Annotated in this window: 49 protein-coding genes, 4 pseudogenes and 1 riboswitch (1 of these 54 cut by a window edge); of the genes and pseudogenes, 19 read left to right on the top strand and 34 right to left on the bottom strand. The window is 71.9% G+C overall.

Annotated features, from left to right (window positions below):
* Both AB0927_RS06480 and AB0927_RS06475 read right to left on the bottom strand, forming a co-directional pair.
* Positions 1-272, bottom strand: partial view of an SDR family oxidoreductase gene (locus AB0927_RS06480; RefSeq protein ID WP_366666412.1) — the 5' portion only. It extends 418 nt beyond the left edge of the window; 272 of the gene's 690 nt are visible here — the first part of the coding sequence; it begins with the start codon at positions 270-272; its stop codon lies off the left edge, out of view.
* A 16-nt stretch (positions 273-288) separates the two neighbouring features.
* Complete coding sequence (locus AB0927_RS06475; protein ID WP_366666411.1) at positions 289-828, bottom strand: TIGR00730 family Rossman fold protein; 540 nt, start codon at positions 826-828, stop codon at positions 289-291.
* Positions 829-879: 51 nt separating this feature from the next.
* Here AB0927_RS06475 and AB0927_RS06470 point away from each other — a divergent pair, with 51 nt between their 5' ends.
* Together AB0927_RS06470 and AB0927_RS06465 are read left to right on the top strand one after the other, a co-directional pair.
* A complete protein-coding gene (locus tag AB0927_RS06470; RefSeq protein WP_366666410.1) occupies positions 880-1,203 on the top strand; it encodes a DUF427 domain-containing protein in 324 nt (107 codons plus the stop codon).
* 37 nt (positions 1,204-1,240) lie between these two features.
* The gene (locus AB0927_RS06465) at positions 1,241-2,023 is read left to right on the top strand and encodes an alpha/beta hydrolase (protein ID WP_366666409.1); all 783 of its coding nucleotides are present in this window, start codon (positions 1,241-1,243) and stop codon (positions 2,021-2,023) included.
* A 13-nt stretch (positions 2,024-2,036) separates the two neighbouring features.
* Here the strand turns inward: AB0927_RS06465 and mnmA are convergent, their stop codons facing one another.
* From mnmA to AB0927_RS06445, 4 genes are all read right to left on the bottom strand, one after another.
* Positions 2,037-3,158, bottom strand: coding sequence for a tRNA 2-thiouridine(34) synthase MnmA (gene mnmA, locus AB0927_RS06460; RefSeq protein ID WP_366666408.1), 1,122 nt, complete (start codon positions 3,156-3,158; stop codon positions 2,037-2,039).
* Positions 3,159-3,486: 328 nt separating this feature from the next.
* On the bottom strand, positions 3,487-4,656 hold the full coding sequence (locus tag AB0927_RS06455) for a cysteine desulfurase family protein (protein WP_366666407.1): 1,170 nt from the start codon (positions 4,654-4,656) through the stop codon (positions 3,487-3,489).
* Positions 4,657-4,718: 62 nt separating this feature from the next.
* Entirely contained in the window at positions 4,719-4,997 is a 279-nt protein-coding gene (locus AB0927_RS06450) for a DUF4190 domain-containing protein (protein WP_366666406.1), read from the bottom strand.
* Between the two features lie 29 nt (positions 4,998-5,026).
* Positions 5,027-5,194: a hypothetical protein gene (locus AB0927_RS06445; RefSeq protein WP_366666405.1), complete on the bottom strand. Its 168-nt coding sequence runs from the start codon at positions 5,192-5,194 to the stop codon at positions 5,027-5,029.
* Positions 5,195-5,339: 145 nt separating this feature from the next.
* On the opposite strand from AB0927_RS06445, the gene AB0927_RS06440 reads away from it, so the two are divergent.
* Positions 5,340-5,966, top strand: a complete 627-nt coding sequence (locus AB0927_RS06440) for a TetR family transcriptional regulator (RefSeq protein WP_366666404.1) — start codon at positions 5,340-5,342, stop codon at positions 5,964-5,966.
* A 12-nt stretch (positions 5,967-5,978) separates the two neighbouring features.
* On the opposite strand, the gene AB0927_RS06435 is transcribed toward AB0927_RS06440, so the two are convergent.
* The 3 genes from AB0927_RS06435 to AB0927_RS06425 form a co-directional block, all read right to left on the bottom strand.
* Entirely contained in the window at positions 5,979-6,821 is an 843-nt protein-coding gene (locus tag AB0927_RS06435; protein ID WP_366666403.1) for a DUF4097 family beta strand repeat-containing protein, read from the bottom strand.
* A gap of 117 nt (positions 6,822-6,938) precedes the next feature.
* A complete protein-coding gene (locus tag AB0927_RS06430; protein ID WP_366666402.1) occupies positions 6,939-7,448 on the bottom strand; it encodes a toxin-antitoxin system HicB family antitoxin in 510 nt (169 codons plus the stop codon).
* Positions 7,449-7,666: 218 nt separating this feature from the next.
* Positions 7,667-8,530, bottom strand: coding sequence for a thioesterase family protein (locus AB0927_RS06425; protein ID WP_366666401.1), 864 nt, complete (start codon positions 8,528-8,530; stop codon positions 7,667-7,669).
* 164 nt (positions 8,531-8,694) lie between these two features.
* Here AB0927_RS06425 and AB0927_RS06420 point away from each other — a divergent pair, with 164 nt between their 5' ends.
* A complete protein-coding gene (locus AB0927_RS06420) occupies positions 8,695-9,993 on the top strand; it encodes an alpha/beta hydrolase-fold protein (RefSeq protein ID WP_366666400.1) in 1,299 nt (432 codons plus the stop codon).
* Here AB0927_RS06420 and AB0927_RS06415 read toward each other — a convergent pair.
* The 10 genes from AB0927_RS06415 to AB0927_RS06370 all read right to left on the bottom strand — a co-directional run bounded on the left by AB0927_RS06415 (position 9,902) and on the right by AB0927_RS06370 (position 21,345).
* Positions 9,902-10,561 (bottom strand): trimeric intracellular cation channel family protein, encoded by a 660-nt coding sequence (locus AB0927_RS06415; RefSeq protein ID WP_366666399.1) that lies wholly within the window; start codon positions 10,559-10,561, stop codon positions 9,902-9,904. The genes AB0927_RS06420 and AB0927_RS06415 overlap by 92 nt on opposite strands.
* Before the next feature lie 47 nt (positions 10,562-10,608).
* Positions 10,609-12,000, bottom strand: a complete 1,392-nt coding sequence (locus tag AB0927_RS06410) for a M1 family metallopeptidase (RefSeq protein ID WP_366666398.1) — start codon at positions 11,998-12,000, stop codon at positions 10,609-10,611.
* A 99-nt stretch (positions 12,001-12,099) separates the two neighbouring features.
* Positions 12,100-13,635 (bottom strand): dipeptide ABC transporter ATP-binding protein, encoded by a 1,536-nt coding sequence (locus AB0927_RS06405; protein WP_366666397.1) that lies wholly within the window; start codon positions 13,633-13,635, stop codon positions 12,100-12,102.
* Positions 13,632-14,717: an ABC transporter ATP-binding protein gene (locus AB0927_RS06400; protein ID WP_366666396.1), complete on the bottom strand. Its 1,086-nt coding sequence runs from the start codon at positions 14,715-14,717 to the stop codon at positions 13,632-13,634. Before AB0927_RS06400 ends, AB0927_RS06405 begins: the two co-directional genes overlap by 4 nt.
* Positions 14,714-15,721: an ABC transporter permease gene (locus AB0927_RS06395; RefSeq protein WP_366666395.1), complete on the bottom strand. Its 1,008-nt coding sequence runs from the start codon at positions 15,719-15,721 to the stop codon at positions 14,714-14,716. The genes AB0927_RS06400 and AB0927_RS06395 overlap by 4 nt, the downstream gene beginning before the upstream one ends.
* A 72-nt stretch (positions 15,722-15,793) precedes the next feature.
* The gene (locus AB0927_RS06390) at positions 15,794-17,563 is read right to left on the bottom strand and encodes an ABC transporter substrate-binding protein (protein ID WP_366666394.1); all 1,770 of its coding nucleotides are present in this window, start codon (positions 17,561-17,563) and stop codon (positions 15,794-15,796) included.
* A 30-nt stretch (positions 17,564-17,593) separates the two neighbouring features.
* Entirely contained in the window at positions 17,594-18,592 is a 999-nt protein-coding gene (locus AB0927_RS06385) for an ABC transporter permease (protein WP_366666393.1), read from the bottom strand.
* 295 nt (positions 18,593-18,887) lie between these two features.
* Entirely contained in the window at positions 18,888-19,700 is an 813-nt protein-coding gene (locus tag AB0927_RS06380; protein ID WP_366666392.1) for an enhanced serine sensitivity protein SseB C-terminal domain-containing protein, read from the bottom strand.
* A 96-nt stretch (positions 19,701-19,796) separates the two neighbouring features.
* Positions 19,797-20,582, bottom strand: coding sequence for an enhanced serine sensitivity protein SseB (locus AB0927_RS06375; protein WP_366666391.1), 786 nt, complete (start codon positions 20,580-20,582; stop codon positions 19,797-19,799).
* A 43-nt stretch (positions 20,583-20,625) separates the two neighbouring features.
* Positions 20,626-21,345, bottom strand: a complete 720-nt coding sequence (locus AB0927_RS06370; protein WP_366666390.1) for an AAA family ATPase — start codon at positions 21,343-21,345, stop codon at positions 20,626-20,628.
* A 142-nt stretch (positions 21,346-21,487) separates the two neighbouring features.
* Positions 21,488-21,584, top strand: a riboswitch (glycine riboswitch).
* 157 nt (positions 21,585-21,741) lie between these two features.
* On the opposite strand from AB0927_RS06370, the gene gcvT reads away from it, so the two are divergent.
* From gcvT to AB0927_RS06350, 4 genes are all read left to right on the top strand, one after another.
* Positions 21,742-22,860: a glycine cleavage system aminomethyltransferase GcvT gene (gcvT, locus tag AB0927_RS06365; RefSeq protein ID WP_366666389.1), complete on the top strand. Its 1,119-nt coding sequence runs from the start codon at positions 21,742-21,744 to the stop codon at positions 22,858-22,860.
* Between the two features lie 129 nt (positions 22,861-22,989).
* Positions 22,990-23,367 (top strand): glycine cleavage system protein GcvH, encoded by a 378-nt coding sequence (gene gcvH, locus AB0927_RS06360; RefSeq protein ID WP_366666388.1) that lies wholly within the window; start codon positions 22,990-22,992, stop codon positions 23,365-23,367.
* 14 nt (positions 23,368-23,381) lie between these two features.
* Positions 23,382-24,647, top strand: a complete 1,266-nt coding sequence (glyA, locus tag AB0927_RS06355; RefSeq protein WP_366666387.1) for a serine hydroxymethyltransferase — start codon at positions 23,382-23,384, stop codon at positions 24,645-24,647.
* 56 nt (positions 24,648-24,703) lie between these two features.
* Positions 24,704-26,071: an L-serine ammonia-lyase gene (locus tag AB0927_RS06350; protein WP_366666386.1), complete on the top strand. Its 1,368-nt coding sequence runs from the start codon at positions 24,704-24,706 to the stop codon at positions 26,069-26,071.
* Positions 26,072-26,196: 125 nt separating this feature from the next.
* Here AB0927_RS06350 and AB0927_RS06345 read toward each other — a convergent pair.
* Positions 26,197-26,902: pseudogene (locus AB0927_RS06345) on the bottom strand (alpha/beta fold hydrolase).
* A gap of 27 nt (positions 26,903-26,929) precedes the next feature.
* Between AB0927_RS06345 and AB0927_RS06340 the strand changes: the two are divergent.
* Positions 26,930-27,247 (top strand): annotated as a pseudogene (locus tag AB0927_RS06340) (helix-turn-helix domain-containing protein); the annotation flags it as partial.
* 95 nt (positions 27,248-27,342) lie between these two features.
* Here AB0927_RS06340 and AB0927_RS06335 read toward each other — a convergent pair.
* Positions 27,343-29,619 (bottom strand): Ig-like domain repeat protein, encoded by a 2,277-nt coding sequence (locus AB0927_RS06335; RefSeq protein WP_366666385.1) that lies wholly within the window; start codon positions 29,617-29,619, stop codon positions 27,343-27,345.
* A 250-nt stretch (positions 29,620-29,869) separates the two neighbouring features.
* Between AB0927_RS06335 and AB0927_RS06330 the strand changes: the two genes are divergently transcribed.
* On the top strand, positions 29,870-30,424 hold the full coding sequence (locus AB0927_RS06330) for a glycoside hydrolase family 25 protein (RefSeq protein ID WP_366666384.1): 555 nt from the start codon (positions 29,870-29,872) through the stop codon (positions 30,422-30,424).
* A gap of 52 nt (positions 30,425-30,476) precedes the next feature.
* On the opposite strand, the gene AB0927_RS06325 is transcribed toward AB0927_RS06330, so the two are convergent.
* Both AB0927_RS06325 and AB0927_RS06320 read right to left on the bottom strand, forming a co-directional pair.
* Positions 30,477-30,689, bottom strand: a complete 213-nt coding sequence (locus AB0927_RS06325; RefSeq protein ID WP_366666383.1) for an EF-hand domain-containing protein — start codon at positions 30,687-30,689, stop codon at positions 30,477-30,479.
* A gap of 59 nt (positions 30,690-30,748) precedes the next feature.
* Positions 30,749-31,660, bottom strand: a complete 912-nt coding sequence (locus tag AB0927_RS06320) for a MerR family transcriptional regulator (RefSeq protein ID WP_366666382.1) — start codon at positions 31,658-31,660, stop codon at positions 30,749-30,751.
* A 51-nt stretch (positions 31,661-31,711) separates the two neighbouring features.
* Here AB0927_RS06320 and AB0927_RS06315 point away from each other — a divergent pair, with 51 nt between their 5' ends.
* Positions 31,712-32,341 carry a GNAT family N-acetyltransferase gene (locus tag AB0927_RS06315; protein ID WP_366666381.1) on the top strand — a complete coding sequence of 210 codons (630 nt, stop codon included), beginning with the start codon at positions 31,712-31,714 and terminating at the stop codon, positions 32,339-32,341.
* A gap of 469 nt (positions 32,342-32,810) precedes the next feature.
* Here AB0927_RS06315 and AB0927_RS06310 read toward each other — a convergent pair whose 3' ends face one another.
* The 6 genes from AB0927_RS06310 to AB0927_RS06285 form a co-directional block, all read right to left on the bottom strand.
* Positions 32,811-33,998, bottom strand: a complete 1,188-nt coding sequence (locus tag AB0927_RS06310) for a beta-propeller fold lactonase family protein (protein WP_366666380.1) — start codon at positions 33,996-33,998, stop codon at positions 32,811-32,813.
* Positions 33,998-34,798, bottom strand: coding sequence for a polysaccharide deacetylase family protein (locus tag AB0927_RS06305; protein ID WP_366666379.1), 801 nt, complete (start codon positions 34,796-34,798; stop codon positions 33,998-34,000). Before AB0927_RS06305 ends, AB0927_RS06310 begins: the two co-directional genes overlap by 1 nt.
* A gap of 65 nt (positions 34,799-34,863) precedes the next feature.
* Entirely contained in the window at positions 34,864-35,367 is a 504-nt protein-coding gene (locus tag AB0927_RS06300) for an ATP-binding protein (RefSeq protein WP_366666378.1), read from the bottom strand.
* A gap of 325 nt (positions 35,368-35,692) precedes the next feature.
* Positions 35,693-36,460 (bottom strand): enoyl-CoA hydratase-related protein, encoded by a 768-nt coding sequence (locus AB0927_RS06295; RefSeq protein ID WP_366666377.1) that lies wholly within the window; start codon positions 36,458-36,460, stop codon positions 35,693-35,695.
* An 80-nt stretch (positions 36,461-36,540) separates the two neighbouring features.
* Complete coding sequence (locus AB0927_RS06290) at positions 36,541-37,770, bottom strand: Ig-like domain-containing protein (RefSeq protein WP_366666376.1); 1,230 nt, start codon at positions 37,768-37,770, stop codon at positions 36,541-36,543.
* A gap of 170 nt (positions 37,771-37,940) precedes the next feature.
* Entirely contained in the window at positions 37,941-39,164 is a 1,224-nt protein-coding gene (locus AB0927_RS06285; protein WP_366666375.1) for an Ig-like domain-containing protein, read from the bottom strand.
* A 267-nt stretch (positions 39,165-39,431) separates the two neighbouring features.
* On the opposite strand from AB0927_RS06285, the gene glgX reads away from it, so the two are divergent.
* The 3 genes and pseudogenes from glgX to AB0927_RS06270 all read left to right on the top strand — a co-directional run.
* Positions 39,432-41,687 (top strand): glycogen debranching protein GlgX, encoded by a 2,256-nt coding sequence (glgX, locus tag AB0927_RS06280; protein WP_366666374.1) that lies wholly within the window; start codon positions 39,432-39,434, stop codon positions 41,685-41,687.
* A gap of 42 nt (positions 41,688-41,729) precedes the next feature.
* Positions 41,730-41,810: pseudogene (locus AB0927_RS06275) on the top strand (SigE family RNA polymerase sigma factor); the annotation flags it as partial.
* A pseudogene (locus AB0927_RS06270) lies at positions 41,805-42,016 on the top strand (hypothetical protein); the annotation flags it as partial. The pseudogenes AB0927_RS06275 and AB0927_RS06270, both read left to right, overlap by 6 nt.
* Here the strand turns inward: AB0927_RS06270 and AB0927_RS06265 are convergent.
* From AB0927_RS06265 to AB0927_RS06255, 3 genes are read right to left on the bottom strand one after another with little or no spacing between them, the layout of a single operon-like run.
* Positions 41,949-42,560, bottom strand: a complete 612-nt coding sequence (locus tag AB0927_RS06265) for a GNAT family N-acetyltransferase (protein ID WP_366666373.1) — start codon at positions 42,558-42,560, stop codon at positions 41,949-41,951. The pseudogene AB0927_RS06270 and the gene AB0927_RS06265 sit on opposite strands and share 68 nt — an antisense overlap.
* A gap of 11 nt (positions 42,561-42,571) precedes the next feature.
* A complete protein-coding gene (locus AB0927_RS06260) occupies positions 42,572-44,380 on the bottom strand; it encodes an ABC transporter ATP-binding protein (protein ID WP_366666372.1) in 1,809 nt (602 codons plus the stop codon).
* Positions 44,377-46,170, bottom strand: coding sequence for an ABC transporter ATP-binding protein (locus AB0927_RS06255; RefSeq protein WP_366666371.1), 1,794 nt, complete (start codon positions 46,168-46,170; stop codon positions 44,377-44,379). The genes AB0927_RS06260 and AB0927_RS06255 overlap by 4 nt, the downstream gene beginning before the upstream one ends.
* A 160-nt stretch (positions 46,171-46,330) precedes the next feature.
* Between AB0927_RS06255 and AB0927_RS06250 the strand changes: the two genes are divergently transcribed.
* The 4 genes from AB0927_RS06250 to AB0927_RS06235 all read left to right on the top strand — a co-directional run bounded on the left by AB0927_RS06250 (position 46,331) and on the right by AB0927_RS06235 (position 52,412).
* The gene (locus AB0927_RS06250; protein ID WP_366666370.1) at positions 46,331-48,052 is read left to right on the top strand and encodes an ABC transporter ATP-binding protein; all 1,722 of its coding nucleotides are present in this window, start codon (positions 46,331-46,333) and stop codon (positions 48,050-48,052) included.
* Complete coding sequence (locus tag AB0927_RS06245; RefSeq protein WP_366666369.1) at positions 48,049-49,812, top strand: ABC transporter ATP-binding protein; 1,764 nt, start codon at positions 48,049-48,051, stop codon at positions 49,810-49,812. The genes AB0927_RS06250 and AB0927_RS06245 overlap by 4 nt, the downstream gene beginning before the upstream one ends.
* Positions 49,813-50,162: 350 nt before the next feature.
* Positions 50,163-51,818 carry a M4 family metallopeptidase gene (locus AB0927_RS06240; RefSeq protein WP_366666368.1) on the top strand — a complete coding sequence of 552 codons (1,656 nt, stop codon included), beginning with the start codon at positions 50,163-50,165 and terminating at the stop codon, positions 51,816-51,818.
* A 72-nt stretch (positions 51,819-51,890) separates the two neighbouring features.
* Complete coding sequence (locus AB0927_RS06235) at positions 51,891-52,412, top strand: DUF1990 domain-containing protein (protein ID WP_366666367.1); 522 nt, start codon at positions 51,891-51,893, stop codon at positions 52,410-52,412.
* A 33-nt stretch (positions 52,413-52,445) separates the two neighbouring features.
* Here the strand turns inward: AB0927_RS06235 and AB0927_RS06230 are convergent, their stop codons facing one another.
* Together AB0927_RS06230 and glgP are read right to left on the bottom strand one after the other, a co-directional pair.
* Complete coding sequence (locus AB0927_RS06230) at positions 52,446-53,438, bottom strand: GNAT family N-acetyltransferase (protein WP_366666366.1); 993 nt, start codon at positions 53,436-53,438, stop codon at positions 52,446-52,448.
* Between the two features lie 141 nt (positions 53,439-53,579).
* The gene (gene glgP / locus AB0927_RS06225; protein WP_366666364.1) at positions 53,580-56,198 is read right to left on the bottom strand and encodes an alpha-glucan family phosphorylase; all 2,619 of its coding nucleotides are present in this window, start codon (positions 56,196-56,198) and stop codon (positions 53,580-53,582) included.
* A 321-nt stretch (positions 56,199-56,519) separates the two neighbouring features.
* Between glgP and AB0927_RS06220 the strand changes: the two genes are divergently transcribed.
* Positions 56,520-57,265 (top strand): maltotransferase domain-containing protein (locus AB0927_RS06220; protein ID WP_366666363.1); only part of this gene is annotated, 746 nt, incomplete at its 3' end.

The raw sequence follows: 57,265 nt of genomic DNA, 5'->3' as shown, positions 1-57,265 counted from the left end.
TCGCCGATCTCGCCGAGGTCGACCACGCCCGCGATGTGCAGCAGGGAGTCCACCCGGTCCGGCAGCGTCTGGTGGGAGAACGCCCAGGAGAGCCGGTCCGGTTCCGCGAGGTCGCCCACCAGGGTGCGCGCGCCGGGGAACTCGGCGGCCAGTTCCTTCGCGCGCCCGGCGTCCCTGGCGTGCAGGACGAGTTCGTCGCCGCGCGCGTGCAGGCGGCGGGCGACGGCCGCGCCGATGCCGGAACCGGCCCCGGTGATCACATGTGTAGCCATACCCGCCATGTTCGCATCAGCGGATGCCCATCTGTTCCTCCAGGTAGGCCATCGCCCCGACCGGCTCCTCGGCGAAGAACACCAGCTCGGCCAGGGGGCGCGGCAGGAAGCCCTCCTCCTCCATGCGGCGGAACTGCTCGCGCAGGCCGTCGTAGAACCCGGCCGTGTTCAGCAGCACCACCGGCTTGTGGGTGCGGCCGTGCTTCTTCAGCTCCAGGATCTCGGTGGCCTCGTCCAGCGTGCCGGTGCCGCCCACCATGACCACCACGGCGTCGGCCTTCTCCAGGAGCAGCTTCTTGCGTTCGGCGAGGTCGGCGGCGATCACCATCTCGTCGGCGGCGGGCCGCGTCCGGTTGGCCAGGAACTCCACGGACACGCCGACCAGCCGGCCGCCCGCCTCCTCCACCCCGTCGGCGACGACCTTCATCAGACCGACGTTGGAACCGCCCCAGACCAGGGTGTGGCCACCCTTGCCGATCAGTTTCGCGAACTCGTGGGCGGGGCGGGTGTACCGCTCGTCGAGGTCGGCGGCGGAGAGGAAGACGCAGATGTTCATGGCCTCTACCGTACGCGGGAAGAACCCGGCGCCCGTCGGCGCTGTCCTGGTATGGCCGAAGGACACACCATCACGATCGAAGCCGGCGAGCGGCACGTGCGCGTGGTGCACGGCGACCAGGTGCTCGCGGAGACCGACCGCCCCCTCGTGCTGCGCGAGACGGGCTGCCCGGTGCGGTACTACATCCCGGCCGAGGACGTGCGCCTCGACCTGCTGACCCCCTCGGAGACCCACACGGTCTGCCCGTTCAAGGGCACGGCGTCCTACTGGTCGCTGCCGGACGCGCCCGATCTGGTCTGGGCGTACCCGGAGCCGAAGCCGGACGTCGCGGCGATCGAGGGCCACCTCTGCTTCTACGACGTCGACGTGTCGTGAGGGACGAGTCCGCCGTCGTGCGGCAGTCTGCACGGACATGGACAAGAAGACGACTTCCCGCGACGGCACCCCCCTCGCCTACTCGGTGACCGGCCGGGGGCCCGTGGTGATCCTGGTGAGCGGCGCGATGTCCACCGGCGGCACCCTGGCCCCGCTGGCCGAGCGGCTCGCGGACGACGTGACGGCCGTCGTCTACGACCGCCGGGGCCGCGACAGGAGCGGTGACACGGCGCCGTACGCGGTGGACCGCGAGGTCGAGGACCTGGCCGCGCTGCTCGACGCGGTGGGCGGCGACGCCGCGCTGTTCGGTGTCTCCTCGGGCGGCGCGCTGGTGCTGGAGGCGGCGGCGAGCGGGCTGCCGGTCGCCCGTGCGGCGGTGTACGAGGTGCCGTACGCGGACCGTCTGGCCGGCGGCGCCGAGCGGGAGGCCGCGTACAAGGAGCGGCTCGGCAGGGCGCTCGCGGAGGACCGGCGCGGGGACGCGGTCGAGCTGTTCCTGCGGCTCACCGGGCTCGGCGAGGAGATGATCCGGCGCGCCCGGCAGTCGCCCATGTGGCCCGGCCTGGAGGCGGTCGCGCCGAGTCTCGCGTACGACGACGCCGTCATGGGCGACGGGCTGCTCCCCCGCGACCGGCTGGCCGCCGTGTCCGTGCCGCTGCTGGCGATCGCGGGCGGCGCGAGCCCGGAGTGGATGCGGCACGCCGCGCGGGACATCGCGGACGCGGTGCCCGGTGGCGCGTACCGGGTGCTGGAGGGGCAGACCCACATGGTGGAGCCGGAGGTGCTGGGGCCGGTGCTGGCCGGCTTCTTCACGGGGTAGGACGGCCCCGGGGTCAGGCCGCGGTCGTCGCCCGCGTGGTAGAGGCGATCGTGGCCGAGCCGACCACGCGTGTGCCGTCGTACAGCACGATCGCCTGGCCGGGGGCGACGCCGCGGACCGGTTCGGTGAAGGTGACGCGCAGTTCGCCGTCGACGGGCTCGGCCCGCACCTCGGTCTCGCCGCCGTGGGCGCGCAGCTGGGCGGTGTAGGTGCCGGGGGCGGTGGGGGCGGTGCCGCACCAGCGGGGCTTGATCGCGGTGAGCGCGGTGACGTCCAGGGCGGCGGCCGGGCCGACGGTGACGGTGTTGGTGACCGGGGAGATGTCGAGGACGTAGCGCGGCTTGCCGTCGGGGGCCGGGGTGCCGATGCGCAGGCCCTTGCGCTGGCCGATGGTGAAGCCGTACGCCCCCTCGTGCGTGCCCAGCCGGGCGCCGGACTCGTCCACGATGTCGCCCTCGGCCTTGCCGAGCCGCTGGGCGAGGAAGCCCTGGGTGTCGCCGTCGGCGATGAAGCAGATGTCGTGCGAGTCGGGCTTCTTGGCCACCGCGAGGCCGCGGCGCTCGGCCTCGGCGCGGATCTCCTCCTTGGTGGTGACGGTGTCGCCGAGCGGGAACATCGCGTGCGCGAGCTGCTTCTCGTCCAGGACGCCGAGGACGTACGACTGGTCCTTGGCCATGTCGGAGGCGCGGTGCAGCTCGCGGGAGCCGTCCGCGCGGACGATCACCTGGGCGTAGTGGCCGGTGCAGACGGCGTCGAAGCCGAGGGCCAGCGCCTTGTCCAGGAGCGCGGCGAACTTGATCTTCTCGTTGCAGCGCAGGCAGGGGTTGGGGGTACGGCCGGCCTCGTACTCGGCGACGAAGTCCTCGACCACGTCCTCGCGGAAGCGGTCGGCGAGGTCCCAGACGTAGAAGGGGATGCCGATGACGTCGGCGGCGCGGCGGGCGTCGCGGGAGTCCTCGATGGTGCAACAGCCCCGCGCGCCGGTGCGGAAGGACTGGGGGTTCGCGGAGAGCGCGAGGTGGACGCCGGTGACGTCATGGCCGGCTTCCGCGGCGCGCGCGGCGGCGACGGCGGAGTCGACGCCGCCGGACATGGCGGCCAGGACGCGGAGGGGGCGCTGCGGGGTCTCAGTCATAACGCTTCCAGGGTACGGGGCCGTGGGAAACGGGCCGCGGGGTTTCCGGGCCCCGGAAAAATCATGGGCGAGGCCCTTTATGTCTGGTATGGGCTGGCTTATTCTTTTCTTAGGCCTACGAGACGAGTGAGGGAGTTCAAGCGGAGTAGCCGACTTCAGCGTGAGACCGCGAGGGATCCGCTGGTGCCGACGTCGACGCTCGGGCTGAGAGGCCGGAAGGTCGCAAGACCGGAAGGCGACCCCCATTCACCTGATCCGGACAATGCCGGCGAAGGGAACCCGCCTCGTAGGTCGTTCTCGTGCTCTCCTCGGGGTCGGGGGCCGGGTCTCAGGTGAGACCGGCCGCGCGGGCGCGTTCCACCGCCGGGCCGATGGCCTTGGCGACCGCGTCCACGTCCTGCCGGGTGGAGGTGTGGCCGAGGGAGAAGCGCAGGGTGCCGCGGGCCAGGTCCGGGTCCACACCGGTGGCGAGCAGGACGTGGCTGGGCTGGGCGACGCCCGCGGTGCACGCGGAGCCGGTGGAGCATTCGATGCCCTGGGCGTCCAGCAGGAGCAGCAGGGAGTCGCCCTCGCAGCCGGGGAAGGTGAAGTGCGCGTTGGCGGGCAGCCGGCCGCCGGGCGCGGGGTCGCCGCCGAGGATCGCGTCCGGTACGGCGGCTCGCACGGCGTCGGCCAACTCGTCGCGCAGGGCGCCCACTTCGCGCGCGAACCGCTCCTGCCGCCCGACGGCGACGCGGCCGGCGACGGCGAAGGAGGCGATGGCGGGGACGTCGAGGGTGCCGGAGCGCACGTGACGCTCCTGGCCGCCGCCGTGCAGGACGGGTACGGGGGTGTACTCGCGGCCGAGCAACAGGGCGCCGATGCCGTACGGGCCGCCGACCTTGTGTCCCGAGACGGTCATGGCGGCGAGGCCGCTGGCGCCGAAGTCGACGGGGACCTGACCGAGGGCCTGGACCGCGTCGGCGTGCAGCGGGACGCCGAACTCGGCGGCCACGTCGGCGAGTTCGCGGATCGGCATGAGCGTGCCGATCTCGTTGTTGGCCCACATCACGGTGGCCAGCGCGACGTCGTCGGGGTTGCGGGCGATGGCCTCGCGCAGGGCGTCGGGGTGGACGCGGCCGTAGGGGTCGACGGGGAGGTACTCGACGGTGGCGCCCTCGTGCTCGCCGAGCCAGTGCACGGCGTCGAGGACGGCGTGGTGCTCGACGGGGCTGGACAGGACGCGGGTCCGGGCGGGGTCGGCGGCGCGGCGGGACCAGTACAGGCCCTTCACGGCGAGGTTGTCGGCCTCGGTGCCGCCGGAGGTGAACACCACCTCGCTGGGGCGTGCGCCGAGCGCTTCCGCGAGGGTCTCGCGGGACTCCTCGACCGTCCGACGGGCCTGGCGGCCGGAGGCGTGCAGGGAGGAGGCGTTGCCCGTAACGCTCAGCTGTGCGGTGAGTGCCTCTGCCGCCTCCGGGAGCATGGGGGTGGTCGCGGCGTGGTCGAGGTAAGCCATGGTGTGCAGAGTCTACTTTGGCCGGGCGGCCCACCGGGGTGGCGGCGGCCCGGCCCGGCCCGTCACAGGCTCCAGGACACGGTGTTCGAGAGCTGCATCGCGATCAGCAGGGTCGCGAGGTCGGCGACGCCCAGGGCGAGACCGAGGTAGGCGCGGCCGCGGCGGGCCGTGCCGCGCCAGAGGGAGACGGCGGCCAGGACGATGGCGACCGGGCCGAGGAAGAGGTTGAGGACGAGCAGGCCGAGAAGGCCGAGGATGAAGGACGCGACGGCCATGCCGTCGGCGTCGCGGTTGCGGGCGGAAGCCTTGGGGCGGCCCGTGGCCGGTGCGGTGAGTTGCATGGTGCTCGACTCCTGGTGGTCGGTGGCGGTCAGTTGGCCGAGGTGCCCCGACGGCGGCCGATCCGCTCGCGGACGGCGAAGACGCCGAGCCAGACGACGATGACGGCGGCCAGTACGCCGGTGACGGACAGCGGTGCGTGGGCCACGGTGCCCAGCACCACACCGAGCAGCATGAGTGCGGCGACGAGGAACAGCATGGGATCAGATCCCCTTCCGGGATGCCTCGCGTTCCAGGCTCTGTGAAGTTTCGGTGAACAGTTGTAGTAACAGTTGTTCACTGACTTCGAGTCTAGCGCTTCCGGCGGCTTTCCAATTCCAGAGAACAGTTGTTAACTGGATGACATGAGTCACACTCCCGGCATCCGGCAGGCCCAGAAGCGGAAGACCCGGCAGGCGTTCCTCGACGCGGCGCTCGCGCTGCTGGAGGAGCAGAGCCTGAGCAGCCTGGGCCTGCGCGAGGTCACCCGGGCCGTCGGGGTCGCCCCCACCGCCTTCTACCGGCACTTCCGCTCGATCCCCGACCTCGGTGTCGCGCTGGTCGACGAGGCGCTGGGCAGCCTGCACCCGATGGTGCGCGAGACGGTGTCCATGACCGGCGACAGCGAGGAACGCATCGCGCGCGCCGTGGAACTGATCGCCCATTACGTCGCCACGCACCCCTCGCACGTCCGCTTCATCGCCCGCGAGCGGCACGGCGGGGTGCAGCCGGTGCGCGAGGCCATCGGGGGCCAACTGATCCGGTTCGCCGAGGAGTTGAAGGCCGAGCTGGCCAAAGATCCCGAGGCGGCGGGCTGGAGCGACGACGACGTGCTGATGCTCGCGCGCCTGTACGTCGACCAGATGCTGATCAGCGCCTCGCTGTTCCTGGAGGCGCTGGAGGGTCCGGCGCAGGAGCGGGACCGGGTGGCGCGGCTGGCCACCCGGCAGCTCCGGCTCATCGCCATCGGCCGCGAGCACTGGCTGGACTGAGCCGCCGGCCGCTCAGGGCCGGGCGCGGCGCACGTCGATGCTGCCGTAGCGGGTACGGGCGCGGATCTTGACGGTGTCCTCGCTCTGCTCGGGAGCCCCGGAGGCGGTGAGGGTGTTGCGGACGTGCCCGCGCTCGGAGCTGACGTCGAGCCAGGCGGCGGTGCCCTCGCGGACGCCGACCTCGATGGCGCCGTAGGAGGTCTCCAGCTGGACGCTGCCGCGCGCGACCTCGGCTGCGCGCAGGGTTCCGTGGGCGGTGGTGGCGACGACGTCGCCCTCGGCGCGCTCGATGTCGATGTCGCCGTTGGCGCCGCTCACCCGCAGGTCGCCGGTCACGACGCCGACGATCGTGCTGCCGTGCGAGTTCTTCAGGGTGGCGGGGCCGTGGACGGTGCCGACGCGCAGGCTGCCGGAGCTGGTGGTGATCTCGGCCCCGCCCGCGACCCGGTCGACGGTGATCGAGCCGTGGGAGACGGCCAGCCGGAGCGGCCCGGCCGCGTCGAGGCGGACGTCCCCGACCGAGGTCTTCACCCGGGCCTCGCCGAGCCCGCCCTCGCCGAACACCTGCACCCAGGAGCCGTTCACGTCGACGCGCGAGCCCGTGGGCAGTTCGACGGTCACCTCGACGGCGCCGGAGGGCCCGATGAAGGTGCGCTCCTTCGTCCGGACGGTCAGGACGCCGCCCGCGTAGGCGACCTCGGTCTGCTCTGCGGCCCGTACGTCCTTGCCCCGCTTGGGATTGGCGGGGCGTACGTCCACGGCGGTGTCGAGGCGGTCGCTCGCGATGAACCGGATGGAACCGGCGCCCACGTGGGCGGTGACCGAAATGGGTTCGGGCGTGTCGAAAGCAGGCATGGCTGTGCCGTCCTCATGAGTCCTTGGGGCGTCCCCGCTGGTGGGACGTGATGGGAGTGAAGCGACCGTGCGCGGGCCGGGTGCGGGTGCGGGTGCGGGTGCGGGTTGCCGGCGCTGCTAGCGCACCCAGCCCGTGAAGCTCTGTCCGAAGGTCTGGGTCTTCTCCGCGGGGCGCGGCCGGCCACCGCCGTCGACCGCGGCCGACACGGCCCGCACGAGCCACGCGTTGACCGACAGCCCCTCGCGGCTCGCGGCCTCCTCGGCCCGCGTCTTGAGCTGGGCCGGCAGCCGCAGATTGACGCGGGCGGTACCGCTCTCGTCGCTGTCGGCGGGCGCGTGCGGCACCGCGACCGGTTCGACGGGGGCCGCGACGGGCCCGCCGGCGTCCGGCAGCGTCACCACGAAATCGGGGTCCAGCCCCCGCAGCCGCACATCGACGGAGCCGGGCGCCAGTTCCCGGGTGATCTCGTCCATCGCCGCGGACAGCACATGAAGCATCGTCAACCGTGCCGCCGACTCCAATGGAGCGGTCAACCGCTCGGCCAGCTCCCGGGCCTCGTCACCACCGGCCTCGGCGGCGACGGAGAGTTCGCGACGGAGGGTGTCGACATAGGGGGTCAGATCCATGACGCCATGATGGCACCACAATGGCGCCACCGGCAAGGCCGAATGGCGCCACGGGTTTCGATGACCGGAAGAGGACGGCTCCGACCTGGACAAAGAACAGACGGATCCGGAGAGTCGGAGCGGCACCACACCGCCGCCGCCTACGCCCCTGTGCCATGTTGGCGCCACATGGCGCCAAGTGACGCCACCGCGCGGCGGCAGCACATCCCGTCCCCGGGTCAGGCCAGGCGGACTCGGGCCAGTTGGCGGGACTGGGCCACCAGTCGGTCCTCGCTGTCCCAGACCTCCGCGTCCTCCTCCAGGAAGCCGCCGGCGAGGTTGCGGGTGGTGATGGAGACGCGCAGCGGGCCGGGGGCCGGGCGGTGGCGGATGTGGACCGTGAGTTCGACGGTGGGGACCCAGCCCTTGAGGCCCATCTCGAAGGCGGTCGGCGGCAGGGCGTCCACCGCGAGCAGCAGGGAGAGGGGGTCCGCGTCGCGGCCGTCCGCGAGGCCGAACCAGGCGCGCATCTCGCCCTTGCCGGAGGGCTGCCCGAGCGCCCAGCCGAGGGTGGCCGGATCCAGCCTGAGCATCAGGCGGTCGGCGATGGCCGAGGCGCCCTTGAGCGGGTCGGGGCCGTCCGCCGGGCCGAAGCACTGGGCGGGCGGCGGGATCGCGGGCGGCTTCGCGGTCGTCCGGACGTCGTCGGGAAGGGAGGCGAGGTCGCCGTAGGAGGCGAGGACGCGGATGCGTTCGACCTCGTTGCCCTCGTCGTCGTACTGGAAGAGGGAGGCCTGGCCGGTGGAGAGGGTGCGGCCGGTGCGGATGGTCTCCGTGCGGACGACGGCCCTGCCGGGGCGTGACGCGGTCAGGTAGTGCGCGGAGATGGTGAAGGGGTCCGGGTGCGGGAGGGCGTCACCGAGGGCCCGGCCGAGCACGGCCAGCAGATAGCCGCCGTTGACGGCGCCGAGGATGGTCCAGCCGGCCGAGAGGTCGATGTCGTAGACACCGGGCGCACGGCGGACGACGGCGGTGTCCCGGTCGAACTCGCTGTCACCGATCAGGGCCCGCGACGGGGCGGGCACGGAAGCTGCTTCTGCCATGGCTGAACGGTACAACAGGGGATTACTAAGCGGTAGCTTTCCCCGGTTCCAGCCACCGTCACCGCTCCCCCGCACGGCCCACCATGGGTGAGGTTTCGGCAATTTCTCGGTAAGTGTCAGGACACGTCCGTAACCCTGGATCCCGCTTTCCCCTCTATGGGGACATGAGCCTCACCGGGACTCCGTTCCTCTACACGACCGTCGTGCTGGCCGTGGTCGCCCTCGTACTGCCGCTCCTCCTGTGGTCGAGGACGCGCGGCCCCCGGCCCCTGCGCACCGCGGCCCGGGTGCTGATGCTGCTGTTCGCCCAGGGTACGGCCGTCACCCTCGTCTTCGTGCTGGTGAACAACCAGAACAACCTGTACGACAACTGGGCCGACCTCTTCGGCACCGGCAACCACGTCCAGCAGGCCGCCGACCTCGGCCACGACGGCACCGGCGGCATAGCGGTCAAGCGCCTGCCCAAGGTCAGGCAGACCTTCGTCCAGGCCACGGGCCCCGGCATGCACGCCGCCGGCGGGGTCCGCGTCACCCAGCTCAGGGGCCGGGTCTCGGGGGTCGACGCCGAGGTCTACGTCTGGCTGCCGCCGCAGTACGGCGAGCCGGCCTACCGGCACAGGAAGTTCCCGGTGATCGAGGTGCTGCCCGGCTATCCCGGCTCGGCGCGGGCCTGGTTCGGCTCGATGAGGGCCCACGAACAGCTGCTGCCGCTGATGCGGAGCGGCCAGGTGGCCCCCTTCATCATGGTCGCCCCGCGCACCAACCTGCTGGCCGGCGTGGACACCGGCTGCGCCAACATCCCGGGGCAGGTCGACGCGGACACCTGGCTCAGCATCGACGTGCCCAAGATGGTCATGGACAACTTCCGCGCCCAGCCGGCCCCGCAGGGCTGGGCCGTCGCCGGGTACTCCGCGGGCGCCCAGTGCGCGGTCAAGCTGGCCGTCGCGCACCCCGACCGGTACCGGGCCGCGGTGAGCATGTCCGGCTACAACGACCCGATCGGCGAGCGCAACTCCCTCGCCGCGCAGAACCCCGCCCTGCGCGCCGAGAACAACCCGTACCTGCTGCTGCGGAAGGCCGCCGTGCCGCCGCCCGTCGCGCTCTACGTCTCCGGGGAGCCCGGCGACGGCTACGAGGCGGGCATGGCCCTGGCGTCCGTCGCCAAGGCGCCGACCACGGTGCACGTGGTCTTCCTGCCGCGCAGCGCGGGCGGTCACACGATGGCGCTGTGGCGGCCGCAGGTGCCCGCGGTGTTCCGCTGGCTCACCCTCCAGATGGGCCAGAACCACGCCAAGGGCCGGGACCACTCGATCACCGGCACCCCGAAGACCGGCGCCGGGACCCCCGCCGGGACGGCCGGAGCCGCCGGCTCTACTCCTCGACCACCGTCGACCGGCGGTTCCACGCGCGCGGCGCTCGCCAGTGGTACCGCATCGCGAGCAGGCGCAGCAGGAAGGCGGTGAGGGCCGCGAGCCCGCTGGTGAGGGGGGTCAGCGCGTCGTAGCGGATGCACAGCACCACCATGCCCGCGCCGACCATCGCCGGGACCGCGTACAGGTCGCGGTCCCAGCGCAGCAGCGAGGGCACCTCGTTGGCGAGCACGTCGCGCAGCACACCGCCGCCGACCGCGGTGGCGAGGCCCAGGGCCGCCGACGCGGTCAGGCCGAGGCCGTAGCCGTAGGCCTTGGTAGTGCCGCTGACGCAGAACAGGCCGAGGCCCGCCGCGTCGAAGACGAGCACCGCCGTCTGGATCCGCTCCACGTGCGGGTGCAGGAAGAAGACGACGAGCGTGGCGAGCAGCGGGGTGACGAAGTAACCGAGGTCCGTGAAGGCCGCCGGGGGCAGGGCCCCGATCACCACGTCACGGAAGAGTCCCCCGCCCAGCGCGGTCACCTCGGCGAGCACGGCGATGCCGAAGACGTCGAAGTTCTTCCGGACGGCGAGCAGCGCGCCGGAGATCGCGAAGACGAAGATGCCGATCACATCGAGCGTGTGCTGGACGGAGGGGCTGAAGAACTGTTGGAACTGCACCCTGCCATTCTCACCTGCCGAGCAGGATGAACCTTACAAAGCCAGGCTCACAGGGCAGGTTTACCTGTAGTGAACAGCCAGGTGTCGAACAGATCACCGAGCTGCTGCCCGCTGATCCGCTCGGCGAGGCGGATGAAGTCGGCGGTGTCGGCGTTGCCGTACCGGTGGAGCCGGGTCCAGGCGGGGAGCAGCTTGAAGAATGCCTTGTCGCCGATCCGCTCGCGGAGCATCTGGAGGGTCATGGCGCCCCGGTGGTAGACCGCGTCGGCGAACATCGTGTCCCGCTGCGGGTCGCCGGCCTTGATCTTCCAGAAGGAGGAGGTGGCGGCCCGCGAGTCGTAGTCGGCGAGGAAGGAGTCGTGGGCCGTGCGGGTGCCCCGGTGCTCGGCCCACAGCCACTGGGCGTAGGTGGCGAAGCCCTCGTTGAGCCAGATGTCCTTCCACTGCGCCACGCTCACCGAGTCGCCGAACCACTGATGGGCCAGCTCGTGCACGATGGTCGACTCGCTGCGCACGGCCGAGTACGCGGGCTTGGACTGCACCTCCAGCGAGAATCCGGCCTCGGGCATGTCGTCCACGATGGCGCCGGTCTCCTCGAACGGGTACGGCCCGAAGACCTGCGCCCAGTAGTCGGTGGCCTCGGCGGTGACCGCGTACACGTCGACGCTGTTGCTGTTCTTGAGCACCGGGTCGATGGCGACGTAGATCGGGGTGCCGGCGGGGGTGCGGCCGGTGCGGACGTCGAACTTGCCGATGGTGGCGGTGGCGAGATAGGTCGCCATCGGCCTGGACTCCCGCCAGTGGGTGTACGTCGAGCCGCCCGCCTCGCGGGTCGACACCAGCACGCCGTTGGAGACGCCGGTCAGGCCCTCGGGCGCCTTGATCCGGATGTCGTAGGTGGCCTTGTCGGAGGGGTGGTCGCTGGACGGGAACCAGGTGGAGGCGGCGTTGGGCTCGCAGGCGACGAAGACGCCGTCGGGGGTCTTCATCCAGCCGTACTCGGAGCCGAAGACGATGGGCCCGCTGAGGGCCTCGGGCACGCCGCCGTAGGTGACGCGCACGGTGAAGCGCCGGCCCTTCGCCAGCGGAGCGCGCGGGGTGACGGTGACCTCGTCGCCGTCGCGGGTGAACTGGGCCTGTTCTCCGTTCACCTGGACCTGGGTGATCTCCAGCCGCTGGAGGTCCAGGTCGAAGGAGGAGAGGTTCTGGGTGGCGCGGGCGGTGAGGGTCGTACGGCCGTCCAGGCGGCCGGTGTCGGGGGCGTAGGCGACGTCGAGGTCGTAGTGCAGCGCGTCGAAGCCGCCGTTGCCCAGGTCGGGGAAGTAGGGGTCGCCGATGCCGGGTGCGCCCGGGGTGGGGGCCGGGGCGGCTGCGATCAGGAGGAAGGAGGCCGCGGCGGTGGCCAGGACCCCTGCACGTGCCGAACGGGAGAGTGTCATGGTCGTCCCTTTCCAGCGTGTACCGATCAGCTGTCGGACACGGACGACTTTGCACTCTCCCGCTCAAGCATGTACATGCTCTTGCATGACCGTTTTCGGCTAGTTGCCCTTCGCCTTGGGGGACTTGGGGGCCTTGGGGGCCTCGCCGGATTCGGGAGCCGGGTCGGGCTCCGCGTCGGACGCGGCCTCGGCCTCGGACTCCGACGCCGGCTCGGACGCGGCCTCCGGCTCGGACTCCTCGTCAGAGGCCGTCTCCGGCTCCGCATCGGCCGTGGCCTCGGCCTCGGTCGCCGACTCCGGCTCGGTCGCGGTCGCGGCCTCCGCCTCGGATGCGGCCTCAGCCTCCGGCTCTGCCTGGGCCTCGGACTCCGACGCCGGCTCGGTCTCGGACGCGGCGTCCGGCTCGGTCGCGGCCTCCGACTCTGCCTCCGGCTCGGTCGCGGTCGCGGCCTCCGCCCCGGACGCGACCTCAGCCTCCGGCTCCGCCTCGGACTTCGGGCCTTCGGTGGTCGCCGCGTCCGGTACCAGCTCGGACGCCTCCTTCGCCGCCGACAGCAGGACGGTGTCCTGCGGTGCCTGGTCGGCGAAGTTCTCCGGGTGGTGGCACGCGACCCGCTGACCCGGCCTCAGCTCGATCAGCCGCGGCTCGGTCGTCTTGCAGATCTGCGTCGCCTTCCAGCACCGGGTGTGGAAGCGGCAGCCCGACGGCGGGGCGATCGGCGAGGGCACGTCGCCGCGCAGCAGGATGCGCTCGCTCTTCTGGCCCCGGCGCTTGGTGTCCGGCACCGGCACCGCCGACATCAGCGCCTTGGTGTACGGGTGCATCGGCGCCTCGTACAGCGTGTTGCGGTCGGCCAGCTCCACGATCTTGCCGAGGTACATCACCGCGATCCGGTCCGAGACGTGCCGGACGACGGAGAGGTCGTGCGCGATGATGACGTAGGTCAGGCCCAGCTCCTGCTGGAGGTCGTCCATGAGGTTGACGACCTGGGCCTGGATCGACACGTCCAGCGCGGACACCGGCTCGTCGGCCACGACCAGCTTCGGCTTCAGGGCGAGCGCGCGGGCGATGCCGATGCGCTGGCGCTGGCCGCCGGAGAACTCGTGCGGGTAGCGGTTGAAGTGCTCGGGGCTCAGGCCGACCAGTTCGAGCAGCCGCTGGACCTCCTTCTTCACCCCGCCCTCGGGCTCGACGCCCTGGAGCCGGAAGGGCGCCGAGACGATGGAGCCGATGGTGTGACGGGGGTTCAGGGAGCCGTACGGGTCCTGGAAGATCATCTGGATGTCGCGGCGCAGCGGGCGCATCTCCGCGGTGGACAGCCGGGTGATGTCCTGGCCCTCGAAGGTGACCCGTCCGCCGGTCGGGTCCTGGAGGCGGGTGATGACCCGGCCCATGGTCGACTTGCCGCAGCCCGACTCGCCGACGACGCCGAGGGTCTCGCCCTTGCGCACCTCGAAGTCGATGCCGTCGACGGCCTTCACGGCGCCGACCTGGCGGCGCAGGATGCCCTTCTTGATCGGGAAGTGCTTGGTCAGGTTCTCGACCTTGAGCAGCACCTCGCGCTCGTCCGGAGCCGACGCCTGCTCGGGGACCGCGGCCTTCGCGGCGGCGTCCGTCTTCTTCGTCTCACTCACAGCTTCGGCGCAATCTCTTCGGTCCAGATCCGCTCGCGGTCCTCGGCCGCCAGGTGGCAGGCGGACCAGTGTCCGGCGCCGACCAGCTCCAGCTCGGGACGCACCGTGCGGCTGACGTTCCCCTCGGGGATGTCCGCGTACGGGCAGCGCGGGTGGAAGGCACAGCCCGAGGGGACGTTGATGAGGCTCGGCGGCTGGCCCTTGACCGGGATGAGCCGTTCGGAGGTCTCCCGGTCGATGCGGGGCATCGAGCCGAGCAGGCCCCAGGTGTAGGGGTGCTGGGGCTTCTCGAAGACCTCGGCGGCGGGGCCGCGCTCCACGCACCGGCCGCCGTACATCACGAGGACGTCGTCGGCGATCTCGGCGACCACGCCGAGGTCGTGCGTGATCATGATGACCGCGGAGCCGAACTCCTTCTGGAGGTCGCGGATCAGGTCGAGGATCTGCGCCTGGACGGTCACGTCGAGGGCGGTGGTCGGCTCGTCCGCGATGAGCAGCTCGGGGTTGTTCACCAGCGCCATGGCGATCATGGCGCGCTGGCGCATACCGCCGGAGAACTCGTGCGGGTAGCCGTCGACGCGCTTGGCCGGCTCGGGGATGCCGACGCGGTCGAGCATCTCGATGGCGCGCTTGCGGGCTTCCTTCTTGCTGACCTTGTGGTGCACCCGGTAGGCCTCGACGATCTGGTCGCCGACCTTGTAGTAGGGGTGCATCGCGGACAGCGGGTCCTGGAAGATCATCGCCATCTCGCGGCCACGGAGCTTGCGCACCTCGTCCGGGGAGGCGCCGACCAGCTCCTTGCCGTTCAGCCAGATCTCGCCGGCCATCTGCACGTTCTTGCCGCGTGCGCCGAGCCGGTGCAGGCCCATGACGGCGAGCGAGGTGACGGACTTGCCCGAGCCGGACTCGCCGACGATGGCGAGGGTCTTGCCCTTCTCCACCGAGAAGGAGAGCCCGTCGACGGACTTGACGAGGCCGTCGTCGGTCGGGAAGTGCACCTTGAGGTCGCGGACCTCCAGGAAGGCCGAGGGCGCCTTGGCGGTGGCTCCCTCGCCCGTGTCGGTCTTGGAGAGTTCGGTCACGAGAGCCTCACCCGCGGGTCGGCGGCGGCGTAGAGCACGTCCACCAGGAGATTTGCGATGACGACGAAGATGGCGGTGAGCAGGGTCACGCCGAGGATCTTCGGCAGGTCGTTGTCGGTGATGCCCTGCACCGCGTACTGGCCGACGCCGGGCAGCGAGAACACGTACTCGGTGATCACCGCGCCGCCGAGCAGCAGACCGACGTCCATGCCGAAGACCGTGATGATCGGGGTGAGGGCGGCCCGCAGGCCGTGCCGGACGACGACCGTGCGTTCGGGCAGACCCTTGGAGCGCGCCGTGCGGATGAAGTCCTCGCTCATCGTCTCCAGCATGCCCGAGCGGGTGAGCCGGGCGTAGATCGCGGAGTACAGCAGGGCGAGCGAACACCATGCCGGGAAGAGGGTGTTGGCCCACTGCGCCGGGTTCTCGGTGATCGGGACGTAGGTACGGCCGAAGATCGGCCAGGTGTAGGTGAAGAGCAGGATCGCCAGGTTGCCCGTGAAGAACATGGGCAGCGAGACGCCGGCGAGGGCGACGCCCATGAAGGTGCGGTCGAACAGCGAGCGCGGCTTGAGGGCGGAGACGACGCCGACGGCGACGCCGGAGATCAGCCAGAGCACGGCGGCACCCGCCGCGAGCGAGAGGGTGATCGGGATGCGCGAGGTGAGCTGCGACCAGACCGCGACGTGATCCTTGAAGGAGTAGCCGAAGCAGGGGACGTCGCAGTGCACCGTCTTGGGGCCGAGGTTGTAGTCGGTGCCGACCACGATCCCCTTGATGAAGTGCCAGTACTGGACGTAGACGGGCTGGTCCAGACCGAGGTTGTGCTTGACCGCGGCGATGTCCGCCTTCGACGGGCTCTTTCCGATGTACTGCTGCGCCAGCTGGTCCGCTGACTGGCCCACGAGCCGTGGCAGCAGAAAGAAGATGGCGAAGGTGACCGCGGTGACGACCAGCAGCAGGATCACTGCCGCGAACGTCCTGCGGAGGATGTACGAGATCACGGGGACCGGCGCTGGTGCCCGCGGGCCGCGAAGCCCGCGGGCACCAATGCCTTCACCTGCCTTCCGGGGCTGCTACTTCTTCGTGATGCCGAGGTTGAGGTAGTCGTACTGACCGCTGAAGGCGGCCGTGGAGACCACGTTGGTGGCGTACGGCGAGCGGTACAGCAGAACCTTGAAGTAGGTCAGCGGAACCAGGGCGGCGTCGTCCATCGTCTGCTTGTCGATCTGCGCGTACAGGGCGTTGCGCTTGGCCGGGTCCGGCTCCGCGATCGCCTGCGCGAGCAGGCCGTCGACCTTCTTGTTGTCGTACTGCGACAGGTTGGTGTTGCCGGACTGGCTGATCGCCTTGCTGTTCAGGATCTGCTGCAGGAAGCCGTAGCCGGAGGGCCAGTCGGCACCCCACTGCATCATCATCAGGCCGACGTTCTGCTTCTTGGTGAAGCTCGGCACACCCGCGTAGTCGGTGAAGTACTTGCCCGCCGGGTACTGCTTGAGGCTGGCGTTGATGCCGACCTTCTTCAGCGAGTTGATGATCGCGGTGGCCGCGTCCACCTCACCCGGACGGTCGGAGCGGGCCGTGATGTTGGTGTTGATCGTCTTCTGGCCGCAGGCCTTCATCTGCTCCTTGGCCTTGGCGACGTCACCCTTGTTGCCCGCGGTCGCGTAGACGTCCGCCTTCTGGTAGCCGGTGATGTCCGGCGGCAGGACGGTGGAGGCGATGTCACCGCGGATCGGGCCGCCCATCGCGGTCTGTACGGAGACCTTGTCGATGGCGTACTCGACGGCCTTGCGGCAGGCGACGTTGTCGAACGGCTTCAGCTTGGTGTTGATCGCCGCGTAGACCAGACGGCCACCGTAGGCGTTGTCCGTGTTGGCCTTGGCATCCGCGGACTTGAGGACGTCCGCCTGGGTGGAGGCCTGGACGCCGGTGCCCGCGAGGTCGACGGTGGCGTCGCCGGACTGGAGGTCCTTGTCGATCGTGTCCGGGTTGACCTTCAGGTTGACCACGATCTTGCTGGCCAGCTGCTTGCGCAGCGGGTCGGTCTTCGGGTCCCAGTTCTTGTTCGGGACCAGGACGGCCTGCTTGCCGTCCTGGTAGCTCTGGAACTGGTAGGAGCCGGAGGACACGATGTGCTTGATGTAGTCGACGCCGTCGTCCTTGGACTGCGGCACCGGCGCCGTCTGCGGCGTGGCGACCAGGTAGTCGAACTCCTGGAAGGCCCGGTTCAGGTGGAAGACGATCGTGGTGTCGTCCGGGGTCTCGATCGAGGACAGGCCCTTGGCGCTCTTGTCCTTGTACGGACCCTTGTACTTGTCGCCGTCCTTCATGAACTGCTGGAAGTAGTTCGGACCGAGCGAGAGCACGTCACGCGCGAAGTTGGACCGCTCGACGGCGTACTTGACGTCCTTCGAGGTGATCGCGGTGCCGTCCTGGTACTTCAGGCCCGAACGCAGCTTGTACGTCCAGGTCTTGCCGCCGTCGCTGGCGACGCCCTTGCTCGCGGCGAGGTCCGGGACCAGCGTGTTGCCCTGGGAGCCGGGGCCGGGCTGGAACGTCATCAGCGGACGCGCGTAGAGGCGGCTGAAGTTGTACATGTACGCGTAGTACGTGTTGCCCGGGTCGAACGAGTCCGGCACGTCCGACATCTCGTAGGTGACCGTGCCACCCTTCTTGTCGGACGCGTTGACGACGCCCTTGGTCGCCGCGTTGGCGCCGGCCGCCTTGGGTGTGTCCTTGTTGTCATCGGCCTTGCTGCAGCCTGCGAGCAACAGGCTTGCGGAGCCGATGGCCGCGACCGCGGCCAGCGCTGACCTTCGCATGATGGTCTGCTTCCCCTCCATAATCGGAAAACTGATGAGCTCTCTGGCTGCCTAGCGGCTGCGCGGGTCGAGAGCGTCGCGGAGACCGTCGCCGAGCAGGTTGAACGCGAGGACGGTGATGAAGATGGCGAGGCCCGGCACGATCATGTACTGGGGATCGACCTGGTAGTAGGTGACCGCTTCGCGGAGCATCCCGCCCCAGGAGGCCTGCGGGGGCTGGATGCCGACACCGAGGAAGCTCAGGGAAGCCTCGAAGATGATGTTGGTCGGGATGAGCAGCGTCGAGTAGACGATGATCGGGCCGACCAGGTTCGGCAGCAGCTCGCGGAAGAGGATGTACGGGCCCCGGGCACCCATGCCGCGGGCCGCGTCGACGAACTCGCGCTCGCGCAGGGCCAGGGTCTGACCGCGCACGATCCGGCCGAGATAGGGCCAGTTGAAGAAGCCGATCACGAAGATGAGCACGGCGAGGTGGAGCGGAAGTCCGTTCAGACCGAAGGCGCCGCCCTGGAGGGTCGCGGAGATCGCGATCGCGAAGAGCAGCAACGGGAAGGCGAGGAAGACGTCCATCAGCCGGCTGATGATCGCGTCGACTCGGCCGCCGTAGTAACCCGCGACCACGCCCATGATCGCGCCGATCACGTTGGACAGGATCGTGGCGCCGAAGGCGACGACCAGCGAGACCCAGGAGCCCTCCAGGACGCGGGTGGCGATGTCCCGGCCGAACTTGGGGTCCACGCCGAGCGGGTGGTCCGCGCTCATGCCGCCCCAGCTGCCCTTGGGCAGCGAGGTGTTGGCGTCGATCAGGTCCTGGTGGAAGGTGTTGGGGTCGAGGCCGAAGAGGGCCTGGAGGGGACGCGAGAGGATGGCCAGCAGGATCAGCAGGATCACGATGACGCCGCCGGCCACGGCGACTCTGTCCCGCTTGAAGCGGGTCCAGGCGATCTGGCCCAGGGAACGACCCTCGATCCGCCCCTTGTCGGCTCCCGCGAGCACAGCCTCCGACTGCGCGTCGGACGCCGCCCCGGTGGTCTCGATCGGTGCGGTCACGATGTGCGACCCCTCTCGCCGGTGGTGACCGGCCTGCGCTGCCGCGGTTTGCGGCTTTGTCGACTTGCTGGCGATCACGAGGCCTCGCCTCATGGTCTGAGTGGGGAGTCTTCAGCGTCTTTGTGATCACTCGCCAGAGCTGACGGCGAAAGTATGCGCAACCGTGATGCACTGCGGAGGAATCCGTTATCCGGACAGTGGGTAACGGTCCCCGGACACGGGTCAGTTGGGACACAACGCCGTAATGCCGCGGTTGGGGCGGTACGGCCGTAACGGCGTCCGATCCGGCGGAACCTCAGTAACCGCCGCGCACCGGTGGATAGCCGTACCCCGGCGTGGGGGACTGGAGTTGGGGCTGGGGCTGGGCGGCGGGCGCGGCGGCGTGGGCCTCGCGGTCGTAGAACGGGCGGGCTTGGGCCCGCATCCACATCACGACGGGGTCGTGGTCGTCGGTCAGCGCGACCGTGGACACCGGCAGCCCCTCCGGGACGGCGCCGACGGAGCCCTGCATCATCGCGCGCACCGAGTCGACCGCGGCGGGCGAGGTCTCGTACAGGTCCAGGCCGATGGCGAGGTACGGCGCCCCGAGCGCGGGCTGCACCCAGGCGCGGCGCAGGGAGCGCAGGGCCGGGGTGCGGTGGGCGTGCTGGGCGAGCAGGGCGTAGAACTGCGGGATCTCGATGCCGGGTTCGGACAGCCGGAGGGGGCCCGCGGGCTGCCGGTCCAGGCCGGTGGCGATGCGGCGCAGGTCCAGCCAGGGGATGCCGACGCCGCCGCCGGGGGCGTGCGGGTTGAGCCAGAGGCCGTAGTGGTCGGGATAGAGGGTGCGGGCGACGTCCAGGCCGTCGACGACCTCGTAGGAACGGTTCCAGCCGCTTGCGGAGAGTTCCTGGGCGGAGGTGACGCAGGGGGCGTAGTGGCAGCCGTCGACCTCCATGTCCCCGTACTGGGCGTCCGGGGAGCCGGCCTGGCCGTGCCACAGCAGCATCCAGATCTGGCCGGCGGAGGGGGTGGCGAGGGCGCGGAGGAGGGCCTCGTAGGCGTCGTAGCGTCCGGGCGTGACGTGGCGGAGCGTGTGTTCGACGCTTCCGCTGTGGGTGGCGCTCACCTGGTCATGCCCTTCTTTTCCTTCGTGCCCCGCGTGTGGAGGACAGCTTATGTGCCTGGTGGCCCGGGACCGGTTGTCCGTACGCGGGTACCGGGGCTACTGGATGTAGAAGGGCCTGACACTTGACTTCAGCCACTCCGCCACCGGGTCGTCCGTCACGTCGAGCAGGATCAGGTTGACCTGCCACGCGACGGGGACCTGGCCGAGGGCGCGGCCCAGGGCCTCCAGCGGAAGGGCGCGGAAGTCGCCTTCCCACTGGGAGAGTTCCACGCCGACGAACATGACCGGGTCGGCGGTCTCGACGGCGGCCAGGCAGCGGCGGGCGGTGCGCACCACGCCCGTCGCGGCGAACTCGGCGGACGCGGCGGAGAGGAAGTCGACCGGGTCGTCCTGCCAGTCGGGCTCGAAGAGGCGGACGCGGCCGCCGGTGGCGGGACCGTCCAGCGGGGTGTGGCCGGTGCGGCAGAGCTCGGCGACGGCCTCCGGCGGGAGCGGGATGCCGACCATGCCGCCGGGGTTGACCGCGATGCCCGCCTGCGGAGGCAGGCCGCGGGCGAACTCCACGGCCGGGGCGATGGTGTACGACATGTGGGAGCCGACCGCCTGGCGGAACTGCTCCTCGGAGCTGAACACCGGGACGTACGCCTGGCCGTCGATCTCCAGGGTGGGCAGGTCCAGCGGGCCGCTGCCCGGTCCGCCGCCGGACGGCAGCGGCACCCAGACGAAGCTGCGGCCGAGGACCTCGATGATCCGGCCGCCCGCCGCGGGTATGCCGAGGGAGGCCGACAGCACCTCCTCCAGTTCGTTGCCGGGCCAACCGCTGTGCGGGTGGGGGTGCGCCTGTGCCGGGAAGTCCGCGGGAATGTCCGCCGGGAAGTCCATCTGCCTACCGCCTGCTGGGAACAACTTGCTGTGACCATGAAGGCTAGCGGGTACCGGTGACGGAGCCGCACTCCTTGAACACGATCCGCTGTAGGGCGTCCGCCGCGGCCCGGTCGAGCAGCACCGCCGAGCCGCAGCCCGCGGGCACCTCGCCCCGCTCCAGCGCGCCGAGCAGGCGGGCCGTGGTGCGCCGGTGGCGGCCGAAGGCGCGGCGGGAGACGGTCCGGCCGCGCTCGCGCTGGCCCGCGCGGGCCGTCTCCTCGGGCACGTCCAGCAGGAGCAGGTGCAGGGTGCCGCCGCGGCGGCGGGCCGCGCGGACCAGCCAGGCGCGCACCCAGGGCTGGGTGCCGCAGTCGTGCACCGCCAGGCCCCCTCCCCCGCGCAGGGCACGGCTCAGCGCCACGTAGTGCGCGGCGCGGACCAGGGGGCGGTAGAGGGCGTACGGCAGGAGGCGGGGCAGGCGGGCGGCGAAGCGGGCCCGGGTGTCCTGGGAGTCGACGCGGTGGACGGTGACCGCGCGGCGCATCAGCGTGGACTTGCCGCTGCCGGGCAGGCCGGTGAGCACCACGAGGTCGCGGGGGCCGAAGTGGAGGGCGCGCGGGCTCCGGGCCGCCCGGTCGCGCAGGTCGAGCACGAGGGGCGCGGGGCGGGCGGCCGGGTGCTCGCGGGCCACGGGGTCTCTCGGCGCCGGGACGCGGGTCGCGTGCGCCGTGGTCCTGTTCACCGTGATCGTCCTCCCCCTTGATGGTTCGGTAATCTCCATACCCAGCGGGCGTAAAGGGAAGGTAATGGCCGGTGTGCCACGGGCGGGTGCGCGTACCGCCACAGGTCGGTTACGGATGCGGCCCCTGACGGGCGGGCGCGCGACGTGCAATGATGTGGCCGCCAACTGCATACCGGCCGCTTGAATCCGCGCGGGAGAGTCCCCGGCAGCTTCGCTGGGGCGCCGAAGGAGCAAGTCCCTCCCTTGAATCTCTCAGGCCCCGTTACCGCGCGGGCGAGGCACATCTGAAAAGCGGGCCGCTGTGTCAGTGGCTCCACCCAAGGTGCAAACCGTGATCGCCCCCGTGGCGGTCCCGGCGAACCTCTCAGGTTCCGATGACAGATGGGGAGGAAAGTTCCTCGCCCCATCCCTGTTGCCCTGGGAGACGACCGACCGATGAGCAGTACCGAACTCCGACACACCGCGCTGGACGCCGTGCACCGTTCGCTCGGTGCGACGATGACCGACTTCGCGGGCTGGGACATGCCCCTGCGCTACGGCTCCGAGCGCGACGAGCACGTGGCCGTGCGGACCAGGGCGGGCCTGTTCGACCTCTCCCACATGGGCGAGATCACCGTGACCGGCCCCGAGGCGGCCGACTTCCTGAACGTGGCCCTGGTCGGCAACATCGCCTCCGTCGGCGTCGGCCGCGCCCGCTACACGATGATCGTCCAGGCCGACGGCGGCATCCTGGACGACCTGATCGTCTACCGGCTGGCCGAGACCGAGTACATGGTCGTCGCCAACGCCTCCAACGCCCAGGTGGTCCTGGACGCCCTGAGCGAGCGGTCCGGCGGCTTCGAGGCCGAGGTGCGCGACGACCGGGACGCCTACGCGCTGATCGCCGTCCAGGGCCCGGCCTCCCCCGGCATCCTGAAGTCCCTCACCGACGCCGACCTCGACGGCCTGAAGTACTACGCGGGCCTGCCCGGCACCGTGGCCGGCGTCCCCGCGCTGATCGCCCGCACCGGCTACACCGGCGAGGACGGCTTCGAGCTGTTCGTGAAGCCGGAGCACGCCGTCGAGCTGTGGCAGGCGCTGACCAAGGCCGGCGAGGGCGTCGGCCTGGTGCCGTGCGGACTGTCCTGCCGGGACACGCTGCGCCTGGAGGCGGGCATGCCGCTGTACGGGCACGAGCTGAACACCTCGCTGACCCCCTTCGACGCCGGGCTCGGCCGCGTGGTCAAGTTCGAGAAGGAGGGCGACTTCGTGGGGCGCGCGGCGCTCGTCGAGGCCGCCGCCCGCGCCGAGCAGAACCCCCCGCGCGTCCTCGTCGGCCTGATCGCCGAGGGCCGTCGCGTCCCGCGCGCCGGGTACCCGGTGGTCGCCGGCGGCGAGGTGATCGGCGAGGTCACCTCCGGCGCGCCCTCCCCCACCCTGGGCAAGCCGATCGCCATGGCCTACGTCGACGCGGCGCACGCGGCGCCCGGCACCGAGGGCGTCGGCGTGGACATCCGCGGTACCCACGAGCCGTACGAGGTCGTGGCGCTGCCGTTCTACAAGCGCCAGAAGTAGACAGCGAGCCGGTCGCGCCCCGCCCGGTGCCGGGCGGGTACGTGACCCTGCGCACATTCGCCCGCCCACCGGCGGTCCCCCACCTCCCCCCGTCATCAGCACTCCCGCGCGTACAGGAGAATTCAGGCCATGAGCAACCCCCAGCAGCTGCGCTACAGCAAGGAGCACGAGTGGCTGTCGGGCGCCGAGAACGGCGTCTCGACGGTCGGCATCACCGAGTTCGCGGCCAACGCGCTCGGCGATGTGGTCTTCGCCCAGCTCCCCGAGGTCGGCTCCGCCGTCGAGGCGGGCGAGACCTGCGGTGAGCTGGAGTCCACCAAGTCGGTCTCCGACCTGTACTCCCCGGTCACCGGCGAGGTCACCGCGGTCAACGAGAACGTCGTCGACGACCCGTCGCTGGTGAACTCCGAGCCCTTCGAGGGCGGCTGGCTGTTCAAGGTACGCGTCACGGACGAGCCGGCCGACCTGCTCTCCGCCGACGAGTACGACGCCCACACCGCCGGCTGAGGAGTCGTAGCCGTATGACTGTCCTGAACACGCCCCTGCACGAGCTGGACCCGGAGATCGCCGCCGCGGTCGACGCGGAGCTGGCCCGCCAGCAGTCCACCCTCGAGATGATCGCGTCCGAGAACTTCGCGCCGCTCGCGGTGATGGAGGCGCAGGGCTCGGTCCTCACCAACAAGTACGCCGAGGGCTACCCGGGCCGCCGCTACTACGGCGGCTGCGAGCACGTCGACGTCGCCGAGCAGATCGCCATCGACCGGATCAAGGAGCTGTTCGGCGCCGAGTACGCCAACGTGCAGCCCCACTCCGGCGCCTCCGCCAACCAGGCGGCCCTGTTCGCGCTGGCCCAGCCCGGGGACACCATCCTCGGCCTGGACCTGGCGCACGGCGGCCACCTGACCCACGGGATGCGGCTGAACTTCTCCGGCAAGCAGTTCGACGTGGTCGCGTACCACGTGGCCGAGGAGACCGGCCTGGTCGACATGGCCGAGGTCGAGAAGCTCGCCAAGGAGCACCGCCCCAAGGTGATCATCGCGGGCTGGTCGGCGTACCCGCGGCAGCTCGACTTCGCCGAGTTCCGCCGGATCGCGGACGAGGTCGGCGCGTACCTGTGGGTCGACATGGCGCACTTCGCGGGCCTGGTCGCCGCCGGTCTGCACCCGAACCCGGTCGAGTACGCGGACGTGGTCACCTCCACGACGCACAAGACCCTCGGCGGCCCGCGCGGCGGCGTCATCCTCGCGAAGAAGGAATTCGCGAAGAAGCTGAACTCGTCCGTGTTCCCGGGCTTTCAGGGCGGTCCCCTGGAGCACGTGATCGCGGCGAAGGCGGTGTCCTTCAAGGTCGCCGCGTCCGAGGAGTTCAAGGAGCGCCAGCGCCGTACGGTGGACGGTGCGCGCATCCTGGCCGAGCGCCTGACGGCCCCGGACGCCCGCGAGGCCGGGGTGAACGTGCTGTCCGGCGGCACGGACGTGCACCTGATCCTGGTCGACCTGCGCGCGTCCGAGCTGGACGGGCAGCAGGCCGAGGACCGGCTCCACGAGATCGGCATCACGGTCAACCGCAACGCGGTCCCGAACGACCCGCGCCCCCCGATGGTCACCTCGGGCCTGCGGATCGGCACCCCGGCGCTCGCCACCCGCGGCTTCACGGCCGAGGACTTCGCCGAGGTCGCGGACGTGATCGCCGAGGCGCTCAAGCCGTCCTACGACGCGGAGTCCCTCAAGGCCCGGGTCGGCGCCCTGGCCGACAAGCACCCGCTGTACCCGGCTCTGAACAAGTAAGTCCCCCGGTGGGGCACTCGACGGAGAGTGCCCCACCACTGCCCCAAGGAGTGACCGTGGCCATCTCGGTCTTCGACCTGTTCTCGATCGGCATCGGCCCGTCCAGCTCCCACACGGTCGGTCCGATGCGCGCGGCGCGCATGTTCGCCCGCCGGCTGCGCAACGAGGACCTGCTGGCCTCGGTCGCGTCCCTGCGCTGCGAGCTGTACGGCTCGCTCGGCGCGACCGGACACGGCCACGGCACCCCCAAGGCGGTCCTGCTGGGTCTGGAGGGCGCCTCCCCGCGCACGGTGGACGTGGAGACGGCCGACGACCGGGTCGAGTCGATCAGGCAGGCGGGCCGGCTCTCCCTCCTCGGCGAGCACGAGATCCCCTTCTCCTTCGACGACGACCTGGTCCTGCACCGCCGCAAGGCCCTGCCGTACCACGCCAACGGCATGACCATATGGGCGTACGACGCCTCGGGCGCCGAGCTGCTCACCAAGACGTACTACTCGGTGGGCGGCGGCTTCGTCGTGGACGAGGACGCGGTCGGCGCGGACCGGATCGTGCTGGACGACACGGTCCTGAAGTACCCCTTCCGCACCGGCGACGAGCTGCTGCGCCTGACGAAGGAGACCGGGCTCTCGATCTCCTCGCTGATGCTGGAGAACGAGCGGGCCTGGCGCACCGAGGAGGAGATCCGGGCCGGCCTGCTGGAGATCTGGCAGGTGATGCGGGCGTGCGTGCAGCGCGGTCTGACCCGCGAGGGCATCCTGCCGGGCGGGCTCAAGGTCCGCCGCCGGGCGGCCGGCTCCGCGCGCCAACTGCGCGCCGAGGGTGAGCCGCTGGCCCGCGCCATGGAGTGGATCACGCTCTACGCGATGGCGGTGAACGAGGAGAACGCGGCCGGCGGCCGGGTGGTGACCGCCCCGACGAACGGCGCGGCCGGCATCATCCCCGCGGTCCTGCACTACTACATCAACTTCGTGCCGGGCGCCGACGAGGACGGCGTGGTCCGCTTCCTGCTGGCCGCGGGCGCCATCGGCATGCTCTTCAAGGAGAACGCCTCCATCTCCGGCGCCGAGGTCGGCTGCCAGGGCGAGGTCGGCTCCGCGTGCTCCATGGCGGCGGGCGCGCTGGCCGAGGTGCTGGGCGGCACGCCCGAGCAGGTGGAGAACGCGGCCGAGATCGGCATGGAGCACAACCTGGGCCTGACCTGCGACCCGGTCGGCGGTCTCGTCCAGATCCCGTGCATCGAGCGCAACGGCATGGCCGCGGCGAAGGCGGTCACGGCGGCCAGGATGGCGATGCGCGGGGACGGCTCCCACATGGTCTCCCTCGACAAGGTCATCAAGACCATGAAGGAGACCGGCGCGGACATGTCGGTCAAGTACAAGGAGACGGCGCGGGGCGGGCTCGCGGTGAACATCATCGAGTGCTGAGGGGCGCGGACTCTCGGCGGCTGTCGTCCGCCACGCGGGACGTGACGTGAGGACGCCGCGGCCCGAAGGCTTCGAGCCGGACCCCGTCGAGACGGCCGAGGCTGCCGGCCTCCACGGCCGGGTCGTCATCGGCCCGGCCCGCTGAGACCGGACGCCAGGAAGGGGCGCAGCAGGGCGAGCAGCGCCCGCGGCCGGTGCGCCGGGATGATGTGGCCGCAGTCCGCGAGGACGTGCCCGGTGAGGTCGTCGGCGATCGGACGGAGCTGGTGTTCCAGCGCCGCGCCGACAGGATGCGCGCCCACCGCCATCGAAGGCGTCTCGCGGTGGCGGACGCAGCCCCTCGCCGAGGGTGCCGGTGCGGAGGAACCAGTCGACGTAGTGGGCCTCTCGGCCTTCCAGGACCGTCTCGGCCAGGCCCGGAACGGCGTGGAAGCCGAACCACCACGGAAGCCCTCCGGCGAGGAAATCCTCGGCGCCGGGCAGCCTGCCCAGCAAGGACTCCATGACGACGAGCCGCCGCACCCGGTCGGGACGGCGCAGGGCGAGGAGGAAGGCCGGCGGGGTGCCGGCGTCGATGCCCACCACGGCGGCCGATGGCACCCCGAGCGCCGTGAGCAGGGCCGCTGCGTCGTCGGCCAGGGACTCCGCGTCGTACCCGGTCGCGGCCCGGCCGCTCGCGCCGAACCCCCGCGGGTCCGGCGCGATGACCCGGTACCGGTCGGACAGGTCCGCCATGACCTCCGTCCACACTTCCCAGGTGTGGGGGAAGCCGTGCAGCAACAGGACGGCCGGACCCGAACCGGCCACAGGTGGTGAGCCGCAGGTGACCACAGCGACTGCGGATCGGCGCGGAGACCTTCGATGGCGGTCGAGGTGCTGGCCGAGGCGGCCCCGGCGGAGGTCCGCTTCGCCGAACTGCGGCGTCGCATGCCGGGCATCTCCCAGAAGATGCTCTCCGTCACCCTGCGGAGCCTCGTCCGCGACGGCCTGGTGTCCCGCCGTGTGGAACCCACCGTGCCGCCCGGCGTCCACTACCGGCTCACCGGCCTCGGCCTGTCGCTCGAAGGCCCGCTGTCCGCGCTGCGCACCTGGGCCGCGGCGCACATGCCGGAGGTCGAGCGCAACAACCGGTTGGCCGACGACATCGACCGGCTCGCCGATGAGATCCGAGCGTAGGAACACTCGGTTCCCGCGTCCGCGGTGGGACGGCGAACCGCCCCGCTCCCCTGTCCGGGGGTGCGGGGCGGTTCGCCGGGTGACGGGGCGGGTTGTCAGCCGTCGTGGTGGGACGTGCTCTTCGTGGTCACGGTGATGGTGGCCCTGGCGGGCTCGCTGACGACCTGGTGGCCGTTCGGGTCGGTGCCCGCGGCGGTCGCGGTGTTGGTGACGCGGCAGACCTCGCAGTCCTCGCCCTTGCCGTATCCCTTCGTGTCCTTGCGGCAGTCCTGGAGATCGGCGCGAGCGATCGTGTAGGTGCCGTGGCAGGTGGTGCTCCGGCCGGCCGCGAGGGTGGTCGAGTCGCAGGTGACGTGGGTGACGTGGTCGTCGCGGACCAGTACGTCGGTCAGCTCCGTGTCACCGGTGTTGGTGACCGTGTAGGCGTACCGCACCTGGTCCCCGACGCGGAACGGGCCCTGTGAGACGACCCGCTTGGCCAGGGTCAGTCCGGCGGCCTGCTGCTGCCGGACGGTGACGGTGGCCGTGGCCTGGTCGCTGGCGACCTCCTGGCCGCCGGGCTCGAACGCCGTGGCCTGGGCCAGGTTGGTGAGCGCGCAGCCGCCCGCGACCGGCCGGCACGGGGTGATGTCGGCCTCGGTGATCACGTGGCTGCCGTGGCAGGTGGTGGTCTGGTCGGGGGCGAGGCTGGTCGTGCCGCAGGTGACGCCGGTGACCTGGTCGTCCGTGACGGTCACGGAGTGCAGGGCGGTGTTGCCGGTGTTGGTGACCGTGTAGACGTAGTCGACCGTGTCGCCGATCTGGAAGGGACCGGTGGACTCTGCCCGCTTGGCCAGGCCGAGGGACGGGTGCGGTGCCTCCTCGACGACCACCACGACCGGCTCGGAGACCGAGGGCGGGCAGCTGTCGTCGCCCTGGTAGTGGGCGGTGATCCGGTGGGCGCCCAGGGCGAGGTCCGTGGTGGTGAGGGTGGCGGTGCCGTCGGGGCCGAGGGTGGCGGTGCCGATCCGGGTGTCGTCGTCGTAGAAGAAGACGTCACCGGTGGGTGTCCCGGTGGAGCAGGTCACGGTCGCGGTCAGGGTGACCGGTTCGCCGGGCGCCGCGGTGGTCGGGGAGGCCGTGAGTGTCGTCGTGCTCTCCGCGGCCTGGGAGGGGACGACGGCGAGGGAGTGGTAGTTGCCGGCGCCGACGGCCGTGGCGACGGCCCCTTCGGGCAGCTCCACCAAGACCGGCTCGGTGCGGTTGACGGTGGTGCCGTCGCCGACCTGGCCGTAGCGGTTGTATCCCCAGGCCAGCACCTGGCCCGTGGCGGTCAGCGCGATCGTGTGGTCGTCGCCGCCGGTGATCGCCGTGACGGTGGTGCCCTCGGGCAGGTGGACCAGGACCGGCACCGTGCGGCGGGTGGTCGTGCCGTCGCCCAGCTGGCCGTAGGTGTTGTCCCCCCAGGCCAGTACCTGGCCGGTGGACGTCAGCGCGAAACTCTGGAACCCGTGGGCTCCGGCGACCGAGGTGACGACGACGTCCGCGGGCAACTGGACGGTGACGGGCAGGCTGCTGCTGGTGGTGGTGCCGTTGCCGAGCTGGCCGGAGCCGTTGTAGCCCCAGGCGAGCACCTGGCCGGTGGAGGTCAGCGCCAGGCTGTGGTCGTCGGCTCCGGCGATCGAGGTGACCGTGGTGCCGGCGGGCACATGGACCGGCACCGGCTCGTTGCGGCTGGTCGTCGTGCCGTCGCCGAGCTGGCCGAAGTCGTTGTCGCCCCAGGCGAGCACCTCGCCGGTGGAGGTCAGCGCCAGGGCGTGACCGGCTCCGCTGGAGATCGCGGTGACCGTGGTGCCGGCGGGCAGGTGCACGGCCACCGGCACGTTGCTTTCGCCGCCGGTCACGCCGTTGCCCAGCTGGCCCCATTCGTTGTAACCCCAGGCCAGCACCTGGCCCGCCGAGGTCAGCGCGAGCACGTAGTCGTCGCCGGACGCGATGGCCGTGACCGTGGTGCCGGCGGGCAGATGGACCTGGACGGGTGTCGTGCTGTCGGTGAAGGTGCCGTCGCCGAGCTGTCCGACGTCGTTCTGACCCCACGCCAGGACCTGGCCGGTGGAGGTCAGCGCCACCGAGTGGCCGTACCCGCCGGCCACCGCGGTGGCGGTGGTGCCGACCGGCAGCTCGGCCTGGATCGGCACCGTACTGCCCGGTTGGGTGCTGGGGGTGGTGGTCCCGTTGCCCAACTGCCCGTACTGGTTGCGGCCCCAGGTCCACACGTCACCGCCGACGGGGGCCGCGACGGCCGGCGTCACGGCGGACGAGGCGACCGCCAGCACGAAGGCCGTCACCGCCGCCGCGATGTACCACGAGACGGACCGCAGCGCGTGCGGCAACCGCCGAGGCGTGCCCGTAAGCCTGCCCCTGAAACACGATTCCACGACAGCCCCTCCTGGGGGTTTGGGATGGCGCCGATTCCACGGCACATTTCTCGTGATCAGGATTTAGCAGATATAACGCTGAAACGGTCATAACGCGACCTGAATCATCCCTCATTCGGACGCCAGGATCCGTCGGCCCTTGCCGGTCCGGCCTGCTGACCTGGCGTGAGTTTCCAGGGGGCCGGGCAGGGGGCACTAACTGGGCATGCTCCACGGCATCGACGTAAGTTCCTTCCAGTCCACGTCATACGACACGGACGGTCTCTCCTTCGTCTTCATGAAGGCGACCGAGGGCCGCTCGTACGTCAACCCCCGCCTCACCGCCCAGACGAAGACCGGCCGCGACGCCGGGCTGGTCGTCGGCTTCTACCACTTCCTGTGGCCGGGCAACCTCACGGCCCAGGCCGACTACTTCCTCAAGCACGCCCCGGAACGCGCCGGCGACATCCTCGCCGTCGACTGGGAGACCACGAGCGACGGCACCCACGCCAGCAACGCGGAGAAGGACAGCTTCATCCGCAAACTGAAGCAACTGAGGCCGCACAACCGGGTGTTGCTCTACTGCAATCGCCAGTTCTGGCTCAACATCGACCGGACGTCCTACGCCGGCGACGGCCTGTGGATCGCCGACTACGTCACCGCGGGCAAGCCCCGCATCAAGGCGAAGTGGCGCATCCACCAGTACTCGAGCCAGCCCCACGACAAGGACCTGGCCGACTTCTCCTCCAAGGCGGCGATGAAGGAATGGGCGGCCGGCTGACGCACACAGGGGTGCCCGCTCCATGAAGAAGGGGCACCCCTGCCGGGCCTGGTCACTTGTTCAGGTAGGTCCAGAACTCGTCGAAGGACAGGACCTGGTCGCCGTTGAGGTCGCGGGTCTTGATGATGGCCTCCGCGACCGCGTCGGTGACGTTCCAGTCGCCTCCCTGGGCCAGGGCGGACTTGAACTCGGCCGCGGTGATGAAACCGTCGCCGTCCACGTCGATCCGCTGGAATTCCTTGCGTGCTTCCTCGATGTCCGCCACCGATCCGCCCCTTTTGTTCGTTGTTCTCATGCCGTGCAGGCGTTCTGACGCTGGTCAGATTAGCCGTCCGCACGGGCGCGCAGTGCGGCGACCACCCAGGCGAAGTCCTCGGCGTGCGGGGGCGCGGGGGCGCGGTTGACGAGGGCGATGAGTTCGCGGTAGCGGGCGAGACGCTCGTTGAAACCGGCGGCCATGCGCTCCAGTACGGCCCCGCGGTCGGCGTCCCCGAAGAGCTCGTCCAGCACCGCCCCCGCCTCGGGCGACTCCGGGACGACGCCGTGCGCGCGGGCCGGGGCCACCAGGTCCACCATGCGCTTGGCGAACCAGAGCGAGCGGCCGGGCGCCTCCCCCGGCGTCCCGTCCGCCGCGTTGAACTCCATCGCCCGGCGCATCTGGGCACGGAAGTCCGGGTCCTGGAGCATCTCCGCCAGCTCCACCCAGGCGTCGACCTCTTCGGGGGTGGGGTCGTCCGCCAGGTCGACGGTGGTGGCGCGCAGGCGTTCCCGGACCTCGGGGTCCACGGCGTCGAGCCCCTGGAGGGCCTCCGCCACGAACTCCGCCATGATCCGCTGTCGTTCGGCCGCCGACAGCCGGGCCAGTTTGTTCATCAGGGTCATCTCCTTCGCGGTCGAGTCGCGTCGCGCGACGGACGACAGCACCGCGCGGGTCACCTTCAGCGACCTGATCTGCGCGTCCAGCGCCGCCACATGCGTCGCCGCGACCTCCGCCACGGTCCGCTCCCCCGCCAGCACCCGGCGCACGTCCTCCAGGCCGAGACCCAGCTCCCGCAGGGTCCGGATCAGCTCCAGGCGGGCGACGCTCGCGGCGTCGTACAGCCGGTAGCCGCCCGGGGAGCGGGTCACCGGGGCGAGCACGCCCTCGTCGGACCAGTAGCGGATGGTGCGCACGGTCAGTCCGGTGGCCCGCGCCAGCTCGCCGATGGTGAGAAGTCCGGTGCCGTCGTCGTTCATGTCTGGGAGTCTGGGCCTTCCAGTGGGTGGAGACTCAAGGAGCGGTGCGCCTTGGAGACCTTGCGGGACCTTCTCGACGGCGTGGCGCGGGGCGTCTTCCCGCCGGCGGACGGCCGTACGACGATCCTGCCGCAGCCCTCGCCGCGCGACGCGGGTGTGCTGGGGTTCACCGCGCACTCCGTCGTCGTCACCGACGAGGACCCCGCGTGGGTGTACGAGGCGCTGCGCGGCCTGGACTGCGACCCGCTGGCGGCCGCCCTGCACCCGCGCTTCCTGGCCGCGCTCCTCGAACGCACCGGGCGGCGGTCGGAGACGGTGGACGCGCTGCTGGTGGGCTCCCCGCTGGCGGGCGCGCCGCCGCTGCCGCTGACGGAGATCCGGGACGCCGGCCACCCGCGGATCCGGTACGCGCGCGAGCGCCGCGACGAGGTGCGGGCCTGGCGGGCGGACGGCGGAGTGCTGGTGACGGGTCGCGGGCTGGCCGGGCGGCTGGAGGTCGCGGTGGAGGTGGACGAGGCCGCCCGGACGCGCGGCCTGGGCCGGCTCCTGGCCGGCGCGGCCCGGCACCTGGCCGAGGAGCCGCTGTGGGCGCAGGTGGCACCGGGGAACGCCCGGAGCCTGCGGGCGTTCCAGGCAGCCGGCTACCGCGCCGTCGCCGCGGAGCTGCTCCTTCGACGGTAACCACCGGCACACCCGGCCGGACGACGGCCACGGCCCACTCCGCGGCACGCGCCCGTACCGCCGCCTCCCCTCGCCGGAAGAACCCACGCGCCCGCCGAACACCGCCTCCCGGCGACCGGGACCACCACACACCCGCGCCCGACGCCCGGCCACCGCCTCGGGGCAGGGGACACCCACGCCACCCCGGTGAACCACGCGGCCACGGCGAATCGCCTGCGGGCCCGGGGGCCACCCCGCGGCACCCACCCGTACGGTCGCCCCCTCGGCGGAGAAACCCGCGCACCCACCGACCACCGCCTCCCGGCGACCGGGACCACCACACACCCGCGCCCGACGCCCGGCCACCGCCTCGGGCAGAGGACACCCACGCCACCCCGGTGAACCACGCGGCCACGGCGAATCGTCCGCGGACACTCGGCGGCCCGGACCACCACACGCCCCGCATCCGTGCCCGCGCCCCGTCACCCCCTCAGCGGAAGACGCCGGTGTGGCCCAGGGAGTAGCGGCCCGGTTGGGGGTAGACGGCGAGGCCGTGGGGGCCGCTGCCGACGGGGATGCGGGCCAGTTGCCTGCCGGTGCGGGTGTCGATGGCGTACACCTCGGCGTCGTAGCGGCCGGACAGCCACAGGACCTTGCCGTCGGCGGAGACGCCGCCCATGTCGGGGCTGCCGCCGCCGGGCAGTTCCCACTTCTTGGTGAGCCGGTTCCGGGCGAAGTCGAAGACGGAGATGGTGCCCTCGCCCCGGTTGGAGATGTACATCTCGCGGGAGTCGCGGCTGACGTAGAGGCCGTGCGCGCCCTTGCCGGTGGGCAGGAGCGTCGGCTTGGTGAACCTGTCGCCGTCCATGACCCACACCCCGTTGGCCATCATGTCGGCGATGTAGAACCGCTTGCCGTCCGGGGAGACCTTGACGTCCTGCGGCATGGAGCCGTGGACGGGCAGCTTCTCCTGCCGGAGCACCTCCATCTTCGCGGTGTCGACCTTGAGGATCTCGCCGCTGAACTCGCAGGAGACGATGAAGTAGCGGCCGTCACGGGAGAAGTCCGCGTGGTTGACGCCGTAGCAGCTGACCGGCAGCGCCTTGACGGTCCGCATGGTGTGCGCGTCGCGGAAGACCAGTTCGCGGTCCATGGACGCCATGACGATCGCGTACCTGCCGTCGGGCGTGAAGTACAGGTTGTACGGGTCGTGCACCGCGACCGGCTTGCCCGCCTTGCCGGTGCGCGGGTCGAGGGGGGTCAGGCTGTTGCCGAGGTCGTTGTTGACCCACAGGGTCTTCAGGTCCCAGGAGGGCACGACGTGCTGGGGCTGGCGGCCGACCGGGATGGTGCCGATGACCTTGTAGGTCCTGGGGTCGATGACGGTGACGGTGTCGGAGTTGGTGTTGGGGACGTACACCCGGGAGGGGAAGTCCCTGACGACCGGGGAGAGCCGGTTCGGCCGGTCGGCCGAGTAGATGTCCGCCGGGTCCTCGACCGGGGGCATGCCGGGCAGGACGTCCACCCGCGCCTGGTTCATCTTCGGCCGGGCCGGCGGTTCGCTGGCGGGGGTCCCCTTCTCGTGGGGCGCGCTCGGGCCGCTGCACGCGGACACCAGGGCCAGCACGGCGAGGACGGCACCGGCGGCCGTCCGGCGGGCGGCTTTCGTGGTTCGCATCAGCTCAGCAGCTCCGTGGTGGTGACGGCGCGCAGTTCGCGGCGGCCGAGTTCCGTGAGGACGTCGGGGAGGGCGGCGACCGTGTCCTCGTATCCGAAATGCAAACTCACCACCGAGCCCCCGCGCACCTCCGAGAGGACCTTGCGGGTGACGGCGGCGGCGCCGGGGCGGGTGTAGTCGAGCGAGTCGACGTCGTACGACAGCACGTGCGGGTAGCCCGCCCGGCGGGCCAGTGCGGTGACGAGCGGGGAGGCGGTGGGTGAGCGGGAGGGCCGGAACCAGGTGCCGATGGAGCCGGTGAGCCGGCTGAGCCGGTCGGCGCAGTCGGTGATCTCCTTGCGGGCCTCGGCCTCGGCGAGATCGTTGACGGAGATGTGCCGCTGGGTGTGGTTGCCGAGGTCGTGGCCGCCGTCGAGGACGCGGCGGGCGATCTCGGGGTGTTCGTCCAGCCAGGTGCCGACGGCGAGCACGGTGAGCCGGGCGCCGTGCTGTTCGGCGGTGGTGAGCAGGGCGTGGGCGATGCCGGGGTCGCCCTGGCCATGGAAGGTGAGGGCGACCAGGGGGCGGGTGCGCGGGCCGTGGGTGATCTGGGCGGGCAGGCCGGGGTACGCGCGGGGGGCGGGGGCCGGGCGGGGGGCGGCGGGCGGGTCCGGCACGGCGGTGGCGGGCGCGGCGGGGGACTTCACGGCGGCGGCGGTCGTCGGGGCCGTGCCGCATCCGGTGGCGAGCGCGCCGCCCGCGAGGAGCCCGGCACCCGCGCGCAGCGCGTCGCGACGGTTGGTGGTGGTCACCCGCGCCATTTAAGGGATGAAAAGTAAGAAATGCACGAATCGACCGATTCGGGTTCTGGAGTCGCGCCGCTCCGCTACCGCTCGTTCACCCGCATCTCGAACCACGTCGTCTTGCCGCGCGGCAGCAGATCGACACCCCAGCGGTCGGACAGCTCGTCGACCAGGAAGAGCCCACGGCCGCTGATGTCCAGATCCTGGACCGGCATCAGGCAGGGCAGCCCCCTGGAGGGGTCGCGCACCTCGACGCGCATCCAGCCGGGGCGGCAGCGCATGCGCAGGCCGAAGACGCGGGCGCCGGTGTGCCGTACGGCGTTGCCGACCAGTTCGGACACGAGCAGGACCGTATCCTCGGTCAGTTGGGGGGAGAGCCGCCAGGTGCGCAGGACCACGACCTGGGCGAGGCGGCGGGCGGTGGCGGCGGATTCCGGGCGGGACGGCAGCCGCACCTCTCGCTCCGTCGGATTGCCGAACAGTTCGAGCGCTTTGAGCGCCTGTTCGTCTTCGACCGTGGGCGACCAGCGTGCCGCGGACGCGCGGCTGTGTCCCCGCGGCTGCTCGATGCCCTCCAGCCCCGCCATGCCCCCATGATGGCCGCCGGGAACCGTCTTGGGGGCCGTTCCGGAGGAATGCGCCCCCTGTGCACCCCTGCTCCGTGCCGCGCGACCGGCATATGCCGATGACATGTCACCGGCCGCTACGCCCCCGCTGAGCTGCGAGGACGACTCACTTTCGGGCAATCGCGGGGCTCCCTCGACCGGGCGGACTTAAGGGCGCCTCCAGGCTCCCACAATCCGCCCCATCGAGGGACGCGTATAAGACGGCACGTCAACTACTTGTGGCACCAGGGCAGTTCAGTTGCGTGTTGAAGGAACGCGGGGACGCCCGTGGCCAACCCACCGCCGGTCAGAGGAACTTGGCCTTGCCCGGGCCCTCTTCGACGAAGCTGCGCATGCCGCGCCCGCGGTCCTCGGTGGCGAACAGGCCCGCGAACCAGTTGCGCTCGACGGCGAGACCGGTGTCGAGGTCGGTCTCCAGGCCGACGTCGACGGCCTCCTTCGCCGCGCGCAGCGCGATGGCCGGGCCCTGGGCGAGCTTCGCGGCCCAGGCGTGCGCCTGCTCGTAGACCTCGGCGGCCGGGACGACCCGGTCCACCAGGCCGATCGCGAGGGCCTCGTCGGCCTTGACCATGCGGCCGGTGAAGATGAGGTCCTTGGCCTTGGAGGGGCCGACCAGGCGGGGCAGGCGCTGGGTGCCGCCGGCGCCCGGGATCAGGCCGAGCAGGATCTCGGGCTGGCCGAGCTTGGCGTTGTCGGCGGCGATGCGGTAGTCGGCGCACAGGGCGAGTTCGCAGCCGCCGCCGAGGGCATAGCCGGTGATGGCCGCGACGACGGGCTTGGGGATGCGGGCCACGGCGGTGAAGGCGTCCTGGAGGCCGCGGGAGCGCAGGACCATGGCGGCGTGGTCCATGTTCTGCATCTCCTTGATGTCCGCGCCCGCCGCGAACACCCGTTCCCCGCCGTAGATCACCACGGCGCGCACGTCGTCGCGGCGCGTGGCCTCCTCGGCGAGTTCCCTCAGCCGGTCCTGGGTGGCGACGTCCAGCGCGTTCATCGGGGGGCGGTCGAGACGCAGCGTGCCGACGCCTTCGGCGACATCAAGAGTGACGGTCATGCGGTTCAGGTTAACGGTGACTAACGGCGGCGGGCCCGGTGCCGTAGGTCACAGCACCGGGCCCGCACACCGCGCAGGCGCTACTTCTTCCAGTCGGCCCAGGACATGTTCCACCCGTTGAGCCCGTTGGCCGGGTCCACGGTCTTCTCGTTCGAGTGCTTGACGACCACCACGTCGCCCAGGATCGAGTGGTTGAAGAACCAGGCGGCCGGGGTCGAGGAGTCGTACCCGCCGCGGACGTCGCGCAGGCCGATGCAGCCGTGGCTGGCGTTGTAGTTGCCGAAGGCGCCGCCGCCCCAGTAGTTGCCGTGGGCGAAGGTGCCGGAGGTGGTCAGGCGCATGGCGTGCGGGACGTCCTTGATGTCGTACTCGCCGCCGTAGCCGACCGTCTCGCCGTTCATCCGGGTCACGGTCAGCTTCTGGCTGATGACCATCTGGCCGTTCCAGGTGTCGTAGCCCGCCTTGCCGGTGGTGACCGGGAGGGTCTTGACGACCTTGCCGTCGCGGGTGACCTTCATGGTGTGCGTGCGCGCGTCCACGACGGAGACCTGGCTGCGGCCGATGGTGAAGGACACCGTCTTGTGCTGCTTGCCGTAGACGCCGTCGCGGCCCTCGACGCCGTCGAGGTCGAGGTCGACGGTGACCTTGGTGCCGGACTTCCAGTAGTTCTCGGGGCGGAAGTCGAGGCGGTCGTTGCCGAACCAGTGGCCCTCGACGTCGACCGGCGGGTCCGTCTTGATCTTGACGGACTTCTCGACGGCCTCGGGGTGGGTGATGCCCCGGTTGAAGTCGATCGAGAACGGCATGCCGACGCCGACGGTGGATCCGTCCTCGGGCGTGAAGTAGCCGAGGAAGGTGCTCTTCGGGGTCAGGGTGGTGAAGCTGGAGTCCTTGGTGGTCTCGCGGCCGTCGGTGTCCTTGGCGACGGCGTGCACGGTGTACTTGGTGGCGGCGGCCAGATGGGCGGACGGCGTCCAGGAGGCGCCGTCGCCGGTGATGCTGCCGTCGACCTTCGCGCCCTTCGCGTCCTTGACGGTGACCTCGGTCAACTTCCCCTGGGACGCGCTGACTTTGAGGGTGCCGTCGGTGCCGACGCCCGTGGCACCGGACTCCGGGGCGATGCTGACGGCGGCCGTGGAGGGCCGGCCCTGCTGGGTCGCGGCGCCCTTGCCGTCGTCCTTGGCGCTCCCGCCTCCGCCCCCGCCCCCGCCGCACGCCGCGAGCGCCAGCACCAGGGAGCCGGCTATGAGCCCCCCTGCCGCGCGCCGCCGCCTCGCCACCGACGCCCCCGATATCGGCCGCACGTTCAAGTTGTTCTCCCCTCGCCGGGCCTGCTCGGCCCGCTCCCCACCACATCGGTGCGCGCATATTAACTGCCTGGATTTGAGCGGGGTGTCAGGCGAATGTCACCGTTCCGTCGCAACTTCCGCCTGTCACCCGCACCGTCCCCCCGCGCGTCGCCCGGTGGCGTTCCCCGTGGTTATCTCACCGCGGTACCCGCCTTCCATGCCTGCCAGGTCAGATTCCACCCGCCGAAGCCGTTGCCCGGATCGACGGTCTCGTCCTGGCTGTTGACGATCTCCACGATGTCGCCGACGAGGCTGCGGTCGAAGAACCACCCGGCGGGGGTGTCCGAACTGCCGCCCTGGACGTCCCTCAGGCCCACGCAGCCATGGCTGACGTTGGCCACGCCGGGGGCGGTCGGGTCCCAGTAGTTGCCGTGCAGGAAGGTGCCGGAGTCGGTGAGCCGCATGGCGTGCGGGACGTCGGGGATGTCGTACTCACCGCCGAAGCCGACCGTCTGACTGTTCATCCGGGTCTCCTCCAGCATGTCCATCACCACCATCTTGCCGTTGTAGGTGGGGTGGTCGGGGGCGCCCGCGGTGATCGGGACGGTGGCGAGGAGCCGGCCGTCGCGCCGCACCTCCATGGTGTGCGCCGCCGCGTCGACCAGGGAGGTCTGGCTGCGCCCGATGGTGAAGGAGAACGTCTTGGACTGGAGTCCGTAGACGCCCTTGGCGGCCTCGACGTCCCGCAGGCCGAGGGCGACGGTGACCTTGGTGCCGGGCTTCCAGTACTTCTCCGGGCGGAAGTCGAGCCGGTTCTTGCCGAACCAGTGGGCGCGGATCTCCACCGGGGGCCGCGCGCTGACGCGCACGGCGCGTTCGACGGCCGCCTTGTTCACGATGTCCGTGCTGAAGGCCAGGGAGACGATCTCCCCGGTGCCGACGACGGAGCGGTTCTCGGGGGTGGTGTAGGCGATGAACCGTTTGTCCGGGACGACGGTGGTGAAGGAGGTGTGCCGGGCCGAGCGGCGGCCCCGGGAGTCCAGCGCCACCGCGTCCACGGTGTACCGGGCGGCGAGCGCCAGCCGGTCGTCGTCCGGCCGCCAGGTCAGCCCGTCGGCGCTGAGGTGCCCGGGGACCGGGGTGGCCTGCGCGTCCTGTTCCCTGACGACCTTCACCTTCTCCAGCCGGCCGTCGGGCACCCGCACCCGTAGCCGCCGGCTCTGGGGGACGGCCGTGCTGCCGTCGTCCGGGGCGACTCCGATCGCGTCCCGGGGTGCCGGTGTCCCGCCGGGTCTGCCGCCCAGGCCCAGCGGGCCCGAGCCACCCGCGGAGCATCCGGCCAGCAGTCCGGCCCATGTCAGTACGGCCGCCAGTGCGGCCCCCGCGCGCCGAGCGCGTCCATGTACGTGCCTCACGCGGTACCCAACGACCGGGGACGCCCCGGGGAAACGTGAGTGCGACCCATGCGGTGGGCAGAACTGTGGGAAGGACGACACGCCGGGGAGCCGACCGCCGCGCCCGCACCGGAGCCGAGGGGCGCGGCCGCACCGGGTGGCCGGGTCCGCCGGCGGCCCGTGCGGCGGGCCGCGCCGGGTCCGTCCGGGCGCCTCGCGCGGGCCCGGCGGCCCGGTACGACGGGCCGCGCCGCTCCCGGGCCGAGCCACTGGAAGAGGGGCCGACAGGTGACGAGCGCAGCCGAGCAGCGGGCACCGGCCGGACAGCGGGCCGCGGCGCCCTCGACGGACGGCGCCCGGCGCGCCGCGGTGCCGGGGCCCGCGGTGTGGCCGGGCGCGCCCACGCCGCTGGGGGCCCGGTTCCGGGCCGGTCCGGACGGGGTGGCGGGCACCAACTTCGCGCTGTGGGCGGCCGGGGCGGAGGCGGTCCGGGTCTGCCTGTTCGACGCGGACGGCCGGGAGACGCGGATCCCGCTGACCGAGCTGACCCACGAGATCTGGCACGGCTTCGTGCCGGGCGTGCTGCCCGGACAGCGGTACGGCTACCGGGTGGACGGCCGCTGGGACCCGTGGACCGGCGCCCGCTGGAACCCCGCGAAGCTGCTCCTCGACCCGTACGCGCGCGCGGTCGACGGCGAGTTCACCCTGCCGCCCGAGGTGTACGGCCATGTGCGGGACTGGCCGGAGCAGCAGGTCGCCGACACCGTGCGCGACGAGCGGGACTCGGCGCCGTACGTCCCGAAGGGTGTGGTCGTCCACGATGACGACGACTGGTCCGACGACCGCCGGCCCAAGACGCCCTGGGCGGATTCGGTCATCTACGAGCTGCACGTGCGCGGCTTCACCAAGCTGCACCCCGGCATACCCGAACCGTTGCGCGGCACCTACGCCGGGCTCGCCCACCCGGCCGCGCTGGAGCACCTGGTGCGGCTGGGCGTGACGGCCGTGGAGCTGCTGCCCGTCCACCAGTTCGCGCACGAGGACCACCTGCTGCGCCGGGGCCTCGCCAACTACTGGGGCTACAACTCCATCGCCTACTTCGCCCCGCACGCCGCCTACGCCGCCTCCGGTACGACGGGCGGGCAGGTCGGCGAGTTCAAGCAAATGGTGCGCGCGCTGCACGCGGCCGGCATCGAGGTCATCCTCGACGTGGTCTACAACCACACGGCGGAAGCCGGGGAGCTGGGGCCGACGCTGTCCCTGAAGGGCATCGACAACCGCGCCTACTACCGGCTCCAGGACGACGCCCGCCGCTACGCCGACTACACCGGCTGCGGCAACACCCTGCACGTCGTGCGGCCCCAGGTGCTGCGGCTGATCACCGACTCGCTGCGCTACTGGGTGACCGAGATGGGCGTGGACGGCTTCCGCTTCGACCTGGCGGCGGCGCTCGCGCGCTCGATGCACGACGTGGACATGCTCTCGCCGTTCCTCGCGGTGATCGCCCAGGACCCGGTGCTGCGGCGGGTCAAACTCATCGCCGAGCCCTGGGACATCGGCTCCGGCGGCTACCAGGTGGGCGCCTTCCCGCCGCTGTGGGCGGAGTGGAACGACCGTTACCGGGGCGCCGTACGGGACTTCTGGCGCCAGGCGCTGCCCGATGTGCGCGAGATGGGCTACCGGCTGTCCGGCTCCAGCGACCTGTACGCCTGGGGCGGGCGCCGCCCGTACGCCTCGGTCAACTTCGTCACCGCGCACGACGGTTTCACGCTGCGCGACCTGGTGTCGTACGAGCGAAAGCACAACGAGGCGAACGGCGAGGACAACCGGGACGGCACCGACGACAACCGGTCCTGGAACTGCGGCGCGGAGGGCGAGACCGACGACGAGGGCGTCCGCGCGCTGCGCCGCCGCCAGTTGCGCAACCTGCTCACCACCCTGCTGCTGTCCACCGGGGTGCCCATGCTGGTGGCCGGCGACGAACTCGGGCGCACCCAGGGCGGCAACAACAACGCGTACTGCCAGGACAACGCGATCGGCTGGCTGGACTGGTCGCTGTCGGCGGACCCCGGCTGGCGTTCGCTGACCGAGCTGGTCGCGCGGCTGATCGCGCTGCGCCACCGCCATCCGGTGCTGCGCCGCCGCGCCTTCTTCTCCGGCCGGGCGCAGACCGCGGACGGGCTGCGGGACCTGGCCTGGTTCACGGCGCGGGGCGCGGAGATGACCGAGGAGGACTGGTACGCGCCCGCGGCCACGCTCGGCATGTACCTGTCCGGGCAGGACATCCCGGGCCGCGACGAGCGGGGCGCGCGGGTGGTGGACGACAGTTTCCTCGCCGTGCTGCACGCGGGCGGCGAGGCGACGGGCTTCGTGCTGCCGGGCCCGCCGTGGGCCGAGCGGTACGAGCTGGTGGTGGACACCTCCCGCGAGGACCAGGCGGCGCCGCCCGGCACGGTGCATCCGGCGGGCACGGAACTCACGGTGCCGTCGCGGGCGGTGCTGCTGCTGCGGGTCGTCCGGGATCCGGGCGCCGACCAGGCGTGACGCGGATCCCGTCTCGCGGGTGCAGCGCGCACGGGCGCGTTCGTGGCGGCCCGCTGGTCGGTCCTGTGCCATCTGGCCCGTCTGCTCACCGGGGGCGATCGGCACCGGGCCGAGGACGTCGTGTACACGGTCCTCACCCTGGTCCTGGTCCTGGGCAGCCGGCAGATCTTCGCGAACGTCTCCCGCTGTCCTGTTTCCCGCTCTTCCTGCCCCTGGCCGCGGCCCTGCGCCGGCTGTCGCCGCCCGTGCTGTGCGCCGTCCTCACCCTGGCGGCCCTGGCGTCCGGCTCGTACGCGGGGTACGCGCTGTTCGAGCTGGGGGTGCCGTGAGCCGTCCCGTCCAGAGGACCTCGCCGTCGGTGCTCCGGTCCGTCGCCCGGAGGTCGAGGGCGCGTGCGATGCCCATCGACGCCTCGTGCCCGGGGTGGATGTGCGCGGTCAGCCGGTCCACCCCGTGGGCGCGCAGCCACGCGGCCATGGCGAGCGCGCCCTCCCGCCCGTAGCCCTCGCCCTGGTGGGCGACGCCGATCACCCAGGCGAGTTCGGCCTCGGCCGCGCCCGCGCCGGGATCGCGGCGGGTGGCCGGGACCGGGTCCGGACGGGAGAGGGTGGCCTGGACGGTGCCGACGAGTCGCCCGTCCGTGAGCCGCCGCAGCATCCAGTTCAGCCAGCCGTGCCGGCCGTCCGGGGAGTGCCCGGCCGACTGGCGCCGGTACCTGGCGTCGAGTTGCTCAAGGGTGTCGGGGGCGCCGCCGGTCCACCGGTGCAGCCGTACGTCGTCGAAGAGCGCGAAGGCCTCCGGCGCGTGCCCGGCGCGCAGCGGTTCGAGTCGGAGGCGCGCCGTGCCGACGGGGGTGGCGCTCGGCCAGGTCACGGTGTGTCTCCTCAGGCCAGACTCTCCTGCCACGCCTGGTGGAGCCCGGCGAACCTGCCCGTACCGGCGATGAGTTCGGCGGGACGGCCGTCCTCGATGACGCGGCCGTCGGCCATCACCAGGACGCGGTCGGCGATCTCGACGGTGGACAGGCGGTGGGCGATGACCACGGCGGTACGGCCGCGCAGGACGGTGGACATGGCGCGCTGGACGGCCCGTTCGCCGGGGATGTCGAGGGAACTGGTGGCCTCGTCCAGGATGAGGACGGCCGGGTCGGCGAGCAACGCGCGGGCGAAGGCGACGAGTTGGCGCTGGCCGGCGGAGATGCGGCCGCCGCGCTTGCGGACGTCGGTGTCGTAGCCGTCGGGCAGGGTGGAGATGAACTCGTGGGCGCCGATCACCTTGGCGGCCCGCTCGATCTCCGCCCTGCTCGCGTCCGGGCGGCCGATCGCGATGTTGTCCGCGACGGTGCCGGAGAACAGGAACGCCTCCTGGGTCACCATCACCACCCCGCGCCGCAGTTCGGCGGTGGGCAGGTCGCGCAGGTCGACCCCGTCGAGCAGCACGCGGCCCTCGGAGGGGTCGTAGAAGCGGGCGAGCAGCTTGGCCAGCGTGGACTTGCCCGCGCCGGTGGCGCCGACGACGGCCACCGTCTGCCCGGCCGGCAGGGTCAGGTCGAAGCGGGGCAGTACCTCACCGCCGGTGCGGTAGGCGAAGCTCACCCCGTCGAACGTCACCTCACGGCCCGGGAACTCGCCGGTGGCAGGCGGAAGTTCGCGGGGGGTGGCCGGCTCGGGCACGGACGGCGTCTGGGCGAGCAGGCCCGCGATCTTCTCCAGGGAGGCGGCGGCCGACTGGTAGGAGTTCAGGAACATGCCGAGCCGGTCGATCGGGTCGTACAGACGGCGCAGGTACAGCACCGCCGCCGCCAGCACGCCCAGTTCCAGCGAGCCGGACGCCACCCGGTAGGCGCCCCAGAGCACGATGCCCGCGACCGCGGTGTTGGCGACCAGCCGGGAGCCCACCACGTAGCGGGCCATCTCCAGCAGCGAGTCGCCGTTGGTCCGCTCGTGGGCGCGGTTCAGCTCCGCGAACGCGGCGTCGTTGGCCGCCTCCCGGCGAAAGGCGCGCACCGGGCGGATGCCGTTCATGGTCTCCACGAACTTCACGATCACCGCCGCGATCGCCGTGGAGCGCGCCCGGAACACCCGTCCCGCGCGCCGCTGGTAGAGCCGGATCAGGAAGTACAGCGGCACGAAGGAGGCCATCGCGACGGCGCCGAGCCCGAGGTCCAGCCACAGCAGCATGGCCGAGATGTAGACGAAGGACAGGACGACCGTCACCAGCTCCTGGAGGCCGTCCTCCAGGAGTTCGCGCAGCGACTCGACGTCGGTGGTGGAGCGGGAGATCAGCCGCCCGGACGTGTACCGCTCGTGGAAGTCGACGCTCAGCGCCTGCGCGTGCCGGAAGATGCGTCCCCGCAGGTCCAGCAGCACGTCCTGGCTGACCCGCGCGGACGTCTGGATGAACGCGACCTGGAGCCCGCCGGAGAGCAGCGCGCACAGCAGATAGCCGGCGCCCACCGCGATCAGCGGCCCGTAGCGGTGGTCCCGGAACGCCGGCACGGCACGGTCGATGGCGTACGCCACCAGCAGCGGGCCCGCCTGCACGGCCGCCTGCTGGAGCAGCAGCAGGGTGGTGGTCAGGACGACGCGGGCCTTCATCGGCGCGAGCAGCGAGCGCAGCAGGGCGGCGGTGGCGCCGGGCGGGGAGGGCAGGACGTCCTGGTCGAAGGGGTTGTCGGGGCTGGTGGCGGTCAACGGGGGTCCTCCTCGCCGGACATGAGGTGCGCGTACTCGGCGTTGCCGCGCAGCAGCTCCTGGTGGGTGCCCACGGCCGCGATGCGGCCGCCGGAGAGCAGCGCCACCCGGTCGGCGAGCAGCACGGTGGAAGGCCGGTGCGCCACGATGAGCGCGGTGGTGTCCGCGAGCACCCGGCGCAGCGCGGCCTCCACGGCGGCCTCCGTGTGCACGTCCAGCGCGGACAGCGGGTCGTCGAGGACCAGGAACTCCGGCCGGCCGACGACGGCCCGCGCCAGTGCGAGCCGCTGCCGCTGACCGCCGGAGAGGCTGAGCCCCTGTTCGCCGACGCGGGTGTCGGTGCCTTCCGGGAGCGCGTGCGCGAAGTCGGCCTGGGCGATGGCGAGGGCGCGGTCGAGGCCGTCCTTCCCGGTGCCGTCCGGGGCGCCCATGAGGACGTTCTCCCCGACGGTGGTGGAGAACAGGGTGGGCTCCTCGAAGGCGACGGCAACCTTCGCCCGCAGTTTCTCGCGAGGCATCGCGGTGATGTCGACGCCGTTCAGGGTGATGCGGCCCGAGGTGACCTCGTGGAGGCGGGGGACGAGGGCGGTGAGGGTGGTCTTGCCGCTGCCGGTGGCGCCGACGAGGGCCATGGACTCGCCGGGGCGGATGTGGAGGTCGATGTGGTGGAGGAGGGGCGGGGAGCCGGGGGCGGCGTCGGGGTAGCGGAACCGGACGTTCTCGAAGCGCAGTCCGGCGCTCGCCCCGGCCGCGGGCGGCCGCGCGGCCGGGGCGGCGCCGTCCCCGGCCGTCTCCCCCTCCGGCGTCTCGTCCATCGCCTCGAAGTACCGCTCCGTGGCGGTGGCGGCCTCCTGGCTCATGGCGAGCAGGAAGCCGATGGACTCGACCGGCCAGCGCAGGGCCAGCGCCGTGCTGAGAAACGCCACCAGCGTGCCCGCCGACAGGTCCCCGTCGGCGACCTGGACGACCCCGACCACCAGCGCCGCCCCGATCGCCACCTCCGGCAGCGTGACGATGACCCCCCAGATCGTCGACAGCAGCCGCGCCTTGTGCAGCTCCGTGCCCCGCAGCCGCGCGGAGAGGGCACGGAACGCCCGCGCCTGGCTCCGGTGCCGCCCGAAGCCCTTGACGATGCGGATCCCGAGCACGCTCTCCTCGACCAGCGTGGTCAGGTCCCCCACCTGGTCCTGGGCCTGCCGCGCCACCCGCGCGTAGCGGCCCTCGAAGACCACGCACGTCCACAGCAAGGGCACGGCGGGCACGAGCACGACGAGTCCGAGCAGCCAGTCCTGGGCCAGCATGATGACCACGCCGACGAGGATCGTGACGCCGTTGACCAGCAGGAACGTCAGCGGGAAGGCGAGGAACATGCGCAGCAGCATCAGGTCGGTGGTGCCGCGCGACAGCAGCTGACCGGACGCCCACCGGTCGTGGAAGGCGACGGGCAGCCGTTGCAGATGCCGGTACAGGTCCGCCCGCATCTCCGCCTCGACGTGCGACAGCGGCCGGGCCACGAGCCGGCGCCGGACGCCGAACAGCACCGCCTCGGCGATCCCGAGCAGCAGCAGGTACAGCGCGCCGAGCCAGACCCCCGCCGGGTCCCGGTCGGCGACGGGGCCGTCCACCATCCACTTCAGGACCAGCGGGATCACCAGTCCCGTGCACGAGGCGACGACCGCTATGAGGGCCGCGGTGAGCAGCCGCGCGCGCACGGGCCGCACGTACGGCCACAGTCGCAGCAGGGTGCGTACGGCGGATCGGTCCTGGGCGGTTGCACGTGTCGTGGACATCACTGGCGAGGGTACGGACCGGCACCGCCGCCGCCCACCGAGTTTCGGCCGGACCCCGCTCCGCCGCTGGACCTACGACCTCCGGTTAATCGATGGAGGGCCGGAGAAGGGTCCCGATACCGTCGAGGGTTCCTGGGGGAGCACGCTGAGCGGGGGCCGGATGATCGACGCGTACGAGGAGCCGGGGACCGCGGAGACGCGTGGCGGCTGGTGGTACCTGTGGTGGGTCGTGGCCCGGCAGCGGACGAGGCCGTGGGCCGCGGGCGGGCTGGGCACCGCCTGGATGGTGCTGCTGGCGGCGCAGCCGTACATGACGCAGCGGGCCGTGGACGACGGGCTCGTGCCGGGGCGGCTCGGGGTGCTGACCGCGTGGAGCGCGGCGATGTTCCTGGTGGGGGCCGTGACGGCGTGGCTGAGCATTCTGCGGCACCGGACGATGACCCGGCTGCGCATGGACGCCAGTTTCCGCACGACCAAGCTGATCGTGGAGCACGTGGTGCGGCTGGGGGCGGCGTTGTCGCGGGGGGCCGCGGCCGGCGAGGTGGTGACGGTCGGGGTCGGCGACGTGCGGGCCATCTCCGAATCGCTCACCATGGTCGGACCTGGCGTCGCCTCGATCGTCTTCTACGGGGTGGTGGCCGGACTGCTCCTCGGCGTCTCCGCGCCGCTCGCCCTGGTCGTGCTGCTCGGCCTGCCGGTGACGGCCGTGGTCACCGGGCCCCTCACCCGCGGGCTTCAGAGTGCCGAGAGCGAGTACCGGGCGCGGCAGGGCGTGCTCACCGCCCGCATCGGCGATCTCGCGGGCGGCCTGCGGGTGCTGGGCGGCCTCGGCGGCAAGGGGCTGTTCGCGGACGCCTTCCGCGCGGACTCGCGGCGGCTGCGCGAACAGGGCTACCGGGTGGGCGCGGTGGCCAGCTGGGTGCAGGCGCTGGCCGTGGGCCTGCCCACCCTCTTCCTCGCCGTCGTCACCTGGCTCGCGGCCCGGACGACCGCCCGAGGAGACCTGAGCATCGGCCAGTTGGTCGCGGTGTACGGCTATGTCGCGGTCCTGGTCGGCCCCGTCTCCTTCTTCGTGGAGACGGTCTACCAGCTCAACCGGGGCGTCGTCGCCGCGCGTCGCATCGTGGGGCTGCTGCGCCTGGAGCCGGAGCCGGACGAGGGCACCCTCCCGGCGCCCGAGCGGCCCGCCGAGCTGTGCGACCCGGCCTCCGGGACCCGGGTGGCGCCGGGCCGGCTGACCGTGCTGGCCACCGCGCGGCCCGCCGACGCCGCCGCCGTGGTCGACCGCCTCGGCCGGTACGGGCCGACCGACGCCACCTGGGGCGACGTCCGCCTGGACGCCGTGCCGCTGGCGGACGTACGCCACCGCATCCTGGTCGCGGACAACGAGGCCGACCTGTTCGCCGGGCCGCTGCGGGAGGTCGTCGCCGCGGGGCGGCCGGCCGGTGCGGACGCCCTGCGCCGGGCGGTGCGCGCGGCCGCCGCCGAGGACGTCGTCCGCGGGCTGCCGGACGGGCTGGACACGGCCGTCTCCGGGCAGGGCCGCAGCCTCTCCGGCGGCCAGCGGCAGCGGCTGCGGCTGGTGCGCGCCCTGCTGGCCGACCCCGAGGTGCTGCTCGCCGTCGAGCCGACCTCCGCGCTGGACGCGCACACGGAGGCCACGGTGGCCCGGCGGCTGCGGGCGGCCCGGGAGGGCCGTACCACCCTGGTCACCAGCACCTCCCCGCTCGTGCTGGACCACGCGGACACCGTGGTGTTCCTGGCCGACGGGAAGGTGGCCGCGACCGGCCCGCACCGGCGGCTGCTGGCCGAGGAACCCGCCTACCGGGCCCTGGTGGCCCGGGACGCGGGGAACGCCGACAACCGAGGAGCCGCTTCGTGAGCGCCGGTGAGACCTTGTTGCCCGTCGCGGACCGCGCGGGCGTGCGCCGGGCCGTGCTGCGGCTGGTGCGCGCGGACCGGCGGGCGTTCGCCGGCACGCTGCTGCTGAACGTGCTCGCCGCGGCGGCCGGCCTCGCCGGGCCGTGGCTGGTGGGCCGGATCATCGACGACGTGCGGGCCGGCGACGGGGTCGCCACGGTGGACCGGCTGGGCCTGTGGATCCTGCTGTGCTCGCTGGCCCAGCTGCTGCTGGCCCGTTGGGCGCGCTGGGCGGGCAACCGGTTCGGCGAGCGGACCTTGGCCCGGGTGCGCGAGGGCTACGTCGAGAACGTGCTCGCGCTGCCCTCCTCCGTCGTGGAACGGGCCGGCACCGGCGACCTGTCCGCGCGCGGCACGGCGGACGTCGCCATCGTCGGCACGACCCTGCGGGACGCGGGTCCCGAGCTGCTGGTCAACATCGTGCAGGGCGTGTTCGTGCTGGGCGCGGTGTTCGCGCTCGACCCGCTGCTCGGCGGCCTCGGCCTGCTCGGCCTGACCCCGATCTGGCTGGTGCTGCGCTGGTACCTGCGGCGTGCCCGGGACGCCTATCTCGCCGAGGGCGCGGCCGGCTCCGCCGTCGCGGAGATCATCGCGGCGACGGCCGAAGGCGCCCGCACCATCGAGGCGTTCTCCCTCGGCGAGCGGCGGATCAGGGCGAACCGGGACGCCCTGGAGCGGTCCCGCCGGGCCCGTTTCCACACCCTGTTCCTGCGGTCGGTGTTCTTTCCGGCCACCGAGACGACGTACACCGTCCCGGCGGCCGCCGTGCTGCTGCTCGGCGGCTGGCTGCACGCGCGGGGCGCGGTCGGGGTGGGCGCGGTGGTGGCGGCGGCGCTGTACCTGCGGCAGTTCGTGGAGCCGCTGGACCAGATCCTGATGCGGGTGGAGCAACTCCAGAGCAGCGGCGCGTCGTTCGCGCGGGTGGAGGGGCTGGCCGGGGCCTCCACCCCGGCGACGGAGGGCTCCGGCGCCGAACCGGCCGACGCCCGCATCGAGGTCCGCGGCCTGCACTACGCCTACGACCACGGCGCCGAGGTCCTGCACGGCGTCGACCTCTGTGTGCGTCCCGGCGAGCGCCTCGCCCTCGTGGGACCCTCCGGCGCCGGCAAGACCACCCTGAGCAGACTCCTCGCGGGCGTCGACCGCCCCGGCACCGGCACCGTGACGGTCGGCGGGGTGCCCGTCGCCGATCTCGCGCCGGACGTGCTGCGCCGCCAGGTCGTGCTCGTCACCCAGGAGCACCACGTCTTCCTCGGCACGGTCCGCCACAACCTCCGCATCGCCGAACCCGCCGCCACCGACGCCGACTTGTGGTCCGCCCTCACCGCCGTCGGCGCCGACGCCTGGGTCCGCGAGCTGCCCGACGGCCTCGGCACCCGCCTCGGTGCCGGCGGCCACCCGACCGACGGCTCCCAGGCGCAGCAACTCGCGCTCGCCCGCGTCGTGCTGGCGGACCCGCACACCCTGATCCTGGACGAGGCGACCGCCCTCCTCGACCCGACGACCGCCCGCCACACCGAACGCGCCCTGGCCGCCGTCCTGCGGGGCCGCACCGTCATCGCCGTGGCCCACCGGCTGCACACCGCCCACGACGCGGACCGCGTGGCGGTGATGGAGCACGGCCGGCTGACCGAACTGGGCACGCACGACGAGCTGGTGGCGGCCGGCGGCACCTACGCGGCGCTGTGGCGGACCTGGCACGGGGATTCCGCGCGGTCCTGACCGGATGGCCGAATCGGCCCATCGCACCGGAAGTTCACGAGGGTGCATTCAAGCCACGTACGACATGCCCTCGGGGGTCGGCCGGAATCCGACGTTCCTGCAAACCGCATCCCAAATCACCGGGACAGCAGGGATGTTGAGGTAGACAACCGACCCAGGCGCCACGTGTTCACACCACTGCAATGTTTCCCTGACGGTCGCTTTTCAGCCAACATCACTTCAGGGTCCTGACATGTACGCGCCCCTGATGTCACTCTCTCTCCACGCCGCGAGCAACACAGCAGCTTCACAGCGAACACCCGGCCAGTAACCCCACGCTGGTCGGTCTCCCCCACGAAGAAGGAGCTTGCGTGAGCCCCCTCTACGCGCGTCACAAGCGCACCAGCCTGGTCATCGCCACCGCCGTCGCCGCCGGAGCCCTCGTCTCCGCCGGTCTGGCCACCAGCGCCTCGGCGGCCCAGGCCCCGGCCGCCGCCAAGCCGCTGGCCGCCGCGCCCGTCGCGCTGTCGGACGCCGCCCACACCTCGCTGATCAAGCAGGCGCAGGCCGACGCGCCCGAGACCGCCCAGCAGATAGGCCTCGGCGCCAAGGAGAAGCTGGTCGTCAAGGACGTCGTCAAGGACGTCGACGGCACGGTCCACACCCGCTACGAGCGCACCTACGCGGGCCTGCCGGTCCTCGGTGGCGACCTGGTCGTGCACACCGCCAAGTCCGGCAAGACCGAGGGTGTCACCAAGGCGAACAAGGCCACCATCAAGGTCGCCTCGCTCACGCCCAAGCTGACCCCGGCCAAGGCCGAGAAGCAGGCCGTGTCCGCCGCGCAGACCCTCGGCTCGGCCGAGTCCACCGCGGACGGCGCCCGCAAGGTGATCTGGGCCGGCTCCGGCACGCCCGTCCTCGCCTACGAGACCGTCGTCGGCGGCCTCCAGGACGACGGCACCCCGAACCAGCTGCACGTCATCACCGACGCCGCCACGGGCAAGAAGCTCTTCGAGTACCAGGGCATCGAGAACGTGACCGGCACCGGCAAGAGCCTGTACTCCGGCACCGTCAGCCTCGAGACCACCCTGTCGGGCTCGACGTACCAGCTCACCGACGCCACCCGCGGCGGCCACAGCACCTACAACCTGGCCCACAAGACGGGCGGCAAGGGCACGCTGTTCACCGACGCCGACAACGTGTGGGGCACCGGCGCGGCCTCCAGCTCCACGACGGACCAGACCGCCGCCGCGGACGCCGCCTTCGGCGCGCAGGAGACCTGGGACTTCTACAAGGCCACCTTCGGCCGCAACGGCATCAAGAACAACGGTGTCGGCGCCTACTCCCGCGTCCACTACGGCCAGCAGTACGTCAACGCCTTCTGGGACGACAGCTGCTTCTGCATGACCTACGGCGACGGTTCGGGCAACAACCACCCGCTCACCGCGCTGGACGTGGCCGGCCACGAGATGAGCCACGGCGTCACCTCCAACACCGCGGGCCTGAACTACAGCGGTGAGTCCGGCGGTCTGAACGAGGCCACCTCGGACATCTTCGGCACCGGCGTGGAGTTCTACGCGAACACCAGCGCGGACCCGGGTGACTACCTCATCGGCGAGAAGATCGACATCAACGGCGACGGCACTCCGCTGCGCTACATGGACAAGCCCAGCAAGGACGGCGGCTCGGCGGACTACTGGTCCTCCTCCGTCGGCAACCTGGACGTCCACTACTCGTCCGGCGTCGCCAACCACTTCTTCTACCTGCTGTCCGAGGGCAGCGGCGCGAAGACGGTCAACGGGGTGTCGTACAACTCCCCGACGTCCAACGGCTCCACGGTCACCGGCATCGGCCGCGACAAGGCGCTCCAGATCTGGTACAAGGCGCTGACGACGTACTTCACGACGACCACCAACTACAAGTCGGCCCGCACGGGCACGCTGTCCGCGGCGGCCGCCCTGTACGGCTCCGGCAGCACCGAGTACAACGCGGTGGCGGCGGCCTGGTCGGCGGTCAACGTCAGCTGACCCCCTCAGGGTTGTGAAGAGGGCGGCACCCGGAGCGGATCTGCTCCGGGTGCCGCCCTACTCTTGTGCCCCATGTCCTCGGCACCCTTCACCTACGAACCGGTCGGAGCGACCCGCGACGACCTCACCTTCTGCCCGCCCGGGTTCCGCCCGCTGCTGGTGCGCGCCCGTCTCGGTGAGGGCCAGGAGGTGTTCAGCCGGGCCGCCGAGGCGGTTCTCACCTGGGAGATGCACCACGCGCTCGGCGTGGGCATACACGCCGCCGCCGACCGCGCCGCGCCCGGCGTGGACGTCACGGTCACCCTGGCCGGCCTGGTCAAGGCGTCCTGCCGCGTCATCTGGACCGTCGAGGAACCCCGCCGCGCCGGCTGGGCCTACGGCACCCTGGAGAACCACCCCGAGTGCGGCGAGGAGGCCTTCGTGGTCGACCGCACCGGCGACGGCACGGTCTGGCTCACCGTCGCCGCCTTCAGCAGGCCGGCCAAGTGGTACGCCAAGGCGGGCGGCCCGGCGGCGCGGGGGCTCCAGCACGCGTACGCACGGCGGTGCGGGGCCGTCCTGAGAAAGCTCTGCGCGCCGCACGACCAGAGCTGATCCGGACCGATCCGCTCAGCGCGCTCAGCGCGCTCAGCGCACGACCACGAAGACGAGCACGCCCAGCCAGGCGAGCCCCACCAGCAGCGGCAGCACGATCATCACGAGGCCGGTGGGCGACTGCCGCAGCCAGTCGTTGCCCGCCGTCTCCGCGTCCCGGCCGACGACCCGCTGCCCGCCGTGCCAGGCCAGCACCTCCTCCAGCTCGATCGCCGAGCGTTTGCGGGCGCTGAGATAGCGGCGCCCGAAGCGCAGCATCTGCGCGAAGGCCAGTGCGGACACGACGCCGACGAAGCAGATCGCCACGCCCAGGGCACGCGCGCTGCCGGCCGAGACGGAGTCCTTGTCGGCGCCGAACGTGAAGCCGAGCGCCGCCGCCAGACCCGCGGTGATGTACAGGAAGTTGTTCAGCTTCTGCCAGTTGGTGTTGTCCTCGTGCTTGTACAGGTCGACGGCGACCGTGTACTGCGTCTGGAGCAGCTGCTCGCGTGGCTTGCGCGCCACCCACACCATCCGCCGTCTGCCGTCCGGCGGGGTGATCCGGGTCAACTCGTCGAAGCCGAGCTTGCGGTGGAAACCCACCGAGGCCTCGTTGTACGGCTCGCTGACGACGGCCGCTATCACCGGGCTCTGCGTCCACTGTTCCAGGACGTGGTGGTAGAGCCGGGACCCGACACCGGCGCGGGCCACCGACTGCGCGACACAGACCTGCTTGATGACGAGGAAGGCGCCCATCGTGCTCTTGATCCGGTGGTTGAGCCACTCCTCGGGGCCGATGCGCGCGTCGCTGTAGGCCAGCAGGAAACCGACGACGTCCGTGCCCTTCACGGCCACCCAGAAGTGCTCCGCGCTGGTCAGCCGCTCCCGGTAGTCGTCGATGGTGTAGTCGGAGACCAGGAACCCGGTCTGCCCGGCCTTCCCGGAGTCCCCGGGATCGAGCTGCCAGTACTCGGCCAACGCCATGACACCCGCGAGATGCTCCTCCCGCGCCCGCACGATCTCGATACCGCCGCCCACCGCGCCCATGTCTCCCCCGCACCATCCCGTCCCGAAAACCACTACGGCCTTCAACTTACCGAGTTCCAGAGCGGGTTGACCCAACTTTCCCGCCCCACACCCGACTGGCCGAGTCCCCCGCGGCACTCACCGCCGCACCGGTCCCACGGGCTACCGCAGCAGCACCCCCGCCGCCTCCACCGTGTCCTCCGCGGGCAGGGCCACCAGGCCCGGTTCGGCCGGGGAGGCCAGGAGGTGGTGGGAGGGGAGGATGCGGACCGTGTAGCCGTAGGGGCCGGTGCGGTCGAGGGGGAGGGGGCCCTCATAGAGGCGGTGGCCCTCCAGGTCGGGGGTGCCGGCCGGTTTCAGGGGGGCGATCGTGGCGTCGGTGATGCGGTCCCGGGCGTCCACCCGCCCGGAGACCGCCTGCACCTCCACGTCGTCGGGGGTCAGCGCGCCGAGGCCGACCCGCACCCGCAGGCCGACCGTCGTGCCCAGTTCCGCGGTGGCCGTCGTCTCGGTCGTCTCCACGTGGTCGACGCTCACCCCGTGCCAGGCGGCCCGCACCCGCGCCTTCCACTCGGCCAGCTCGCGCGCGGTGTCCGGGGTCAGCGCCCGGTGGGAGCGGGCGGCCGGGGTGTAGAGCCGTTCGACGTACTCGCGGACCATGCGACCGGCCAGCACCTTGGGGCCGAGCAGGGTGAACGTCTGGCGGACCATCTCGATCCAGCGGTCGGGCAGCCCGCCCCGGCCCCGTTCGTAGAAGCGCGGGGCGATCCGCGCCTCCAGCAGGTCGTACAGGGCCGCCGCCTCGATGTCGTCGCGGCGCTCCGCGTCCATGCCGGTGCCGTCCGCGGTCGGGATGACCCAGCCGAAGTCCGGCCGGAACCACTCGTCCCACCAGCCGTCCCGCACCGAGAGGTTGAGGCAGCCGTTCAGCGCCGCCTTCATCCCGGAGGTGCCGCAGGCCTCCAGCGGGCGCAGCGGGTTGTTCAGCCAGACGTCGCAGCCGGGGTAGAGCTTCTGCGCCATCGCCATGCCGTAGTCGGGCAGGAAGACGATCCGGTGCCGCACCCGGGCGTCGTCCGCGAACCGGACCAGCTCCTGCACCAGCCGCTTGCCGCCGTCGTCGGCCGGGTGCGCCTTGCCCGCCACCACGATCTGCACCGGCCGCTCGGGATGCAGCAGCAGCTCCCGCAGCCGGTCGCGGTCGCGGAGCATCAGCGTCAGCCGTTTGTACGACGGCACCCGCCGGGCGAACCCGATCGTCAGGACGTCCGGGTCGAGCACCCCGTCGATCCAGCCCAACTCGGCGTTTCCGGCGCCCCGTTGACGCCAGGAGACGCCGAGCCGCTCGCGCACCTCCAGCACCAGTTGCTCGCGCAGGGTGCGGCGCAGCTCCCAGATCTCCTGGTCCGGGATGTCGGCCACCGAGTCCCAGCGCTCGGAGCCGCCGACGGCGAGCGCGTCCTCGGCCCGCTGGGTGCCGATCTTCCGGGCGCCGAGCCGCAGCACCTCCGGGGCCACCCAGGTGGGCGCGTGCACCCCGTTGGTCACGGAGGTGATCGGCACCTCCTCGGCGTCGAACCCCGGCCACAGCCCCGCGAACATCTCCCGGCTGACCTGCCCGTGCAGCACGGACACCCCGTTGGCGCGCTGGGCCAGCCGCAGCCCCATCACGGCCATGTTGAACAGGTTCGGCTCGCCGCCCGGGTACGTCTCCATGCCGAGCGCGAGGATCGCCTGCGTCTCGATGCCGGGCAGCTCGGCGTCCGGGCCGAAGTGCCGGGCGACCAGCTCCCGTTCGAAACGGTCGATGCCGGCCGGTACCGGGGTGTGCGTGGTGAACACCGTGCCGCCGCGCACCGATTCGAGCGCTGAGTCGAAGTCCAGCCCCGAAGCGCACAGTTCGGCGATCCGCTCCAGCCCGAGGAAGCCCGCGTGCCCCTCGTTGGTGTGGAACACCTCCGGCTCCGGGTGCCCGGTGAGCCGGCAGTACGCGCGCACCGCCCGGACCCCGCCCATGCCGAGCAGCATCTCCTGGAGCAGCCGGTGCTCGCCGCCGCCGCCGTAGAGCCGGTCGGTGACGGAGCGGGCGCCGAGGTCGTTCTCCTCCACGTCCGAGTCGAGCAGCAGCAGCGGGACCCGGCCGACCTGCGCCAGCCAGATCCGCGCGTTCAGGCACCGGCCGCCGGGCAGCGCGAGCGAGACGCGCGCGGGCGTCCCGTCGGCCTCCGCCAACTGGGTGAGGGGCAGCTCGTTGGGGTCGAGCACCGGGTAGTGCTCCTGCTGCCAGCCGTCCCGGGACAGGGTCTGCCGGAAGTACCCGTGCCGGTACAGCAGCCCGACCCCGACGAGCGGTACGCCGAGATCGCTGGCCGCCTTCAGATGGTCGCCGGCGAGGATGCCGAGCCCCCCGGAGTACTGCGGCAGCGCGGCCGTGATGCCGAACTCGGGGGAGAAATAAGCCACGGCGGCGGGCAGTCCCTCGGACTGCGCCTGATACCAGCGATCACCCGTCAGATAGTCGTCCAGGTCGTCGGCGACGGCGTTCAGCCGCCGCCGGAACCGCCGGTCCCCGGCCAGCTCGGCCAGCCGCGCGGGCCGCACCCGGCCCAGCAGCCGCACCGGATCGCACCCGGCCGCGCGCCACGCCTCCGGGTCGACGGACTGGAAGAGATCACGCGTCTCCGCATGCCATGACCAGCGCAGATTGTGCGCCAGCTCGCTCAGCGGCCGGAGGGGTTCGGGGAGAACGGGACGGACGGTGAACCGACGGATCGCCTTCACATGCCACCTCGGCGGACGCGTTACGGGTGAGACGTACGGCGGGGTACGTCCCGTCTTCCCTCTCGACGGTAGTGGTTACCGGGCCGTCGGTGGGGACGTGCCCGCGGGGGTGTCGGGGCGTGGGAAAGCGGCGTGGGGGCACCCGCGGAAGTGGGCCGGTCTGGTGGGTGGACATACGCGCGAGTAGTTAACAAAGTTCCGGATTGCCCACCCGAAAAGGGTGGGAAGGCTCCACCGGTACCCACCCCACCGCACCACCCAGCACCCCCCGCACGACCCACCTCCCCTGGTCATCCCACGTTGACGCGGACAGGAGCGGTCATGCCCGCCACGCACCACTCGTCAGCCGCGACGCACACCTCGTCGTCACCACCGCCTGACAACACGCCCACGGCGGCGGCCAAGAAGACCCCGCCGGCGAAGAAGACGGCGCCCCGAAAGCGCGCCAAGTCCGCCGCCGGGACCCCATCGGGGCCGGTCACCGCCCTCGGCCGCATCCCGGTCCTCGACGTACGCCCCGTGGTCCAGCACGGGCGCCGGCCCGCCAAGGCGGTGACCGGGGAGTCCTTCGAGGTCTCGGCCACCGTGTTCCGTGAGGGCCACGACGCCGTGGCGGCGAACGTGGTGCTGCGCGACCCCCGGGGCCGGCCGGGGCCCTGGACGCCGATGCGGGAACTGGCCCCGGGCACGGACCGCTGGGGTGCCACCGTCACGGCGGGTGAACCCGGCCGCTGGACGTATACGGTCGAGGGGTGGGCCGACCCGCTCACCACCTGGCGGCACCACGCCCGGATCAAGATCCCGGCCGGCCTCGACACGGAACTGGTGCTGGAGGAGGGCGCCCGGCTGTACGAGCGCGCCGCGGCCGGGGTCCCGAAGGCGGACCGGCGCACGGTCCTGGACGCGGCGGCAGTCCTGCGCGACGAGGAACGCCCGGCCGCCTGGCGGCTCGCGGAGGCGCTACGACCTCCCGTGCGGACCGTGCTGGACCGCCATCCGCTGCGGGAACTGGTCACCGCCTCCGATCCGATGCCGCTGCTGGTGGAGCGGGAGCGGGCCCTGTACGG

This window comes from Streptomyces sp. NPDC048106 (assembly GCF_040706415.1).
Lineage (GTDB): Bacteria > Actinomycetota > Actinomycetes > Streptomycetales > Streptomycetaceae > Streptomyces.
The sequence above is the reverse complement of the archived record's forward strand: the minus strand, read 5'-3'. Positions and strand labels throughout refer to the sequence as shown.

Coding starts and splice junctions, on each gene's coding strand:
- AB0927_RS06475 (WP_366666411.1), bottom strand. CDS start 828: ATGAACATCTGCGTCTTCCTCTCCGCCGCCGACCTCGACGAGCGGTAC.
- AB0927_RS06470 (WP_366666410.1), top strand. CDS start 880: ATGGCCGAAGGACACACCATCACGATCGAAGCCGGCGAGCGGCACGTG.
- AB0927_RS06465 (WP_366666409.1), top strand. CDS start 1,241: ATGGACAAGAAGACGACTTCCCGCGACGGCACCCCCCTCGCCTACTCG.
- mnmA (WP_366666408.1), bottom strand. CDS start 3,158: ATGACTGAGACCCCGCAGCGCCCCCTCCGCGTCCTGGCCGCCATGTCC.
- AB0927_RS06455 (WP_366666407.1), bottom strand. CDS start 4,656: ATGGCTTACCTCGACCACGCCGCGACCACCCCCATGCTCCCGGAGGCG.
- AB0927_RS06450 (WP_366666406.1), bottom strand. CDS start 4,997: ATGCAACTCACCGCACCGGCCACGGGCCGCCCCAAGGCTTCCGCCCGC.
- AB0927_RS06445 (WP_366666405.1), bottom strand. CDS start 5,194: ATGCTGTTCCTCGTCGCCGCACTCATGCTGCTCGGTGTGGTGCTGGGC.
- AB0927_RS06440 (WP_366666404.1), top strand. CDS start 5,340: ATGAGTCACACTCCCGGCATCCGGCAGGCCCAGAAGCGGAAGACCCGG.
- AB0927_RS06435 (WP_366666403.1), bottom strand. CDS start 6,821: ATGCCTGCTTTCGACACGCCCGAACCCATTTCGGTCACCGCCCACGTG.
- AB0927_RS06430 (WP_366666402.1), bottom strand. CDS start 7,448: ATGGATCTGACCCCCTATGTCGACACCCTCCGTCGCGAACTCTCCGTC.
- AB0927_RS06425 (WP_366666401.1), bottom strand. CDS start 8,530: ATGGCAGAAGCAGCTTCCGTGCCCGCCCCGTCGCGGGCCCTGATCGGT.
- AB0927_RS06420 (WP_366666400.1), top strand. CDS start 8,695: ATGAGCCTCACCGGGACTCCGTTCCTCTACACGACCGTCGTGCTGGCC.
- AB0927_RS06410 (WP_366666398.1), bottom strand. CDS start 12,000: ATGACACTCTCCCGTTCGGCACGTGCAGGGGTCCTGGCCACCGCCGCG.
- AB0927_RS06390 (WP_366666394.1), bottom strand. CDS start 17,563: ATGGAGGGGAAGCAGACCATCATGCGAAGGTCAGCGCTGGCCGCGGTC.
- AB0927_RS06375 (WP_366666391.1), bottom strand. CDS start 20,582: ATGGACTTCCCGGCGGACATTCCCGCGGACTTCCCGGCACAGGCGCAC.
- AB0927_RS06370 (WP_366666390.1), bottom strand. CDS start 21,345: ATGGAGATTACCGAACCATCAAGGGGGAGGACGATCACGGTGAACAGG.
- gcvT (WP_366666389.1), top strand. CDS start 21,742: ATGAGCAGTACCGAACTCCGACACACCGCGCTGGACGCCGTGCACCGT.
- gcvH (WP_366666388.1), top strand. CDS start 22,990: ATGAGCAACCCCCAGCAGCTGCGCTACAGCAAGGAGCACGAGTGGCTG.
- glyA (WP_366666387.1), top strand. CDS start 23,382: ATGACTGTCCTGAACACGCCCCTGCACGAGCTGGACCCGGAGATCGCC.
- AB0927_RS06330 (WP_366666384.1), top strand. CDS start 29,870: ATGCTCCACGGCATCGACGTAAGTTCCTTCCAGTCCACGTCATACGAC.
- AB0927_RS06320 (WP_366666382.1), bottom strand. CDS start 31,660: ATGAACGACGACGGCACCGGACTTCTCACCATCGGCGAGCTGGCGCGG.
- AB0927_RS06310 (WP_366666380.1), bottom strand. CDS start 33,998: ATGCGAACCACGAAAGCCGCCCGCCGGACGGCCGCCGGTGCCGTCCTC.
- AB0927_RS06305 (WP_366666379.1), bottom strand. CDS start 34,798: ATGGCGCGGGTGACCACCACCAACCGTCGCGACGCGCTGCGCGCGGGT.
- AB0927_RS06300 (WP_366666378.1), bottom strand. CDS start 35,367: ATGGCGGGGCTGGAGGGCATCGAGCAGCCGCGGGGACACAGCCGCGCG.
- AB0927_RS06295 (WP_366666377.1), bottom strand. CDS start 36,460: ATGACCGTCACTCTTGATGTCGCCGAAGGCGTCGGCACGCTGCGTCTC.
- AB0927_RS06255 (WP_366666371.1), bottom strand. CDS start 46,170: ATGTCCACGACACGTGCAACCGCCCAGGACCGATCCGCCGTACGCACC.
- AB0927_RS06250 (WP_366666370.1), top strand. CDS start 46,331: ATGATCGACGCGTACGAGGAGCCGGGGACCGCGGAGACGCGTGGCGGC.
- AB0927_RS06235 (WP_366666367.1), top strand. CDS start 51,891: ATGTCCTCGGCACCCTTCACCTACGAACCGGTCGGAGCGACCCGCGAC.
- AB0927_RS06230 (WP_366666366.1), bottom strand. CDS start 53,438: ATGGGCGCGGTGGGCGGCGGTATCGAGATCGTGCGGGCGCGGGAGGAG.